Source organism: Nocardia sp. 852002-20019_SCH5090214, from assembly GCF_001665865.1.
In the GTDB taxonomy this organism is placed as follows: Bacteria; Actinomycetota; Actinomycetes; order Mycobacteriales; family Mycobacteriaceae; genus Nocardia; species Nocardia nova.
Window position 1 is genome coordinate 56,753 of the sequence record NZ_LZMK01000045.1, and the last position, 57,245, is coordinate 113,997.

The following is a 57,245-nucleotide window of genomic DNA, read 5'->3' on the forward strand; positions in this document are numbered from 1 at the left end:
GCGTCGATGCGGGTCAACGGCGCCGGGCGGCCGCCGACTCGTTCGAGGACCTCGACGAGGACGCCGCCGATGCCAAGCACCACCATCGGCCCGAGTTCACTGCGGCCTTCCACGCCCACGAGCAGCTCACCGCGCGCGGCGGCCATCGGTTGCACGGCGACGACCTCGCCGACACCGTGGCGTGCCGCGATCGCGCGCATGTCGGCCACTGCCCGATCGAGATCCACCCGCGTGACGTTCAGTGCCACCGCGCCGAGCTCGGTGCGGTGCGGGACGTCGGCGAGCTTCACCGCGTACGGGCCCTCGAACCCCGGTGCGGCCTGCTCGCCCGCACCGACGACGCAGTGCGGCGCGGTGGGAATGCCGAACTCCGCCAACAGATCCATGGCCTGGGTGAACGGCAGGAAGCGGCGGCCGTCCGCGGTGACGGAGAACGGCCCGGGCGGGCAGGCGAGCGCCGCCACGGGCTCGGCCTGCGGGCGGGCGGTGGCGCGGTCGCGGACGAACGCGCCCATCGTCTGCAGTCCGCGCAGGGTACCGCGCAGTCCGTAGCCGAGCGCGACACTGCCGTCCGAGCCGATCACTTCCCGGGCGAACGAGCCGACCGGGCCCGCGCCCGCGGCGATCGCGACCGGCTTGCCGAAACGGCGTGCGGCGGTGGCGACATCGTCGATGAGGCGGCGATAGACGGGGGAGTCGTCGCCCTCACCCCACATGTTGACGAACACGACCGCGTCGAGGTCGGGTGATCCGACATAGCGCTCGACGATGTCGGTCCAGAATGTCGCGCCGAATCCGGTGGTGTCCAGGGGGTTCGGAACGGTGATGCCCGGGATCGTCGAGGCGACCCAGCCGGCGAGGGAGTCCAGCGGCGGCAGGGTGAGCCCTTCGGCCTCGGCGATGTCGAAGGCCAGCGAGGCGAAGCCGCCGGTGCCGGCGACGACGCCCAGTCGCTCGACGGAGTTCCATTTCGCGGGGTCGAGCTGGTCGACGATCGAGAGCCGGTCGATCATTTCCTCGATGTCGTGGGCGAGCTGGATTCCGGCATGCCGGAATGCGACGTCGTAGGCCCAGGAGTTCCCGGCCAGCGCGCCGGTGTGCGAGGCCGCCATCTGCTGGGTCCGGCTGTTGCGGGCGAGCTTGACCGCGACGATCGGCTTGCCCGCCTCCCGACAGCGCCGCGCCGCCCGGAAGAACGCCTCGGGCCTGCGGATTCCTTCGACGATCAGACCGATGGCAGTGGTCTGCGGGTCGTCGGCCAGGAAGTCGAGGTAGTCGGCGATGTCGGTGACGGCTTCGTTGCCCGCCGAGATCAGGCGCGAGATGCCCACCCCGGTCCGCCTGCCCGCGGTGATGGCGACGCCGCCGATCATCGCGCCGCTGTGCGAGACGATGGACACCCCGCCCGCCGGCGGGTGGTAGTTCGCCGAGGCGGTCAGATTGAGGCTGCGGGGAACGCTGATGTAGCCCAGGCTGTTCGGTCCCACAACGGCCATGCCGCCGCGCCGTGCAGCGGCGACCAGCCGGCGTTGCAGCTCGTCGCCGTCCGCGCCGACTTCGGAGAAGCCGGCGGCATAGATGATCAGCCCACCGCAGTCCAGCGACGCGCATTCCTCGGCCAGTGCCACGGTCCGTTCGGCCGACATCACCGAGAGCACGGCGTCGATCGGGCCGGGCACCTCGGAGATCGAGGAGTGGGTCGTTGTGCCGAAGACGGTGGGCGCGCTCGGGTGGACGAAGTGCACCTGTGCGCCACTGTCGAGCGTCGGCCGGATGAAGGGCGCGACCGGGGACTTGTCACTCAGGCCGACGATCGCGATGGTCGACGGGTTCAGTACGCGGTCGAGGGGGGATCTCGGGTGCGGGGCGGGTTCCTGCGTGCGCGCCGAATCGTCGTCCGCTAGGAGGGTCATGACGTGGTCCTTCTGATCGAGTGTCGGGTGTCCGGTCGAGCACCCTGCGATGTCTGTGGCCGGGGGGAGAAGTGACGAGCCGGGCAGATGCTGCCTGCGGTGCGCTCGCGCCGCCCGCGCTGTTCCGCCGGGCGCCGAGCCGCTGCTCGATTGCGTCGAAATCTATCATCGTGAACAGCGGTTATGGTCGCTTTCTGCCGAGAAGTCGAAAAGTTCCTGGGAAACGGGTTCAAAAGTTAATAGTAACTATGTAAGCTCGCTCACATGCTCGGCGAAGAGGTGCGCCGGGATTCGAAGTCAATCCGGAGGATTCATGGCCAGGACCGAGGCACTCGCACGCGCCGAGAAGATGTATCTCGAAGGTTTTCCCGACCCGGCGACGGCGACGATCGAGGATCTGCGCGACGCCTACGACCGACTGCTGCTGCAGTTCCCCCTCCCCGAGGGCATCGAGCCGGTGGGAGGTGAAGCAGGTGGCGTCCCTGTCCTGTCGGTCACCGCGAAGGGCGCCGCGCGCGACAAGGTGCTCGTGTGGTTCCACGGCGGCGGCTACTCGATGGGCAGTGCACGCGGTTTCCAGAACCTCGCGCACACGCTCTCGCGTGCTGCCGGCGTGACCGTCGTCGTGCCCGACTACCGGCTCTCGCCCGAGCACGTGTTCCCCGCCGCGCTCGACGACGGCGCCGCCGTGCTGTCGGCACTGGTGGCGGAGTACGGCGCGGGCAATACCGCGGCCGGCGGCGACTCCGCGGGCGGCGGCCTGGCGTTGGCCGCCCTGACCGTCCTGCGCGACAAGGGCGAAGCCCTGCCCGGCGCGGCGGTCTTCATCTCCCCGCTGCTCGACCTCACCGCCAGCGGTGCGAGCGTGGACGAGTTCGACGGTAAGGACATCGCCGTCTCGCGCGGCTCGATCCTCAATATCAGCGGGGCGTACCTGCAGGGGCGCGACCCGAAGGATCCGCTCGTGTCGCCGCTGTTCGCCGAGCTGGGCGGCCTGCCGCCCGCGCTGTTCATGGTCGGCTCCGGCGAAGTGCTGCTCGACGACTCCCGCCGTGCGGCGGCCTCGATCACCGCTGCCGGCGGGTCGGCCTCGGTCTCGCTCTACGACGACATGTGTCACGTGTGGCCGCTGTTCGCCGCGATCCTGCCCGAGGGTGTCCAGGCCGCCGAGGAAGCGGGCGCCTTCATCCGCAAGAACCTCGGACTCTGAATCCCGGTACCTGATCCACTCGCGGGCGTCGCCTCCCTCGGGGCGCGACGCCCGCGGTCAGACTTCCACGCACGAAAGGACGCCCGAGATGTCCGCCCCGCAGACGACCGACCTCACCGCGCAATTCCGAGACGCGATGGCCACGGTGTGCACGCCGGTCGCGGTCGTGACCGCCATGGACGGCGAGCGCCCGCACGGCACGACCGTCAGCGCCTTCGCCTCCCTGTCGATGACGCCGCCCTCCCTGCTGGTATCGCTGGACCAGGGCTCGGAGCTGTTGAGCCTGATCCTGGAAACAGGGATCTTCGGCGTCAATGTCCTCGGCAGCGTGCAGTCCGCGCTGGCAGCGCAATTCGCCCGCAAGGGCAAGGACAAGTTCCTCGATGTCGCCTGGCAGGTCGATCGCGGTGTGCCCCGCATCGCGGGCGTGCCGCACTGGGTGGCCGCCGAGGTCATGGACACCATCACGGTCGCCGATCACACGATCGTGTTCGGCCGTGCGATCGCCGTGGAGAGCCTGACCGTGCCGCCACTGACCTATCACGGCCGAGTGTTCGGCACCCACGCCGCACTGTAGGCGCGGATCGTTTCGACCAAGGACGGCATGCAATGACACACGTGGACAACCCCGCGACCGAGCTCGACCGTGCGGAAGCCCTGAACCGAGCGCGCACGTCGTTCGCCTCGGTGTTCGGCGACGGCAGACTCTCGCTGGCGCAGTTGCGCGGCAACCTCGACGCGATGATGCTCGAACCCGCACTGGCCGAGGATGTTTCGGTGGTCGAGTCGACCATCGAGGGCGTCCCGGTGCTGCGGGTCTCGGCCGGGACCGGCATCGGCGACGACGTGCTGGTGTGGTTGCACGGCGGGGGATACGTCATGGGCAGCGCCCACGGGTACCGGCACGCCGCCGCGGCGCTGTCGCGCGCCATGAGCGCGGTGGTGATCGTGCCCGACTATCGGCTCGCCCCCGAGTTCCCGTTTCCCGCCGCACTGGACGACGCCACCCGGATTCTGGGCGCGGTCATCGCCGAGTTCGGCGCCGAGCACACCGTTATCGGCGGTGACTCCGCCGGCGGCGGATTGACCGTAGCCACACTGATTGCGTCACGTGACAGCGGTAGTCCCTTGCCCGCGGCTGCGGCTGTGGTCTCGCCGCTCGCGGACTTCACCGTGTCCGGAGCCACTGTCGTCACCAATCGCGCCACCGACCCCGTGATCACCGAACGCGACCTCGGACTGCTGGCGGCCACCTATCTCCAGGGCCACGACCGCTCGGATCCTCTCGCCTCTCCGGTTTTCGGCGATCTGGCCGGGCTCCCCCCGATGCTGTTGCTGGCCAGCGACAGCGAGATCCTTCTCGACGACGCCGTGCGCATCCACGAGGCGATGCAGCGGACCGGCGGATCGAGCACCCTCTCGGTCCACCCCGACACCTGCCACGCCTGGACGCTGTTCACCGACTTCCTGCCGCAGGCGCGGGAAGGCGTGGCCGAGATCGCCGGCTTCTCGCGGAAGGTTTTGCCATGAGCGTGCGCGTCACCGACGACGCCACGGTGCGGTACATCCTGATCGATCGTCCCGGCCGCATGAACGCGGTCGACAAGGACACCCTGCACCGACTCGCCGACGCGATCGAAAGCGCGGGCGCGGACCCCGACGTGCGGACGATCGTGCTGTCGGGGACAGGTCGAGCCTTTTGCGCCGGTGGCGACCTCGATGTCGAGGACCCGCTGTCGGTCGAGAACACCGCGAGCACATCCGACGCCGCGACCCGCTGCATTTCGGCGATCGTCGCTGTGCCCCGTCCGGTCGTCGCCGCGGTGCGCGGCCCGGCCGTGGGGGTGGGCGTATCACTCGCGCTGGCAGCGGATTTCACCGTCGTCCGTTCGGACGCCTTCTTCTCCATGCCGTTCACCTCGATCGGCTTGATGCCCGACGGCGGCGCCACAGCACTGGTCGCGGCCTCTGTCGGACGCGCGGTCGCGATGCGGATGTCGCTGCTCGGCGAGCGCCTGAGCGCGACCGACGCCGCACGTATGGGCTTGGTGGCGGCGGTGCACGAACCCGATGTCTTCGAAGCGGAACTGGCGAAGCTCACCGCGCGACTGAGCAGGATCTCGGTCGAATCGCTCGCCGTGACCAAACGCGCGGTCAACGACTCGAGCCTGACCGAACTCGGCGACGCCTTCGCACGCGAGCGCACCGGCCAGATCCGGCTGACGACGACGGACAGCTTCCGCGACGCCATCGCGGCATTCACCGCACAACGCACCCGGCCGGAGACCGGAGAAAGAACTGGGAGTGACCATGTCGGTAGCTGAGATCAAGCCCATGTCCCCGATCGATGCGCGGCAGACCGATCGCGCTCGCGTCGAGCAGGCCGCGGCCGATCTCGCCGCGGGCAGGTCGATCGTGCTGTTCGACCCCACCTGCGGGGAGGCGAATCTGGTCGCCGCCGCCGAATTCGTCACCACCGAGTCGGTGTCGTTCATGGTCCACTACACCTCGGGCTTCGTGAAAGTTGCTGTCCCGGAGGAGGACTGCGTCCGGCTGTTGCTTCCGCCGATGTGGCAGTTCGGTGGTTTCGACGCGAGCTCCGTTCCCGCCGTGACGGTGGACGCCGTGGAAGGCACCGGCACCGGCATCTCCGCGGCCGACCGCGCGCGGACGATCAGGACCATCGCCGACCCGCGGACCATCCCGACGGCCCTGTCCAGGCCGGGACACGTCGCCCCGATCATCGCCCGGCGCGGCGGTAGCGGCGTGGCCGAATCGGTTGTGCATCTGATGCGCGTCGCCGGCCTGCGCCCGATGGCAGCCCTGTGCGAGCTGGTCTCCTCGACGGATCCGACCAGGATGGCCGACGAGCAGGAAAGCATCGACTTCGCGCGCGATCACGCGCTGACCTTCGTCTCGGTATTCGATGCGGTGACCTTCACGCATTGATTCCCGGATCCCGAACCGCCGACCGCCGGATGCGGCCGCGCGGCACTCGTCCGAGGAGTTTGCCTTGTCTTTCGTTGTGACCCAACCATGCTGTAACGACGCCGCCTGCGTGCAGGTGTGCCCCGTGAACTGCATCCGCCCCACCCCGGACGACCCCGACTTCCGCTCCACCGAGATGCTCTACATCGACCCGCGGACCTGCATCGACTGTGGCGCCTGCATGGAGGCATGCCCTGTCGATGCCATCCACCCCGAGGACGAACTGCCCGACGATCAGCTGCGCTATCGCGAGATCAACGCGGACTACTTCCGCCGCAATCCGCTCGACGCGGGAACGCCACCGGCTCCCCAGCCTCCGGTGAAGGTGCCCAAGCCCGATTCGCCCCTGCGGGTCGCCGTGGTCGGCTCCGGACCCGCCGGTGTCTACGCCGCGGCCGAGCTGATGGCCCGGATGCCCAGCGGCGGAATCGATATCGAGATGTTCGATCGGCTGCCCACGCCGTGGGGGCTGGTGCGCGCCGGGGTCGCCCCCGATCATCTCGGCACGAAGGCCATCACCGAGGCGTTCCGCCGGATCGCCGCCAAACCCGGATTCCGGTTCCACCTGAATGTCGAGATCGGCCGCGATCTCACTCACGACGACCTGCTCGCGCACCACCACGCCGTGATCTACGCCGTCGGTGCGCTCGAGGATCGCAAACTCGAGATCCCCGGCGCGGACCTGCCCGGCAGCGTGGCCGCCACCGAGTTCGTCGCCTGGTATAACGGCCACCCCGACTACGCGAACCGCGCCTTCGACCTGACCGGTGAGCGCGCGGTGATCGTCGGCAACGGCAACGTCGCCCTCGACGTCGCCCGGCTGCTCGTCTCCGACCCGGACGCTCTCGTCCGCAGCGACATGGCCGAGCACGCACTGGAAGCGCTGCGGCAGAGCAATATTCGCGAGGTCGTCGTCCTCGGGCGTCGCGGCGTGGCGCAGGCCGCCTACACGACTCCCGAACTGCTGGCGCTCGGTCGCATTCCGGGAGTCGATGTGGTCGTCGACCCCCGTGAACTCGATCTCGGTGGCGTCGCGGGCGAGGACCCGTCCTTCTCGACCGATCTGAAGACACGGGTCGCCGTCGAATACTCCGACAGCACAACGACTCCGGGCAACAAGCGTATCGTCCTGCGGTACCTCGCTTCACCGGTCCGGCTGCTCGGCGCCCATCATGTCGAAGGCGTCGAAATCGTCCGCAACGAACTGGTCCGCACCGAGCGCGGCACGCTCGAGGCCCGCCCCACCGGCACGACCGAGATCCTCGACGCCGGCCTGGTCCTGCGCTCGATCGGCTACCGCGGCACAGCGGTGCCGGGTGTGCCCTTCGACGCGGACGCGGGCCGGATTCCCAACATCGACGGCCGGGTCCTCGATCCCGACACCGGCGCGGCGCTAGCCGGTGTCTACACGACCGGCTGGGTCAAACGCGGCCCCTCCGGTGTGATCGGCACCAACAAACTGTGCGCCCAGAACACCGTCGCCGCACTGATCGACGACCTGCTCGCGGATCGCCTGCCGCAGCCGAAGTCCGGCCGCGACCGGGATGCACTGTCCGCGTTGGTCGTCGAGCGCCGCCCGGAGGTCGTGGACGGGAAGGGCTGGCTGGCCATCGACGCCGCCGAGCGCAAGGGTGGCCGCGACCGCGGCCGTCCCCGCGTGAAGATCACCGACACCGCGGAGATGGTCGAGATTGCCGGAGCCGCGATGCACCCGGTGGGATAGGACCCGGTCGAGCAGTGCCGATGTTTCTCGGCACTTGCCCGTCCGTTCGTCGCGACGCAATCGGCGCCGCGATCTCTCAGGCCCGATGCCCGGGCCTGAACGGCGATTTTCGCCGTAGCGCGGTGGCCCCGTCGTGGGTCCCGCGCGACTCGAAGCTGTCTGCTCGTCATCCAAAGCAAAGGAGCTTGTGATGTCTGTTCGTAAGTCGTCGGTGGTCTGGACGGTATCGGGGGCTGTGCTGATAGTCGGCGCGGTGATCATCAGGTTCGCGGTGCTGCCCGCCATGACGAAACTGCCGGACGATCTCAGTCAGTCGCAGCGGTACGACGGCACGATGCAGGCTCTGAACTCGCAGGCCTTCGCGGCAGGTGACTTCGCCGCCCTGCTGACTCCGAAGATGCCGATCACCGCCGACCGCAGCCTCACCGTCGACGCGGTCGACGGCGACACCGCCGTCGTGACCAGCAACTCCGTGGTCACCCTCCCGGATTCCTCGACCCGGGACGACGTGCACACCTATGCGGTCGACCGCGTCGACTACTCACCGGTCGAACTCACCGACGCACAGAAGGACTCACTGGTCCCGGCCGACAGGCGGACCACCTTCGAGGCGCACAGCGGTCTCACCTTCAGCTGGCCGATGGACCCGGCCGCAACCGACACCATGCTCTACGATCCGGTGACCCGCACCGCCCAGCGGGCGACCTTCGTCGACGAAAGCGAAGTGCAGGGCCGGAAGGTCTACAACTACCGCGTCGACGCCGCGGGCCCGATCGGCAACCCGGCGCTGCTCGCCGGCTTCCATGGCTTCCCGGCGCAACTGCCCAAGGCCATGATCGAGGGACTACTGCGGGCCGGCGTCGTCCCGGAGAAGTCACGCGAGGCCCTCACAGCCGCACTGCCTTTGCTGCCCGACCCGGTCGCCATCGGATTCGGCAGCACCAACGAGATCGCTGCCGCCGTCGACGCGGAGTTCGGCGCGCCGCTGAAGGTCGAGCAGACCCAGGGCATGTATGTCACCGTCTCCGCCGACGGCCGCGACATCCCGGCCCTGCCGCTGTCGATCGTGAGCATTCACACCGCCGAGAACGAGGTGGTCGCCAGCGCGAACACCTTCTCGAAGAACTCGACGATGCTGTCGATCCTCGGCGTGTGGCTGCCGGTGGCCATGGTGGTGATCGGCATCGCGCTTCTGTCGCTCGGCATCGTCCGGCGCCGGGCCGCCTGAGCTGGACGACGAAGCCGGTTCCGTCTTGGCGGCACCGCCACCTGTCCTGGCCTGTAGGTTCTCATCGTGTCTCATTGAGTCGCGGGAGAATGCGAGATAGCCCAGATACCCCTACGTGGTATTTGGGCGCTCCGGAGAGGCGTCGCTTCGTGACGTGAGGTGCTGTAGAACCCATCGAACAGCGGAATTGGCGGCATCGGACCTTCCCGTTTCGATACCCGCGCCCGCTGCGTCGCGCCCGCATCTGCACTCGAGATGGTCGGTTCCGCGTGCCTCTGTGTGGGATTCGGTAACTGAATACTTTGCTCTGGCCCAATATTCGCGTCGCCGCAGGTCGGCATCAAGGCGGCATCGGAGAAAAGTAGTCGGCGTGTCGTTTCGCGACACGCCGACTACTCTCGCGGACTAGCAACCAGTTGGCACCATGACTCCGAGGGAGTCGCGGAGGCTGGTGTATCGGCATCGCGGAGTCCCTCGCGTCCGCCTCGTCAGCTTCCGGGTTGCCGCGTCACGGATGTTTTACCACGTACGCCGAGTATCAACTCGCCTTGCTGTATGCCTCTACTATGTCGGCTTGGATTCGCCCGCGGCTCGAGACGTTGTAGCCATTGTTCTTCGCCCATTCGCGGATCGCGCCGGTCTGTTGCCTGTCGCTCATGGTGCGTGTAGCACTCCTGGCCTTCGAGCGGGGAACCCGGCCGATCTTGCGAGCGCCGTTGGTCCACTGCTCGAACGTGTTTGGAGCTTGTCGGCGTTCTTGCTGGACTCGTCTCTCAGGCCGGATCGTCACCGCGGGACCTGCTCGCAATTCAAATGCGTTCAAAGATCTCCAGTACGTGTCCTTCCGGATCTTCGACGAAGGCGACCTTGATCCGATATTCGTCATCAGTCGAGGGGGTTCGGTCACTGTGCCGCCGGCGTCGGCAACTCGCTGCACCACAGCATCGATTCCGCTCACCTCGAAGCCGATGATTGCGGAACCCGGTGCCGGTGCCGGCCGGTTCTTGTAGTGCAGCAGGACCAGTGATCGATCGGTGCCGTCGGCGGAGGTCATGATGATCTCGGCGAGAGGATCGGCGCGATCGTCGAAGTCGCAGCGAGTCTTTTCCGTGCGACCGAAAACTGTCGAATAGAAGGAGAATTGGGCTTCGAGATCATTCACCAAGATCTTCGTGAACGAAAACGACTGCTGCGGTGCGGGGGAACGCTGGGCACCCGGAACCTCTTCCGGGCTTCCCAGTTCGAAATGTATATCGAAGACGCGTTCGGTGATTCGCCATCCTGCTGCCGTTCGGGTCAGCGTGTCTCGGTAGACCCCGCACATTCGTACGTCTTGTCGGGGTGTGGGCCTGCTCCCATGTGGAAGACCCTGGCCTTGCAGGTTGTGGATGCGGTATCTCCGTCGATGTCGACGATCATGTTGCCCAACAGATGTTGAGAAGGTCCACAGTGGTCGAGGAACGATCGAATCATCGCGACGGTGGCCACCCGCCCTTCGATCGCCCGCGCGTCGGGACTGCCGTATCGAATGACGACGTCGGGGGCGAACACTTCGTCGAGGCGGCGCCAATCTCGGTCGTCGAGTGCGTAAGCGTATCGATTCACTACATCGGCAATAGCGTCGGATTCAGCTTTCATCGGCCCACGATCCGGTCGGAAGGCATGAGAAGTGCATGGCGGCATCGTAGGGAGGCCGGCCCGGCGGTCTTCGTGTCTTCTCCCGGTGAGCGAAACGAAGAGACGTCGCTTCGGTTCGCCGCGCCGGCGGCACGGCTTTCCCGATGGATGGAATGACTCGACGATCTGCGGGCGCCGAGCTCCTAGCGTTGCGTGGTCGCGAGTGACCGAAATCGACATCTCGGAGGTGGCAAGTGTTTTCGGAGCGGGCGTTCTTCTCGTTCATCGAACTGACCGATCCCGACAGGCATCGGGAATACAACGAATGGCATCAGCTGGATCACCGGCCGGAGAATTTGCTGCTACCAGGGGTCGCGTGGGGCGATCGCTGGGCCCGCCGCCGAGACCGCGGCGCAGAGCTCGGGACTGCCGCGGGGGAGCTGGCCGGTACCGACTATATGGCCATGTATTGGTTCCGGCCGCCGTACGAGCAGAGTATCGCCGAATGGACCAAGCTGGGTGAAGACTCCTTCCAGTGGGGGCGGGGCCCGATTCTGCCGGGGATCCGGCGGTCCCTGCTGGCGTTCTTCACTCCGGTGAAAGGCTATGTGGCACCACGGGTTCTGGTGTCGGCCGACGCGCTGCCGTTCCGGCCGAACCGCGGGCTGCACGTCACCCTCACATATCTGGCCGACCCGCACGGTGTGCCCGCGCACGAGCAGTTTCGCTGGCAGGATCGGGTGCGGATCCCCGATCTGCTGGGGTGTCCCGGGGTGGCGGGCGCGTGGTCGTTCGCCCTGCATTCGGTGCAGACGCATCCGACACTGCCGCTCGGGGAGGCACGGCGAGAGTATTCCAGCGGTGCGTTGCGGATTCGCCTGTTGTATCTGGACGGCGATCCCGAGACGGTGTCGAGCGAACTTGCCGAGCATGAGCGGGAATGGGACGCGGCGGGCCGTGGTGCCCCCTGTCCTGAGGCCGAGGAGGTGCTGTTCGCCGCGCCGGTGCATTCGATCGTTCCTTGGCAGGACTGGTAGCGGCGATGCGGAGCGCCGAGTTGTCGTCCAGACAGTCCAGAGGATTGGCCGAGGCGATTCCGGTACGACTCCTCACGCACGCGTCCGGTGCGGCGGCAGGGCGTTTCCGAACCGCGGACAGATCCGGTCCGCGCTCCTCGCACGTGCTAGCGTATGATCGCGCGACCCGGTGAATACCCGTTCGCCGAACCGGTCCGGGAGGTGATGCGGATGCCGTCTGCGAAGCAGCGTGTGACCGCGACCGATGTTGCCCGTTCACTCGGACTGTCGCGCGCGACTGTCGGGTTCGTCCTCAACAACACTCCCGGGCAGACGATTCCGGAGAAAACCAGGCAGCGGGTGCTGGCCGAAGCCGAGCGGCTCGGATACCGGCCCAACCGAGCGGCGCAGACATTGCGCCGTGGCAGTAGTCGCCTGGTGCTGTTGGTGCTGCCCGACTGGCCGGTCGAAGACAGTATGGCGGAGTATGTCGACGAAATGGCTTGTGCGCTGGATCGAGCCGGCTATTCGCTGATCACCTACACCCGCCGGGCGGCGGATCGCTCCCGGCCGCTCTGGGAGTCGGTCACCCCCGACGTGGTGATCGGTCTGGCCGATTTCGATGCGGAAGAACAGGATTCGTTGCGGGCCAGCGGGGTCCGCCGAGTTGTCATCGGAACGGTAGGGCGCTCGGAGGCGGCTGTCGCGGGGGTGGGGTTGCAGGTGGAGCACCTCTATTCCCTGGGGCATCGGCGGCTGGCCTATGCCACCGGCCGTGAGGAGAGACTCGCAGATCTCGTCGCCGCGCGAGTGGCAGCCGCGCAGGGGGCAGCCGAGCGGTTGGGGCTCGAACCGCTCGACGTTCGTGAAGTCGGCACGGGAGAGGCCTCGGCCGTGACGAGTGTCCTGGCCTGGCGTGACAGCGGTGTCACCGGCGTCGTGGCCTACAACGACACCGTGGCGGCGATCGTTGTCGGTGCTGCGATGCGGGCTGGTATCGGTGTCCCGGCACCCTTGGCGGTGATCGGTCACGACGACACCCGACTGGCGGCTGTGTTCGTACCTTCGCTATCGAGTGTGCGGATGGACGCGGCAGGGGTGGCTCGATATACCGCCGACCTCGCATTGCACGCCGCGGGTGAACTCGCCGCGGCGCCGGAGCCGGCGTTGCCGACCATGACGATGATCCGTCGCGAGTCCAGTTAGTTACCGCTAATCGCGTTGTGCTGCAGTGTAATCGGCGCAAATCCACATAAAACGTCCCGAACCCGGAGCGTAGCCGGGGTGGACGCGGCCGGCCGCGGCGTCCGTTCGGCGCTTCCGGTCGTGAGTTGTCCGGTTGGTGCCGTGCCGCAAGCGCATTTCCCGTAGCCATTGTGCTCGTTGCTACCGACGCTGTAGCCCAGGGACACTAACACGAGATAGTTCAGGCATGCTTCGTGAAGATTGTGTTTTACGGGCACACTTCCCCGGCCGTATTCCGCTCGGCGGGAAATGCGATGCGCCGCGGGTACGGGCTCAGCCACTCTTACCGGATATGCGAACAGAAATTCCTGCAGTCGTTCCCGCGGCCGACGTCGAGGACTGGACCGGGCAAGCGGATGTGATCGTCGTCGGATTGGGCATCGCGGGGGGATGCGCGGCGGCGGAGGCCGCGGCACACGGCGCCAATGTACTGGTATTCGAGCGGGCTGCGGCCGGCGGTGGTACATCGTCGATGGCCGGCGGCCATTTCTATCTCGGCGGCGGCACCGCGGTGCAGACCGCCACCGGACACACCGACTCCGCGGTGGAAATGGAGAAATACCTCACGGCCGTTTCGCGGGAACCCGATGTGCGCAAGATCCACGATTACTGCGTCGACAGTGTGGCGCATTTCGAGTGGCTGGAAGGTCTGGGCTTTCGCTTCGAGCGGAGCTTCTATCCGGAGAAGGCCGTCATTCAGCCGGGGACCCAAGGCTTGATGTACACCGGCAACGAAAAGGTATGGCCCTTCTGCGAACTGGCTGTCCCCGCGCCGCGCGGCCACAAAGTGCCCGTGGCCGGTGACACGGGTGGAGCGGCGCTCGTGACCGGTCTACTGGTGCAGCGGCTCGAGCAACTCGGTGTCGAGATCCGGTACGAAACCGGAGCACAGCAGCTGATCTGCGATGAGAGTGGAGCCGTGGTCGGAGTGCGCTGGAAACGGTTCGCGGAATCCGGGGCCGTGAAGGCGCGTGCGGTGGTCCTCGCCGCCGGGGGTTTCGTCATGAATCCCGATCTGGTGCGGCAATACGTGCCGCAGCTCGCGGAGAAACCGTATCCGCTCGGCTCGTCGTTCGACGACGGCCTCGGTATCCGGATGGGTATGTCGGTTGGGGCTGCCACCGCGCATATGGACCAGTGTTTCGTGACGGCGCCGGTGTACCCGCCTGCCCGGCACCTCACCGGAATCATCGTCAACGCGCAGGGGGAGCGGTTCGTCGCCGAAGACTCCTATCACGCCCGCACCGCCGGATTCGTCTTGGAACAGCCGGATGCGAAGGCATTCCTCATCCTGGACGAATCGCACTTGGCGAAGCGGGATTTCGAACTGGTGCCGTTCATCGACGGGTGGGAGACGGTCGGCGAGATGGAGACCGCGCTCGGCATTCCGCCGGGCAATCTGCAGCGGACGCTGGATGCCTACAACGCGCACGCCGCCGAGCGCTCCGACCCGGAATTCGGCAAGCGACCCGAGTATCTGGAGGCGCAGGACCGCGGTCCCTGGGCGGCATTCAACCTGTCGCTCGGCGTGGCGTCCTATGCCGGATTCACCCTCGGCGGACTACGGACGACCGTCGACGGACAGGTCGAGCGCCCGGACGGGACCACCGTTGCGGGTCTGTACGCAGCCGGCGCCTGTGCCTCCACGCTGGCTCAAGACGGCAAGGGGTACGCCAGCGGTACACAGCTGGGTGCGGGGTCGTATTTCGGCCGCCGGGCCGGTCGGCATGCAGCGTTCTCGGCCGGCGGAGAAGCGGATTCGTCTCACTCGCGGAGCCCGATGACCAGTTGAGGCCGGCCTCCCCGACGGTGCCGGAGGGGATCGGGCCGTGCCGGGGAGTGCGCCGCTCACCGGGAAAGCGGGTTAAAGCCGTGCGAGCCCGGTGGACATGGCCTTGCTTCCGATACGCATGCTGCCCCAACGGAAAGATCCACATCTTCCCCAACTGCGGGCACTGGGTGATGATCGAGCAGCAGGAAGCGTGGGAAGCGGCGGTTCTAGCGTTCCTCCGCCGCTGACAGTGCCGCCGGCGTCGTGTCGGTGATGACCGGCGCCGACATCGCACAGAAACTGTGACACACACGGTCTTTGACGAGCTGCTCGGGGCACTCCGGATCGAACCACCGGTCCACATGTCCCCAGTGCACCGGATGATTCATATAGGGCCCGAGCAGCGTGTCGAGATCGGCGAACTCCTGCTCCCAGACATGGGTCCAGGCCGACGTTCCGGAAGCGTGAGCGACGCGACTGAGCTGCCACGCCCGGATTCCCGGCAGATGTACGGGCATCTGCAGCATCGCGTGTTCGAACCGCCCGAGTTCCGCGGGCGAAGCGGAATCGTCCACGCGTAACAGCAACGTCCGATAGACCGAGGCCGGGCTCGACGAGTTGCGGCGTCCCGCCCGGTCCTGCCCGGGCGATCCACCGCGATATTCGGCGGCATCGACGTGGTGAACGGAGCTGCCGGAGGTCGCCGCGTCGATCGGTGCCCGCCAGCGCGACCATTCCGATTCCGACTCGAATTGCAGGTGGACGAGAAGGTCCCCGCCGTTGCGTGCTCCGGGCAGTGTGGGCGCGACGAGGGTGTACCGAGCGGGAATCGCATCGGCCGCGGCGGTGATGGTGCGTAGTACCGCCGCCCTGTCCGCGGTGTCGTCCAGATGGAGTAGTCGGGTCACCTTATACATGGCACAGCCCTTCTACGGCCTCGGCCGCGGCGGCCATGGACCGGGACCGTTCGACGATCATGGGGGAGACCGACTGCCACCATTGGGCGTACACCGGATCGTGGCGTCCCTTCACTGCCGCGGCCCACCACTGCTGCGGGCCCTCGACGGTCCAGGTCGCGGTGACGACATTGCTCTCCGCATCGATCCAGGCCGGCGGGCTGACCAGGACGCGGTCCAAGGTCAGACCGCGTTCCCGCGCGCCGGGGGCGTATTCGCTCAAATACGCGTCGATGAAAGCGCGCGCGTGGCCGGGTTTGAGCACTATCCGGTCGATGATGTAGATGGTGCTGTCGCTCATGGTGTTCAACGTAAGTGGTGCGCCGCCGAGTGGGTGATCTCGTTCCCGTCAGCCGGGAGCGGCCGGGGGCAATGGGTCCGGAATGCCTTGTAAGCTCGGCGATTATGGGTGCTGACGTCGATTCTTTCCCCAACTTGCCCGCCACCAGCTGGGCAGTATTGGGGATGTTGTCATTCGGTGAGGAATTGACCGGCAACGAATTGAAGAAATGGGCCGACTGGAGTATCGGATTCTTCTATTGGAGTCCGTCGGTAAGCCAGATCTACGGCGAACTGAAGAAGCTCGAGGACCTGTCGCTGGTGCAGTCCCGACTGGTCGCGGACGAGGGCGTGCGCAACCGGCGGCTGTATCGCATCACCGAGGACGGGCTGCGCGCGCTGCGTAACTGGTCGCGCGATGCCGACGTGGACATGCCGGTGCTCAAACATGGTGTGATGCTTCGCCTTTGGATGGGTCATCTGCACGATCCGGAGCAGTTGAAGCGCATCGTCAGGACCCATATCGACAACCTTCGCGAGCGCGCGCGGCGAGCGGGACGGCACGCCGACCGGTCGGATCCGGAGCCGGGATGGTCGTTCACGCAGATGAGTTTGCGATGGTCGCAGCGCTATTTCGAAGCCGAGATCGAGCTGGCCGAGCAGCTGCTCGCGGATATCGATGCCGCGGCCGAGCATTATCGCTCCTCGGTCGTCACCGACGAATTCGGACTTCCGGTGCCGCGTCATCCCGGAAGTTGGCGTGCTGTGGGCGCTGACGATCCGGACGCGGAGACCGGAACCGACCAGTCAGCCTTCGGCGAGAACGGAGGGCGCGGTCGGTAGCGATCGCAAGATGTTCCTGCGCTGCAACGTCGGAGTCACGAACCGGCCGGCGTTGAGGCTGCGCACGATGGCGGCGGCCGTGAGCTGCACCGGCGTGGTCATGCGGCTGTCGAACGACATCTTGTTGAGCGGACCGCAGATGGACACTGCGGTCCTGGCCTCACCCACCTCCCCGATCGGAGCGGCGATACAGCCGAACCCGGTCGGTGCGCCGTTTCGTTCGACGGCATAACCCAGCTGCCGGACCACCTCGCCGCCCGGTTCGGCGTGGTTGTCGTATGCCAGCAAAGCCTTGCCCAATGCCGTGCGGGCGGCGGGCAGGCGGCCGCCGATGCGCGTCGGAACCTGCGCGGCCAGCCGGCCGCCGATCTTGTCCAGGTACACCACATCGGCGCCGTCGAGCACCGCGAGATGCACCACCATGCCGGTGGCGCGGTACAGGTGATGCAGGTGTTCGCGCGCCGCGGCGTGCACCCGATCTTGGTGGACGGCCAGCGAGCCGAGCTCGACGAGCCTGATCCCCAGGCTGTAGCTGCGGCCCTGGCGCTGCAACCAGCGCAGGCGGACGAGCCGATCGAGCATCCGGTGCGCCGACGAGCGAGGCAGTCCGGTCCGGGACACGATCTCGGTCAGACCGAGACTTTCGTGTCCGTCGAAGGCGTCGAGGACGAGAGTCAACCGGTCGAGGATATTGCTGGGGGTGTTCGCCTCGGCCGCGTGAATCTCCTGCGTAACGGTCATGCTGTGCTCCTCGTTGACCACGGCGACGATCTGACGTGCCTATTTCGATTAGAAAATAGTGGCACATCGACGCCGATCTGTGAAGCGGGTCACGGAGTTTGCTGCCGTCGTGGCAGGTGTGCCGAAATTTCTGCGAACCGTTGTCCCGGTGAACGGGAACCGCCGTCCGCGACCGGGTGTCCGATCCGCACATAATCGCCGCTGACATCGATATGTGATGCACATCATGCGAGGAGCCCGGTGTGCCGACGAACACTCGGCGTGGCTCCTCCTCGCAGAAGGAGATCTCGGATCATGAAACTTGGCGGACTTGCTCGCCACCGGCGAACACTTGCCGGATTCAGCGCATTGGCCCTGATAGGGGCTTTGGGCGCGAGTGCATGTAGCAGCGACGACACCTCGAACAACAGCGCGATCGCCGGTGCCTCGACCACATCGCTGCCGGACAACCCGGCCTCCGGTACACCGGTGAAGATCGGGTTCGTCTCCACCGAGGGCGGCGCGGTCGTCTCGATTCCGGAAATGCGTCAGGGGGCCGAGGCCGCGGTCCAGTATGTGAACAAGAACGCCGGTGGGTTGGCCGGGCATCCGATCGACCTGGTCGTGTGCAAGCAACAGGAGGAACCGACCTCGGCGACCAAGTGCGCCAACGAGTTGGTCGAACAGAAGGTGGCGGCCGTCCTGTCGCCGGGAACCTCGCAGGGTCCGGCCATCGTGCCGATCGTCGCGGGGGCGGGGATCCCCTACGTCACCCTCAACGGTGTGTCGCAGGTGGAGCTGGCCTCGCCGGAATCATCGTCGCCGTCGGCCGGGTTGCCCGGCACGATCACCGCGATGGCGCAAGCGGCCAAGAAACAGAACATGAAGACGTTCACCATCTTCGCCAGTGACGGCGGCGGTATCGGCGCCATGATCAACGCGATGGGCGCTCCGATCTTCCAGGGGGCCGGCGTCGACCTGAAGGTGGTGCCGATCGCCCTCGGCGTGCCGGACCCGACTCCGCTGGTCACCTCCGGACTGTCCGCCAAGCCGGACGGTGTCAGCGTCATCGCCGATGCCGGAACCTGCACCTCGGTGTACAAGGCGATCCAGACCGCCGATCCGAACGTGCAGAAGGTCTACATCCCGACGTGCCTCGATCCCTCGGTCACCAACATCATCGGGATGGACACGGTCAAGGGCAGCATCGGCATCACCGCCACCGACTACCTGTCCGATCGCCCGGATTCGGTGCTCTACCGCTCCGTGCTGCAGCAGTACGCGAAGGATCTGAACGTCACCGGCGCCGCGTCCTCCGGCTACCAGCTCGTCATGGCCCTCGTCGGGGCCACGAAGAATCTGCAGGGCCAGGCCGATGCGGCGGGCATCAAGCAGGCGTTGAAGACGGCCCAGAACGTCCAGATGCCGGCCGGCGGCGGGATCACGTTCACCTGCAACGGCACCGCCGTGCCGCAGATGCCGTCGATCTGCTCGCATCAGATGCTGATCGGCAAGATCAACGACAAAGGTGTCCCGGTGGACCTCGAAGTGACCGGATAGGTCAAGGGTAACAACGGGATTCGGCCAGAGAGATCGCCATGACAGACCATCTTTCCTACCTCGTGCTCGGCCTCGGAAACGGGGCTGTGTACGCGGCCATCGGACTCGCGCTCGTAATGACGTTCAAGAGTTCCGGTGTGGTGAACTTCGCGACCGGCACGGTCGCGCTGTACACCGCGTACACCTACGCCTTGCTCCGCAAGGGGGAGTTGCTGGTTCCGATACCGGGACTGCCCAAGTCCGTCCATCTCGGTGGGCCCCTGGGTGTCATCCCGGCCATGGCGATCTCTCTGGTCTTCGCCGCCGTCCTCGGCGTCCTCTGCTACGCGCTGGTGTTCCGGCCCATGCGGACCGCGTCGGTGGTCGCGAAGGCGGTGGCATCTATCGGGTTGATGATCGTGATCCAGGCGCTGATCGCGCAGCGGGTCGGCACCGGACTCGTTGCCGTCCAGCCGATTTTCGCCCTGGACACCTTCCGGATCGGGGACCGAACCGTGCCCACCGACCGGATCTGGCTCGCGGCCTCGATCATCGGCATCGCGATCGTCGCGACGGTCGTGTTCCGCTTCACCCGCTTCGGTGTCGCGACCGAGGCGGCCGCCGAATCGGAGAAGGGCGCCTACCTGACCGGATTGTCCCCGGACCGGATCGCGTTCAGCAACTGGGCGCTGTCCTCGGTGGTCGCGGGCCTCGGCGGCATCCTGATCGCGCCGCTGGTGGCGTTGAATCCTGTTGCCTATTCGATGTTCATCGTGCCGGCGCTGGCAGCCACCCTGGTGGGCAATTTCAGTTCGATCTGGCTGACCGTTGCCGCGGGCATCGTGATCGGTGCCCTGCAGGCCGAAGCCACCAATCTGCAGGGGCTCTACAGTTGGATGCCGAAATCCGGTACCGCCGAGGCGATCTCGCTGCTGTTGATCCTGGGATTCCTGGTCGTGAAGGGACGTCCGCTGCCCGATCGTGGCAGTGTGGTGCGCAAGGCACTCGGACGCGCCCCGCGACCCGATCACATAGCGATCCCCGCAATGCTGTCGCTGGTGGTCGCCGTGGTGGCGCTGACCGCGACGTCCGGCAGCTACCGGGCCGCCGTCGTCAGCAGCATCATCTTCGGCGTGCTCGCCCTGTCGCAGGTCGTGGTCACCGGATATGCCGGTCAGATCTCGCTGGCTCAGCTCACCCTCGCGGGTGTTTCGGCCTATGCGTTGAGCGTGCTGAACCAGCACCTGGGGATCCCGTTTCCGTTCGCGCCGATCCTGTCCGCCCTGTTCGCGACCCTCGTCGGCGTGGTGGTCGGCCTGCCGGCGCTCCGAGTGCGTGGCCTGCCGCTCACCGTGGTCACGCTGGCGCTCGCAGTCTTCGTCGAAGCGTTCTGGTTCCGCAATTCCGACCTCAACGGCGGTGTCGCCGGTGCGCCGATCGACAATCCCCGGCTGTTCGGCATCGACCTCGGAATCGGTGCGGGACATGCCTATCCGCGCATCGCGTTCGGTGTGTTGTGCCTGGCGGTACTGACGATGGCCGGACTCGGTGTCGCCTGGTTGCGCCGCAGCAGCCTCGGTACCGACATGCTCGCCGTGCGCGCCAACGAACGTTCGGCGGCGGCCGCGGGCATCGATGTGTCGCGCACCAAACTGATCACCTTCGCGATCGGCGCTTTCATCGCCGGGTTGTCGGGTGCTCTGCTCGGCTATCAACAGACTCTTGCCACGCCGGAGCCGTTCGCGGTGTTCGCCGGCATCGGGCTGTTCGCCATCATGTACGTCGCCGGCGTCACCTCGATCACGGGCGCGATCCTGGCCGGTCTCATGGCTCCGGGCGGTGTGGTCTACCTGCTGGTCGACCGCTTCCTGCACATCGGTGACTACTACGCCGTACTGAGTGGAATTCTGCTCATCATCACGGTGATGACCAATCCCGACGGCATCGCCAGTCGCCTGCCGCGGGTTCGATGGCCTGCGCCGCGCCGCGGCGATCGCACCTCGTCCGGCGGGGTGGAGGTGACCGATGCCGTGACGCCGCGCGACACCGACATTCCGCTGCTGTCGGTCGACGGCGTCAGTGTGTCCTACGGTGCGGTGGCCGCGGTATCGAATGTCACCTTCGAGGTGTTCCCGGGTGAGATCGTCGGCCTGATCGGGCCCAACGGCGCCGGCAAGACCACGCTGATCGATGCCGTCACCGGATTTGCCTCGGCGAGTGGTGCTATCACCCTGGACGGCACCGCCATCGCCGGTGCACCGCCTCATGCCCGCGCACGATCGGGACTGGGCCGCAGCTTCCAGGATGTGGAACTCTACGACGATCTCACCGTCGCGGAGAACGTCCGGGTCGGCGCCGCCCGATCACAGTCGAAACTTCCGGTTGCCCAGTTGGTTTCGCGCACACTGGCCGTCCTCGGACTCGGGGACATGGCCGATGCCGCGGCGGCCTCGCTGTCGCAGGGACAACGGCAACTGGTCTCGGTGGCCCGCGTGCTGGCCGCGGCCCCCGCGGTGGCGCTGCTCGATGAACCCGCCGCGGGACTGGACAACAACGAAAGCCGTTGGCTCGGTGAGAAGTTGCGTTCCGTGCGCGACAGCGGGACCGCGATTCTGCTGGTGGATCACGATATGGAGCTGGTACTCACCATCTGCGATCGGGTGATCGTGCTCGACCTGGGCACGGTGATCGCCAGTGGGCCACCGGAATCGATCCGGACGAATACCGAGGTGCTGCGCGCCTACCTCGGCGTCTCGTCCGACACCGTCGAAGTGGCTTCCGAAGCAGTGCCCGAATTGCAGTCCGGCGCTCTGACCACGCAGGAGGCATAGCCATGACAACAGTGCTGGAATGTCGCGACCTCAGTGCCGGCTACATCAAGCAGCGACCGTGCCTGCGCGGTGTGGACCTGGATCTGCACGCCGGGGAGATCACCTGCCTGCTGGGGCCGAACGGGGCGGGTAAGACCACGTTGCTCTCGACCTTGTCCGGACTGCTGCCTCGCGCCGGCGGTGAGATCCGGGTCGAGGGCGCCGACATCGTGAGCGGACGCCCACGAGCCGCGGTGCGTGCCGGAGTCGTGCTGGTGCCCGACGACCGGGCCTTGTTCCGGCAGTTGAGCACCCGGCAGAACCTGCGTCTCGCCGTGGCAGAGCGCGCCCGGCGCCGGACGGCGATCCCCGAAGTGCTGCAGTACTTCCCGGCCCTGGAGAAGCGGCTGTCGGTCGACGCCGGGCGACTGTCGGGCGGCGAGCAACAGATGCTGGCCATCGGCCGGGCGATCCTGCAGCGCCCCAAGGTCCTTCTCATCGACGAACTCAGTATGGGACTGGCCCCGGTCATCGTCCGCGAAATCCTGGATGTGCTGCGTGCACTCGCCGACGACGGCATGAGCGTGCTACTGGTCGAGCAGCATGTGCACCTGGCGCTGGGAATCGCCGACCGAGCCGCGATCCTGGTGCACGGCACGGTCGCGGATTCCGATACCGCCGAAGCGCTGCGTGCCGATCCACGCCGAATCGAGCGGGCGTATCTCGGTGAGGCAGTCGAGGAGTCGGCCGCGACGGCGGTCTCCTGATCCGGAGCTCGCCATGCGCGGCCGGCACCGGTGCGGACCGGGCACATCGGTGTCGCCGCAGTGGCCGGCCGAAACACCTGTCGCGATGCGGATCGGTCGACCCCGACTGTTCCGCTCCACGGGACGGCATCCGTGTTCGCCGGTAGGTTCGAGGGAGGATTTCGGTACTACCGTTGTCACCTGGTGTGCGCCGGTGGCGTTGTGTCGAGGAGGGCCGGGTATGCGCGGGATCAACCACGTCGTCCTGTACGTGTCGGATCTACAGCGCAGCCTGGACTTCTACGAGGGTGTACTCGGGTTCCGCCGGCTTCCCGGCGCATTTCCCGGCGCTGCCTTTCTGCGCCACGCGGACTCGGCCAACGATCACGATCTCGGTCTGTTCCAGGCCCGTGAGCGCGCGACGCCGGTATCCGGCGCTGTCGGCCTCTATCACGTGGCGTGGGAGGTGGACACCCTGGCCGAACTCGCGGCACTGCACGAACGTCTCGCCGCGGCAAGGGCTTTGACCGGCACCGGCGACCACGGCTCCACCAAGGCCCTCTACGGGCGCGATCCCGACGGGATCGAATTCGAGGTGTGCTGGCTGGTGCCCGACGAATGTGTCGAGCAGGCCCTGGTGCCGGGTACTCCGCCGACCGCTCCGCTCGATCTCGCCGCCGAGATCGAGCGTTACGGCGCGTCCACTCCGGGCGGTCCCCGCACCGATCCGACCGTGTGGGAGCGCATCGCGGCACGGTACGCGGACGGGTTCTGACAGACCTCTCCCGCTGAATGGGAGGGCGTCGGCTGACGCCGATCGCGGAAACCTATCGTCCTGTCATGCCACGTGCTTGTGACCCAGTTCACCGCCGTGAACCGGGTGCACCGGGCCTCTCGGGCCACCGCCTTCGCACCCTGCGGTAGTCGTGGCTCACGTGTGCTGTGTAGCCGGGAACGCCGCGGCTGCACCGACTTTCCGTCCCTATCACCGTTGCTGGAGGGCCTCACAATGACCAATCCCGTCGACACCGTCGCCGCCGCCGTCGCGGCGGCGCAAGCCCCGACCTACGAGGCCCGCAGGATCTCGACCGGATACTCCTGGCCGGAGTGCCCGCGCTGGCACGAGGGCACCTTCTGGTTCTCGGACATGTACACCGGAACGTTGAAGACCCTCGACGCGGACGGCAACGCCACCGTCGTCGTCGACGCGAACGCACGGGCGGCGAAGACCGACGTGCCGATCGTGCTGGGCGGATTCGGCTGGCTGCCCGACGGGCGGCTGATCGTGGTGTCCATGCACGAGAAGCTGGTGCTGATCCACGGCGGGGGCGGGCCCGAGGACCTGTCGGTGTACGCCGACATCTCCGAGCACTGCTCGGCCGCGGCCAACGACATGGTGGTCGACGCCGACGGGCGCGCCTACATCACCCAGCTCGGCTTCGATCTGTTCAAGGGCGAGGATCCCCTTCCGTCACCTCTGATCGTGGTGGAACCGGACGGCACCGTCGGCACTCCCGAGAAGGTCGGTCCGTTGTTGTGCGCCAACGGGATTGCCGTCAGCGCCGACGGGACCCGGGTCTACACCGCCGAGGTGATGGCCTTCAAGATCACCGTGATGGATCGCGCCGCCGACGGCACCCTGTCGAATCCGCGAGAGTTCGCCACCTGCCCGTTCATGCCGGACGGGATCGGCCTCGATGCCGAGGGCGGGGTCTGGGCGGCCATGCCCGGCGGCGGATATGTCGCGCGTTTCACCGAAGAAGGCATCACCGACGCCGTCTCGCTGCCGCTGGAGAACGGCATCGCCTCGGCCTGCCTGCTCGGCGGTCCCGATCGCAGCACCCTGTACCTGACCGCCGGCTACGAGGTCTTCGACTTCGAGAAGTCCGCTCGGGAAGCGCTGGGTGGCATCTGGGTGGCGGACGTGCCGCAGCACGGCGGCGACACCCGTCCCTGATCCCGTCCGAAGCCCACCGAATTCACAGAGCTCGAGGAAAAGATAATGGCAACACTGGATTTCAGCGACCGCATCGTCGTCGTGACCGGCGCGGGCCGGGGCATCGGGCGCGCCCATGCGCTGCTGCTCGCCTCGCGCGGCGCCTCGGTCGTGGTCGGCGACCTCGGTGCGAGCATCGACGGTTCCGGCGTGGACGGTGACGATCCGGCCGCGCAGGTCGTCGACGAGATCACCGCCGCCGGCGGCACAGCGGTGGCGTGCGCTGCGGACGTGTCCACCGAGGACGGCGCCCGCGCCCTCGTCGACGCGGCGGTCTCCTCTTTCGGCGGTCTCACCGGCGTGGTGAACAATGCCGGCATCGTCCGCACCGCGCCGTTCGACGAGGTGCCCGACGAGGAATATCAACGCCACCTCGACGTCCACTACTTCGGCACGCTGCGTGTATGCCGGGCGGCGTGGCCGCATCTGCTGCGGGCCGAATCGCCGCGGATCGTCAACACCATTTCGCAAGCGATGCTGGGCAATCCGGGGATGTCGCACTACGGCGGCTCCAAGGGCGCGGTGTTCGGCCTGACCCGCAACCTCGCCCTCGAAGGGCTGGACAAGGGCATCAAAGTGAACGCCGTCGCTCCCGGGGCGGGTACCCGCATGGCCGAAGCCGCCGCCGACACCTTGTCGCCGGAAATCATGGAGTACATGCGCACCTCGCTGCTGCCCGAGCACATCGCACCGGTGGTGGCCTACCTTCTGCACCCCAGCTGCGATGTCACCGGTGAGGTGTTCAACGTGGCCGGCGGCATCGTGAACCGGCTGGCACTGGTCAACACCGTCGGCATCCATGACCCAGGCCTGACAGTCGAGAGCGTTGCGGAGCGGTTCGACCAGGTCATGGCGATCACCCCCGATGCCTTGCCGCAGGTCGTCGCGCCGGCGCAGATGCCGGTGTCCTGACCACCTTCGACAGCCCCGACTGGAGTTTGCTCATGAGTACGACAGAAACGGTCACCCCGACCGAATACCCCTTCGAGCCGGTGCCGCCGAAGGACGCCGTCGATCGTTACCGGGCTATCGCCGCGGAGCGGCCGATGACGAAGATGACGATGCCGTTCGGCGGCGACGTGTGGGTCATCCACCGCAACGCCGCCGCCCGCGAGATGCTCAGTGACGGCCGGTTCGTACGTGAACCGTTCCGCACCGGCGAACGGGTGGTGCCCTACTTCGTGGAATTCCCCGACTTCCTCAGGACGACACTGCAATTCGAGGACCCGCCGCATCACACCAAACTGCGCAAACTCGTCCAGCGCTCGATCTCGCCCAAGCGAGTGAAGGCGATGCGGGATTCGGCCGTCGAGTTCGCCAACCATCTCATCGACGAGATGGTCGCCAAGGGCGCGCCCACCAACCTGGTGCACGACTATGCCGTCGCCCTGCCGATCCAGATGCTGGCCAACCTGCTCGGGGTACCGCCGGAGGACCGTCCGAAATTCCAGAAATGGAGTTCGGCGACCCTCGCGGTGGCGAATATGCCCGAGGAAGAAGTCGTCGCCAACATGACCGAACTGGTCGTGTACATGATGGCGCTGATCGAGGAACGGCGGAAGAGCCCGCGCGAGGATCTGCTCAGCGATCTGGCCAATGCCCGCGACAAGGACGACAGCCTCACCGACGGCGAGATTCTGCCGATCGCGCTGGTGCTCATCATCGGCGGATTCGACAACACCGCGAATTTCATCTGCGCCGGTGTGCTGTCGCTGCTGCGCAACCCCGACCAGCTCGAGTTGTTCCTGCAGGATCCGGACGGCATGGCGCCGACCGCCGTCGAGGAGATTCTGCGCCACGGTCGAATGGCGTTGGGAGACAAGGTCGCCGGTGGTGGCGGTCTCGTGCCGTTCGTCGCCACCGAGGATGTGGAAATCGACGGTCAGCTGGTCGCTCGCGGTGAGGCCGTGATGGTCGACCCGGCGGCGGTGGCTCACGACGGTGTGGCCCTCGAACACGACGACGTCTTCGATATCCGGCGCAGCAACAACCCGCATCTGACGCTGAGCTACGGGCTGCACCACTGCCTGGGCGCGCCCCTGGCCCGGATGGAGATGCAGGTCGGGCTGGCCGAGCTGTTCAAGCGGCTGCCCGGGTTGACACCTCACGGTGAGGCGGTCGTCGACAACGACAACCTCACCCAGCCGATCGTCGATCTGCCGGTCACCTGGTAGGAGCGTGCCGATGCCCAAAGTGTTCTACACCCAGCCCGACGGCCAGGTGCGTGTCGTCGACGGCGCCGTCGGTGATTCGGTGATGTCGACTGCGGTCCGCAACGGCGTGAACGGCATCGTCGGCCAATGCGGCGGAACCTTGTCGTGCGCGACCTGCCACGTGTATCTCGAGCCGGGCGAATGGGGGTACTTCGCCGATCCGTCCGAGGACGAGGACGAGATGCTGGACTGCACGGCCTCCGATCGCGAGGACAACTCGCGGCTGTCATGCCAGCTCACGTTGTCCGACGGTGTCGATCTGCACGTGATCATTCCCGACGAGCAGGTCTGACGATGACCGAATCGCAGGACGGGACCGATGTGCAGGCGCCGCCCCACAGTGTGGTGGTGGTCGGCGCCGCACACGCCGGGGTGCAGCTCGCCGATCGCCTTCGCGCCGGGGGCTACACCGGTGAGCTCACGCTGATCTCGGATGAGCCGCATCTGCCGTATCAGCGCCCGCCGCTGTCGAAGGCGTGGCTGAAGGGTGAGGCCACCGGTGACTCGGTGCTGTTGCGCGAACCGGACTATTACCGCGACCAGAAGATCGAACTGATCGTCGGTGCCCGGGTCACGCACCTGAGCCGCACCCCGGCCGGCGTCGAGGTGCGGCTCACGCACGACGGTGAGAATTCGATCCGGGAATTCGACCGGCTGGTGCTGGCCACCGGCGCGCGTCCGCGGCGTTTGCCGCTGCCCGGCGCGGATCATCCCGATGTGCTGGTGCTGCGCGACCTCGACGATGCCCGCCTGCTCGCCGCGCGGGTGCCGGCCGGGCCCGTCGTGGTCGTCGGCGGCGGCTTCGTCGGTCTCGAGGTCGCCGCCACGGCGCGGGCACTGGGAGCCGACGTGACCGTGATCGAGGCAGGGGAGCGGCTGCTCGCGCGGGCGGTGGGTGCCGACACCGCCGAGGCACTGCTCGCCGCTCACCGAATGATGGCGACCGACGTGGTACTGGGAGCGCTGCCGGTGTCGATCGAGCACCGCGACAACAGGATTCACGCGGTACGGCTCGCCGACGGCCGCGAAATCCCGGCGGCGACGGTCGTCGTGGGGATCGGGGCCGAGGCCCGGACCGAGCTGGCCGAGCAACTCGGACTCGACTGCGACGGCGGCATCCTCGTGGACCGGCACTGCCTGGCCTCGGACGGCTGGACTCTCGCCATCGGCGACTGCGCCACCCATGTATCCGAGTCCGGCGCTCGCTACCGGCTCGAATCGGTGGACAATGCGGTCGAGCAGGCCAATGCGGCTGCTGCGGTGCTGCTGGGCCAACCGTGCCCGCAGCGGCCCACCCCATGGTTCTGGTCGGATCAGGGCGATCAGAAGTTGCAGATCGCCGGCCTCATCGGTGGGCACACGTCGATGCTCGTTCGTACCGATCCGCAGCGTCCGCATCGGCGGGTAGCGCTGTACTTCACCGACGATGCGCTGACCGCCGCCGAATGCCTCAACTCCCCAGCGGATTTCGTTGCCTTGCGATCGGCGCTGAGCCGCGGGCATCGGCCGGGGCCGAATGATCTGGCGGACACAGCGGTTCCGCTCAAGAAGCTCCTGGCTCCGGCGCGGAGCTAGGTCTGTGTCGTCGCGATTGTACGGAAATCTGTTATGGCAAAGCTGATCTCGAGCCGCCCTCGGGTGGCGTCGCGGTTGCGTCACATCCGCATCGAAGCCGGTGCGTTGACGCTCGACTACAAGGCGAGCGCTGAACAGGCACGCGACGTGGCGTGCGCGCTGACGCAGCTGTCGTCGGATCTCATGGTCACCGTCGACGACGAGGTGTGCCGCGATCTGCCGCCCTTGCCGTGCGCTGGATTGTGGTCCTGAGCGTCGCTGCAGACCTGCCGGGAAGCCCGTTGCGGGCCTGTAGCTCGGCGCCGGACTCGTCGAATCATCCCATCGCCGAGTGGTCCTCGGCGATGGGAGATCTTTCGAACGTGGTCACACGGGAAGACCGAGTGGCTTCTCGTCGCTGACATCGCTCCGGTCGTCGGTGCTCACCAGCGGGCAACGCGTACCGGTGAAGATGCTGGCCGCGCACAGGTTGCAGTGGATGCACAGCGACTTCTTCGACGACTCCGCTCGGATGCGATTGATCAGATCCGGCTCACGCAGCAGTGCCCGCGCCATCGCCACGAACTCGAACCCGTCGCTCATCGCGGTGTTCATGTCGGCGAGGTCGGTGATTCCGCCGAGCAGCACCAGCGGCATGTCCAGTTCGTTGCGGAACTGGCGTGCGTAGTCACGGAAGTAGAGGGGTTCGTACGGGTAGTGCTCGAACACGAAGCGGCCGAACATCTTCATGCCCAGTTTCACCAGACCGCTTTGGGTCTCGGCCATTTCGCGGATCGGTACATCGCCGCGGAACAGATACATCGGGTTGAGTAGCGAGGACCCGCCGGTCAGCTCCAACGCGTCGACATGGCCGTCGCCCTCCACCATCTGCGCGAAGACCAGGGATTCGTCGAGCCACAGACCGCCGGGAACGCCGTCGGACATGTTCATTTTCGCCAGCACCGCGATCCGTCCGTCCGCTGCCTCGCGTACCGCCTGCAGAATTCGGCGGGCGAACTCCGCGCGACGGGGGAGCGGGCCGCCCCAGGAGTCCTTGCGGCGGTTGATCTTCGGGCTGAGGAACGAGCTGGCGAGATAGTTGTGACCGAGGTGAACCTCCACCGCGTCGAATCCCACCTCGATCGCGTACCGCGTCGCGCGGGCGTGATCGTCGATGATCCGCCGGATATCTGCTTCGGTTGCGGCGCGATCCAGGCTCATCGACAACGGATTCGGTCGCGTCGACGGGGCCAGCGAGGGCAGACCGGTGGAACGTGAGTTGGCGACCGGACCCGCGTGACCGATCTGCGCGGATATCGCGGCGCCGGTGGCATGCACCGCCTCGGTGAGTCGTCGCAATCCGGGAAGTGCCTCGGGGCGCCAGTAGATCTGATCGTGTTCGGTGCGGCCCTCGGGTGAGACCGCCAGGTAGGCGACGGTGGTCATGCCGGCCCCGCCCGCGCCCACCGCCACGTGGAAATCGATCAACGCGTCGGTGACCAGGGCGTCGGTGGTGACCCCCTCGAAGGTGGCGGACTTGATCACGCGGTTGCGCAACCGGATCGGGCCGAGGGTGGCAGGCGCCAGCGGATCCGGATGTGCGGGCGCGGGCATCGGGGTGACGGACATGGTGGAACTCCTTGTCAGGACTGGTTGGTGGCGGGAGTGCTGCGGTCGCCCCGGACATCCACGGGAGCGTGGATATCCATCCAGCGCAACATCTCGTCGACCACATCCGCGCAGTCGCCCTCTGCGCCGGCATCGGCCCATTCGACCAGTGCGGCGAAGGATGCGGCCTGGTAGGCGGTAGCGAGCGCGCGGCAGATCGCCAGTGGTGCATCCGGGAGGACACCGGATATGTATGTCGCCAGAGTGTCGATCCACGGCCGGTAGGCCAGCGGCGCGATGGCGGCCAACTCCGGTTCGGCGGAGATCAGGCGCAACCACCGCGGCGCGATCCGGCTGATCCCCGGGTCGTGCGAGACCGATTCGACGACGGCCGCGCGAATGACAGCCGACGGGTCGGCGTTGTCCGTCGCGTTGTCGAGGGCATCGCGAAGCCTGCTCGTGGCGGGCTCGACACCGAGGTAGGCGATATCCGAACGAGACGAGAAGTGACGCAGCAGGGTTCGGGCGCTGATGCCGGTCGCATCGGCCAGATCGCTCCAGCTGGTCGTCGAGTATCCACGTTCGGACCACAGGTGAAGCGCGCATTCGGCGACGGCCCGAGTGTCCAGCACGGACGGACGCCCGCGCCCGCGCCGAGCTGCGGTGTTCGGGGGCATGGCCACAGTTCACCATTTTTGTCGTAGTGTGTCAATATTGCGCGGAGTCGCAGAAGTGGCAGTAGGCAGAGCGGAAAGCAGGCAAGCGATGGGTGTCTATGTCGTGACCGGATCGGCATCGGGAATGGGACGAGCGGTGGCGGACAAACTTCGTCGAGATGGCCACACCGTGGTCGGGGTCGACCTGCGCGACGCCGACGTGGTCGCTGATCTGTCCACCGCCGAGGGCCGGCGCGCGGCTGTCGATGGCGTTCTCGCCGCAGCGGACGGACACCTCGACGGTGCTGTCCTGGCAGCCGGGGTCGGCCCTGCTCCCGGTGCGGAACGCCCGCGCCTGATCTACGAGGTGAACTATCGCGGCGTGATCGAGTTGCTGCAGGGCTGGCGGCCGCTGTTGGCTGCGGCGACCGATGCCAAGGTAGTGGTCTTCGGCAGCAACGCGACCACGACCACGCCCGCGGTCCCCGGCCGCGCGATCCGCGCACTGCTGGCGGGGGATACCGACAAGGCCCTGCGCGCGGTGCGGATATTCGGCCGGAACGCGCCCTCGTTCGCCTACGCGGCGTCGAAGATCGCGGTGAGCCGCTGGGCCCGGCGCCAGGCCGTCACCGCCGCCTGGGCGGGCGAAGGGATCCGGCTCAATGTGCTGGCGCCGGGCGCCATCTTGACGCCGCTGCTGGAAAAACAACTCGCCACTCCACGGGAAGCCGCGGCCATCCGCCGGTTCCCGGTGCCGATCGGCGGTTTCGGCGACGCGGGCGACCTGGCGGATTGGGTGCTGTTCATGCTGTCCGATGCAGCGCGGTTCCTCTGCGGCAGCGTGGTTTTCGTCGATGGTGGCAGTGACGCGTATTTCCGGGCCGACGATTGGCCGCGTGCCGTGCCAGTACGGAAGATCGCCGGCTACCTCCGGCGTTTCCGCGGGTTCGACGCCCGCTGACGGAGTGGGAAGGGTGCGTCGGCGCATCTGCCGGTCACCGACTGGCCCGGTTCTAGTGCCTCGTCCGAGAAAGCCCTCGGGCTGCTCGTCTTCATCGGAGTGTCGTGGAGGTCGCAGGCGGTATCGGACTGATGGTGCCACGGCTGAGTGCCCTGGCTGCCGCGGGTCTCTCGGTACTCACCGTGCTCGCCGCCGGGACGCAGGCGTTCATCGCCGACAAGCCCTCGATGGGGATCTTCCCACTGGTGCTTGCCGCGATGCATCGACGAGCACCTGTGCCTTCCAACAGAACATTGTGGCAGGCGAGATCCCGATCTCGGCAATCCACTCGGACTGGCTTTGCATGTCGCGGATCCTCGCGAGGACCCGCGCCGCCGGGGCATGCACGACCTTGGTGGCGCTGTCAGCGGGCATGGTCGCCGTCCCCGTAGTAGCCGAGCCGGAGCAGGGTGGTGATCTCGCTGATCAGCGGCATCCGCGGATTGGTGCGGTTGCTCAGGTCCTGGAAGGCGGTCATCGCCAGTTCCGGGAGCGCCGCGAGGAATTCGTCCTCTGGGACGCCGATTTGGCGGAGTGTGCGCGGCACCGCCAGCCGCTCGAGTAGGTCTCGCACCCCCTGGAACAGTCGGCGGCGGCTCTCCTCGGGTTCATGTCCGCCGAAGACGACCCGGCCGAGCTGGGCGTACTTCTCGGGCGCGACGTAGGCCGAGTAGCCGGGGGCGGGCATGAACTTGGTCGGCAGGCCGGCGTTGTAGCGCAGCGTGTGCGGCAGGAAGACGCCGTTCACGCGGCCGTGGGCGATGCCGAACCGTGCGCCGACGGCGTGCGCCAGAGCGTGGTTGGTGCCGACGAAGGCGTTCGAGAAGGCGAGTCCGGCCAAGGTGGCGGCGTTGGACATATCGGTTCGTGCGGCCAGATCGTGCGGGTCGTCGTAGGCGCGGGGAAGCGCCTCGAAGATCAGCCGTGCGGCCTGCACACAAAAGGCATCAGTATAGGGCGAGGCGAAGATCGAGGCCAGCGCTTCGAGCGCGTGGGTGAGCGCGTCGATGCCGGTGTCGACGGTCAGGGTGCGCGGCATCGAGATGGAGAGCAGCGGGTCCACTATCGCCATGTCGGGCACCAGGGAGTAGTCGACCAGGGTCTCCTTGTGATCGCCCACGGTCAGTACCGCCGCGGGCGAGACTTCCGAACCGGTGCCCGCGGTGGTCGGCACCGCCACCAGCCGCACCATGTGCGGGCTCTGGGGATAGTCGGCCATGCGCTTGCGGGGATCGAGGAACGGCAGCGTGAGGTCCGCGAGATTCGTCTCGGGGTGCTCGTAGAACAGGCGGATCGCCTTCGCGGCGTCGATCACCGATCCACCGCCCGCGGCGATGAGCACATCGGGCCCGAACGCCTCGAGCATCGCGACGCCGCGGCGGATGGCGGCCTCGCCCGGCTCCGGCTCGACCTCGCTGAATATCTTGACGTGCTGAGCGCGCAGCTTGCCGCGTAACTCCTCGACCACGCCGCGCTGTTCGCTCAGCGCGTCAGTGACGATCACGACGCTGTCGCACTCGACGTCGCGCAGGTTCTCCAGCGCGCCCGCGTTGAAGAACGTGTTGGACGGAACCCGGAACCACTGCGGTGGGCTGCGCCGGTAGGACACCGTCTTGATGTTCAACAGCTGTTCGTAGTTGACGTTCTCGGTGGTGCCCGAGCCGCCCCAGGTGCCACAGCCGAGGGAGAACGTCGGGGTGAGGTTGTTGTAGATCCCGCCGAGCGCTCCCACCGCCGTAGGCGCGTTGACCAGGATGCGCCCGGTGCGCACGGCCAGGCTGTAGGCGTCGACGACCGCCTGGTCGTGCGCATAGATGGCCGAGGTGTGTCCCAGGCCACCGTGTTCGGTGACCAGGACGGCGGCGTCGATGCCGTGCTGGACGTCGCGGGCGCGCACCAGCCCGAGCACGGGCATCAGCTTCTCGCGCACCAGCGGATGCTCGGCGAGCCGGTCGAGATCTGCGGGCAGCGGAGCGAGCAGCACCTTGATCGACGGGTCCACGGTGAATCCCGCGCGGGCGGCCAGGTCGGGCGCCGCACGGCCTACGGCCTCGAGATTGGCCTTCTCGCCGCACCCGAAGGCAAAATCGGCGAGCGACTCGGCCTGCTCGGCGGTGATCAGGTATGCGCCCATCCGTTCGAATTCGGCGACGGTCTCGTCGTAGATCGCGTCGTCGATGATGCAGGTCTGCTCGGCCGGGCAGATCACCGACGCGTCGAAGGTCTTGGAGATGAGGATGTCGACGACGGCGGCCTTGATGTCGGCCGTTCGATGCAGGTAGATGGGCGCGTTGCCGGGCCCGACGCTGAGCGTGGGCTTTCCGGCCGCGTTGGCCAGAGCGACGATCTTCTGGCCGCCGGTCACCCAGATGAAGTCGACCCCGGGGTGTCCGAACAGATAATGGGTCACCTCATGGGCGGCGTCGGGGACGACCTGCAACGCGCCCGCGGGCATGCCCGCCGCCTCGGCTGCAGCGCGCAGGATCTCGACGGTGCGCTCGCATGATTGGACGGCGAACGGCGAGGGCCGGAATAGCACCGCGTTGCGCGTCTTCGCCGCCACGATCGCCTTGTACAGCACGGTGGAGGTCGGATTGGTAACCGGGGTGATGGCCAGTACCACGCCGATCGGTTCTGCGACCCGCGTGATGCTGCGCTCGACGTCCTCGTCGATGACTCCCACGGACTTCTTGTCACGCAGGTAGTCGTAGAGGAACTCGGTGGCGATGTAGTTCTTCACGACCTTGTCCTCGAAGACGCCGAAGCCGGTTTCCTCGATAGCGACCCGCGCCAGTTCGGCGGCCGACCGGATCCCGGCGCGCACCATCGCCGCCACGATCGCGTCGACCTGCTGCTGGTCGAGTTTGCGGAATGCCTTCGCCGCGACGGACGCCGCGTCGACCATCGCGTCCACCTCGTGGTACCGGGAGATGCCGGTGTCGCCCGGCGCGATGGCGTCGGCGGTGGCGGTCTCACCGCTGCGATGCACGGCTTGGGAGGCTGGGCTGCTCCGGGTATCGGTCATGAGATCTCCTCGCGTGGAGATGCCGGTGTCCTCGGTATCCGAGGCGCATGTTCGCGACGGTACTCCCGCTCGGCGGCGTTGACTGCGGTCTTTGTGCCCTGCTATCGGCAATGCCGCGCCGCGACGGCACTCACCCGGCTGCCGCTGGGCCGAGGCCATCACCACGATCGCTCGTCGCATCCCGGCCGGTCGTTTGCTCGTCTTCGTGATCTTCTGCAACCGCCGCGGACGATCGGAGCCCCCGAGAGTCTGAGATGCCCTCATCTTGGCGAGCGGCCGCCCCGCGTCGGCGATATTGCGGACGCAGGGCACCACTTCGTCACGGGCGGCTGCCCGTAACCGTTGCCGGTCCACAGGACCATCTCGACGAGACCGAGCCAATTGCCGTCCGCGAGGCGGGCCCGCGCATGCTGCGTGAACGCGGTGCGGCTATCGCCCCGGCGGAACCTTAGCCACGGCGGCAATGTCGAATAGCGTGTGACTACACATCAACCTCCCCCCGACGTCGCCGAGCGTTGGACGCAGGCGCATGCGGATCATGTTGGCGCGTATGTACGGCCGTCCGCAATCGTGGTGATGGCTTCGGCGCAGCGGCAACCGGTTCCGATGATCGCGAAGCTCATGCGAGGGCCGACATCAGCCCGCTGTCGGATTCGGCTGCGTCCGGCCGACAGTTGGCCCACTGGGCAAGCGGTCTTCTGAGCGGAATTCGTTGTCGAGGATCAGCGTTCGTCGCGGAACCGCGCCGCGACCAGCGCCCCTACCTCGGCGATCGCCGCACGCCCTCGCGCGACCGATGGCGCCTGCATGGCGAATCCGTGGCCCACTCCCGGGTAACGCAGCTGCACAGTCGGCACGCCTGCCTCCCGGAGCCGGTCGCCGTAGTCTTCGACGCCGTCTCGAATCGGGTCCGCGTAGCCTACGGCGATGATCGCGGGTGGCAGATCGGCGAGCGAATTCGCTAGTGCCGGAACGCCATAGGCGTCGTCGGTCGAGGGATCGGGGCCGAGGTAGAGACTTTTCATCCAGTCGATGTCCTCGGCGGTGAGGAAGGGGGACGAGCCGAACTCGCGCATCGAGGGGCGGTCGGTGCGGCGCTCGACGCCGGGGTAGAACAGCACCTGCTGCGCGATCGCGGGGCCGTTGTCGTCGCGGCTGCGCAATGTCGTGGCGGCGGCGAGTCCGCCGCCGGCGCTGTCTCCGCCGACGCCGATCCTGGTCGCGTCGACGCCCCAGTTCGATGCGGTGTCGACGGCCCAGCACAGCGCCGCGTAAGCCTCGTCGTTGGCGACGGGGTAGCGGTACTCCGGGGCGAGGCGGTAGTCGACGTTGAACAACACCGCTCCGGTCGCGTCGGCGATATCGCGGGCGAGGCGGTCGAAGGACCGCAACGTGCCCATGATCATGCCGCCGCCGTGGAACCACACCAGGGCGGGCGCATCGGATTCCGGTGCGGTCAGCGGATGGTAGACCCGCACCGGGACGGCGCCGTGCGGGCCGTCGAAGGTGGTGTCGCGAACGGTGCGCATGTCGGGGCCGGGGGGACGCACGATGGATTCGAGGGACCGGCGTGCGGCTTCGACTCCGGCGGCGTGCATGGGGCCGGTCTTGTTCGCGCGGACTCGCTCGAGAATCACTTCGACGTCGGGATCCCAGGCGAACTGGTAGGGCTTGTACCCGCTTGATGCGGTCACGGTTCACTCCTCGAGAGGTACGGGAGGCGCGTCGGTTCGCGTGGCGCGCAGCATCATCCCGGTGCTGGTCTCTCCGCCGCGGCGGTGCTCGTTCATCAGCTCGACGAGCCGTTCGTTGTCGTGGCGGGTCAACGCTTCGATCATCTGGTCGTGTTCGGCCACCACGCGGGCGCGCGCGGCCGGGTCGTACAGGTAGGCGGCGTGGTAGGGCATCGCGAGAGTCCACAGCCGGCGGATCTCTGCGACGATGAGATTCAGTGGGGATCGCTCGAAGATCACGAAGTGGAAGGCGTGATTGTGCATCCGCATCGCGAGTACATCACCCCGTTCGGCTGCTTCGACCACCTGTTGTGCGGTGTGGGTGGCTTCCGCGAGGGCGTCGGCGGGAAACGCGGGCAGCGACAGCAGCACCTCACGTTCCAAGGCCGCGCGCATCAGATAGATCTGGTCGAAATCCGACTGTTGCAGCCGCGCGACCGTGTAGCCCACATTGGGTTCGTGTGCCACCAGGCCCTCGGCGGTCAGATGGCGCAGTGCTTCGCGGATCGGCAACCGGCTGACACCGAGGCGTTCGGCCATCAGGACTTGGCGGATCGGCTGGCCGGGAAGCAACTCCCCGGTCACGATCAGGCGTTCCAGTTCCGCGACCACCCGCCCGGCGGCGCGGCCGACGTCGCGGCTCGTCGGTGCGGGACTTTCAGTCGGTCTGCTCACGGGTCCCCGAAGATACCAGCCGAGCGCCAGGCGCCGATTCGATCGGCGGGGTAACCCATCGCGGTCAGCACCGATGCCGTGTCGGCGCCACGGGCGACCGCAGGGCGGGGGCGGCGGTGCGGCGATCGGCTGAGCGAGATCGGTACACCGACGCCTCGGTAGTCCGGCGCTTCGATGAACAGCTCGCGGTGCCTGGCCTGCGCCGACTGCAGAGCCTCGTCGACGGTGTTCACCGAGCTCGCCGCGACACCTGCCTCCTCCAGACGGGCGGCGAGTTCGGCTCGGGGCCAGGCCGCGATCAGTTCGCCGAGCAGTGCTACGAGTTCCTCCCGATGTGCGTGCCGCTGCGCGTTGGATGCGAAGCGTGGTTCGTCGGCGAGCTCCGGCACACCGAGCGTCTTTGTCAGCGAACGGAATTGGCGGTCGTTGGCGGCGCTGACGAAGAAGTCGCCGTCGGCGGCCCGGAACACCTGATAGGGGACCACGGTCGGATGGAAATCGCCGGTTCGCTGGGGGACGCTTCCGCTGGCGATCCAGTTGGCCGCGTGCGGATGCAGGAGGGAGATGACCGCGTCCAGCAACGCCATATCGACCAGTTGCCCGTGCCCGCTGCGGTCGCGCTCGAGCAGCGACAGCAGGATGCCGTTCACGGCGAGATTGGCGGTGACGATATCGACGATCGGCACGCCGACACGCAGGGGGTTGCCGTCGGGATAGCCGTTGATACTCATCAGGCCGCCGAAGGATTGCAGGACCGCGTCGTAGCCGGGAAGCCCGCCCATCGGGCCGTCGACGCCGAATCCGGTGATGCGGCAGTAGATCAGTCGCGGATACAGCCGACTGAGCACGGTGTCGAAATCGAATCCCCAGCGAGCCATCGTGCCGGCCTTGAAGTTCTCGATGATCACGTCGGCGCCGGCGATGAGGTGACCGAGAATCTCGCGTCCTTCGGTGGTGCGCAGATCCAGGCAGATGTTGTCTTTGCTGTGGTTGAGGCTGCCGTAGTAGGCACTCGTACCGGAATCCACGAACGGTGGCCCCCAGCCGCGGGTTTCGTCGCCCGCCGGCGCCTCCACCTTGATGACCTCGGCGCCCTGGTCGGCCAGCATCTGCGCCGTATACGGGCCGGCCAGGACGCGGCTCAGGTCCAGGACGCGCAGTCCGGTGAGCACGCCGTTGCCGGTGGCGGTGTCGGCGCCGCGCCATGCCGCCCGGCCGTCGATGCGCAACTCGTCACCGGCCTCGGCCGGTGCGGGTGGGGTGATGCTCATCGGGAATTCCCTTCTGCGACAGTGGGTTCGCCGGCCGACTCGGCGCCGACGACGGCATCCCACAGGTCCGTGCCCTCGTCGAGGATCTGCCCGGCGAGGACGTCGGCCCAGTAATCTTCGGACCCGTAACGGTCCCGCCAGGCCCACAGCGCCGTGGTGAATCGTCCCAGGCTGTGTTCGGTGGTGAATCCGATCGCCCCGTGGATCTGGTGCCCCGCGGCTGCGACTTCGCGAGCCGATGCCGAGGTCACCGCCTTCGCGGCGGCAATCGAGGCCCGGCGGAGTCGAGGGGCCGACTCTGCGGCCTCGGCTGCGGCAGTGGCTGCCGTCTGCATCAGTGCGGCGCGGGCGGCGAGCCCGGCGAGGCGTTGCTGAATGGCTTGGAATTTCGCGAGTGGACGTCCGAACTGGGTGCGTTCGCCGGCGTAGCGCAGGGTTGCGTCGCGCACCGAACCGGCTACAGCGGCCAGGGCGACCGTATAGGACTGCGCGCCGCGCTGCTCGAGTTCCGTTGCGCCGACCGGTGATTCGGTATAGAGATCGACGGGTGTCGCGTCGAACCGGTAGTCGTCGAGTGCGGCGCCGAGCAGATCGGTGCCGGGCTGCACCTGCACGCCCGGGGCATCGGTGGCGACGATCGCGATCGACGGGAGCGCGGCCGGGGTCGGCGGCTCGAGCAGGACGACCAAACGGGCGGCGTCACGACCGTGCACGACATCGGTGACGATGCCGTCGAGGACGGTGGTGCCGTCCACTTCGCGTGTGCTGCAACGATCGTCGGCGATCACCACGGTGCTCGGCTCGGCTGCCGCCGTACCGGTGCAGTGCGCGAGCAGCGGACTCGCCAGCAGGCTGTGCTCGATCAGGAGGGTGATCGCGCCGCGCTCCGCTGCGGCGTACGCTACCGACAAGGCATCGGCGGATGTGCCGCCGCTTCCGCCCTGGGTCTCGGGAATGCCGATCTCGGTGAAGCCCGCTTCGGCCAGTGCGTCCCAGACAGCGCGGTCGGATGCGATGGCGGGCGTGGTCGTATCGATGCCGATGCGGTCGATCATGTCCGCGACCGCCGCGACCAGTTCGGTATTCGGATAGGTCATCGCAATCCCATTCCGCGCGCGACGATTCCGCGCAAGATCTCGTTGGTGCCGCCGCGCAGCGTGAATGCCGGGGTATGCAGCACACCGGCAGCGAGCAACCGTGCGAACCCGTCGCCGCCGCTGCGGCGCGGTTCGATATCCGTGCACGCGCGAATGGCCTCCACCACATCACCTTCGAAACTCGAGCCGAGATCTTTGACGATCGCGGCGAGCACATCGGGTTTGCGTCCGGCAGCGAGTTCGGTGGTCACGGCCAGCGACATGCGCCGCAGGGCCCAGGCCTGCGCGGTGAGCGATCCGAGGGTGGTGCGTTGCTGCGGTGTAGCTCCCGAGCGGCGCAGTTCCTCGGCCCAGGCGCGCAGCAGCGGCATGGTCGACAGATAGCGCTCGGGCCCGGAACGCTCGTAGGCCAGTTCGCTCATCACCTGCGCCCATCCCGAGCCGCGTTGTCCCAGCAACGTGTCCGCGCCGACGTGCACGTCGTGGAAGACGACCTCGTTGAAGTGCCGGCCTCCGTCGATGCTCTGCAGTGGCCGTACCTCGATGCCGGGCGTGGACAGTTCCACCAGGAACTGCGACAGTCCGCTGTGGCGGTCGCCCGGACCGCCGTCGGTGCGGGCCAGCAGGACCATGGCATGGGCGACGTGTGCGCCGGTGGTCCATACCTTCGTGCCCGAGATCGTCCACGAGCCGTCGGGGCGCTGCACCGCCTTCGTGCGGACGGCGGCCAGATCCGAACCGGCGTCGGGTTCGCTCATACCGATCGCGAAGAACAGCTCGCCGGCGGCGATTCCGGGCAGATATCGCTGCTTCTGCTCCTCGGTCCCGTTGGCGAGGATGCCCGGCGCCATCTGCCGGTCGGCGATCCAATGCGCCGCGACGGGCGCGCCGTGGGCCAGCAGTTCCTCGGTGACGACGAAACGCTCGAGCAATGAACGGCCATGTCCCCCATAGTGTTCGGGCATCGTCATGCCGAGCCAGCCGCGACGACCGAGTTCGGCGCTGAAGGCGGGATCGAATCCGCTCATCCAGTTGTCGGGCGCCGGGGTGAACACGCCGGTGTCGAGTTGTTCGCGCAGAAACGCGCGCACCTCGGCGCGCAACTGCGCCACCTCGGCGGGACCGGCCTGTGACCGGCTGCCGGTAGCGGCGGTCATCGGCCCGGTCCCCGCGATGACCAGGACGCTTCGCCCTTGCGCGACATGGACCACATCTGCACGCCCCGTTCGATTTCCAGCGCCGAGGCCCAGCTCACCGCGGGGGGCCCGAGTTCCAGGCGGGCGCTGGCCATGATGCGGCGGGTGAGTTCGGGATCCGCGGCCGCCGGCCCGGTGAGTTCGGCGATCCGGCCGTCGAGATCGGCTTCCTCCGCCACCAGGTGGGCGAGCCCGCGCTCGACCGCTTCGGTCCCCGTGAGCGAGTGTCCGCACGCCGCCAGTGCAATGGTGCCCGACCATCCGACCGCGCGGCCGAGCAAGGCGAGATGTCCACCGCCGGGGTGGATTCCGCGAGCCAGGAAACCGCTGTCGAGGCGGGCCTGTGGAGTGACGGCCATGAGATCGGTGGCGAGAGCGAGATTCAAGCCCGCGCCGACGGCGCCGCCGGCCACCCGCGAGATGGTGGGAACCGGCAGCGAGCCCACCCGGACGAAGGATCCGTAGACCGCGGAGGTGCGGCGCACCGCGTCCGGGGAGGCGGGATCGGCCGATGACGCCGCCAGATCTCGGGTATCGGCACCGCTACAGAAATACGCGCCGGCCGCGCGCACCACGACCGCACCGATGTCGGTGTCGGTCTCCACGCGCGCGCAGAAGTCGTCGATGAGGGCGGCCATCTCCAGGCTGATCGCATTCTTGCGCCGCGGATTGTTCAGGGTCACAGTGGCGACCCCGTCGGTGAACTCGGTGCGGACCGGCGGTTCGGACGGGGTGCCGACGGGAGTGTCGGACGTCATGCGGCACACGCTAGCAGATTGGATCCAAAATAAAATCCAATAATGATTGACAATCTGCACCAGGCTCGGCGAGTGTGCAAGGGCAGGTCGCCATCCCTGCGATGTGATGGCGCAATCAAGGGAAAGGTGCATTCGTGTTCGAGTTGGATGGACGGATCGCCCTGGTCACCGGTGCGGGCCAGAGCGTGGGCGAGGGGATCGCGACGGTCCTCGCGCGTCAGGGTGCGACGGTTGTGGTGAACGACCTGCACGCCGACCGCGCCGAGCGGGTGGCCGCGGCCATCGCCGGGGAAGGTAATAAGGCGATCGTGCGGGCGTTCGACGTCACCGACTATCGGGCCACGGTCGATGCGGTGCGTTCGGCCGAGGCCGAGCTGGGCGGGCACGTGGACATCCTGGTCAACAACGCCGGCATCGCCGAGGACCGGGTCAGCAAGCCGTTTCGGGAGCTGACGCCGGACCAGTGGGCGCCGTCGATCGACCTCAACATCTACGGCGCGATGAACTGCATCAAAGCGGTCATCGACGGTATGTGCGATGCCGGCTGGGGACGCGTCGTGCAGATTTCTTCGGGTAGTGCGCGCACCGGACAGAACATCAACGTGTCGATGTACGCGACCGGTAAGAGCGGTATCGAGGGCTTCATCCGCCACCTCGCCGCCGAGACCGGTCAGTACGGCGTCACCGCCAACATCGTGGCGCTCGGCCTGCAAGCCAACCTGGTGGACAAGATGCCGCCGGAGCAGATCGAGCGACTCATCGCCGGAGTGCCGATCGGGCGACTCGGCGACCCGATCGAGGTCGGCGCGTTCTGTGCCTACCTCGCCTCGAACGAGGCGGGCGGGATGACCGGACAGACCCTGGACTTCAACGGCGGATCGCAGACCCGATGACCGTTGCGCCGACCACCCTGTCGCTCACCGCGATCCGGGTATCGGATCTGCCCGCCGCTACCGAGTTCTACACCGCCGGTTGCGGATTCACCGAGGAACGATCGATTGCCACCGATGCCTTCGATGCGGTGATTGTGCGTGCCGGGACGGCCGGGATCCAGTTGATCGCGCCGCGCGCGAATGCCACGGCACCCGACCACGGCAACATGCTGGTGAAGCTGGTGCTCAACACCGCCGACGTCGCCGCACTGCTGGCCCGTGGGTGCGCACACGGTGGCACCCAGGAAATGCCCGCCACCGTGCTGACGGAATTCGGTTGCACGATCGGCAAACTCCGTGACCCCGACGGTTACCTCATCGAGGTTGTCGGGCCCGCCGAACTACAGGACCGCTGAGCGGGAAGTCCGGGCGTGGTGGCGATCCACGGCATTTAGCGTGGCGCCGTTCACGCCCGGACCGGAGAATGGAGCAATGCGGCGATGACCTGGGGTAATTCATACGACGTCATAGTGGTGGGCTCGGGTGGCGCCGCCCTCGCGGGCGCACTCGCCGCGGCCCATCGCGGTCTATCGACCTGCGTAATCGAGAAGACCGATCGCTTCGGCGGCACCTCGGCGTATTCGGGCGGCAGCGTGTGGCTGCCCGGCAACCATGTGCTCGAGCGGCAGGGCGTCGAAGACTCGGTCGGCGCGGGACTGACCTACTTCAGCTCGCTCGTAGGTGAACACACCCGCCCGGAGGTACAGCGCGCCTACCTCGAAACCGGCCCGGTCGTCGCCGACTTCCTCGAGAACACCGTCGGTATCCCGCTCGAACACCGACCCTTCCCCGACTACTTCGACGCGCCCGGACGAAGTGCCAACGGGCGCAGTATCTTCGCCGGCGCGATATCCGCCGAAGAGGTCGGCGATCGACTGACCGACATCCGGCCGATGGTGGCGGCCGACCAGTTCGGCATCGAGCTGGACCGGTCGATGCTCGACGGCGGTCAGGCCTGGATCGCGCGCATGGTCCTCGCCCTCGACGCGACCGGCAACGCCGACCTGATGCTGTCCACACGCGTCACGGAACTGGTCCAGGACGAGTCGGATCGGGTGACCGGCGTCGTGGTGGCCGGCCCGGCCGGCACTCCGACTCGGATCGAGGCGCGTGCCGGCGTTCTGCTCGCCGCGGGTGGCTACGAACGTTCGGCGGAGCTGCGCCGGACCTGGCAGGACATGCCCACCGCGGACTGGAGTTCCTCGCATCCGGACACCGGGACCGGCGACGCGGTGTCGCTCGCACAAGCGGCAGGCGCCGCCCTCGACCTGCTCGATCAGTCGTGGTGGTGTCCGGCCACGCTGTTCCCCAACGGGCACGCCGCATTCACCCTCGGGGTGCGCGCCGGAATCGTCGTCGACGAGACCGCGCAGCGCTTCGCCAACGAGATGCTGCCCTACGATCGCATGGGCCGGGAGATGCGGGAGCGGATGCGCCTGGGGCACGGTGACGGCTTCTGGTTCATCTTCGACAACCGATTCGGTGACGACCTGCCCGCCATCTGCGTCCCCGTCCCCGACCGGGCGGAGATGTCGGAGGCCGGACTGTGGCACACCGCCACCGATCTCGCCGGTCTCGCCGCGGCGATCGGCGTCGACGCCGAGCAGCTGACCGAGACGGTACGCCGGTTCAACGAATTCGCCGGGCGCGGCAAGGATGACGATTTCGGTCGCGGAGAGGATCCGTTCGGTCGCTTCTTCGTCGGCGCCGCCTCGCCCGAACCGTGTCTGCTTCCTCTCGACGGTGCACGATTCCATGCGGTGCGCCTGGTCCTCGGCGACCTCGGAACCAAGGGCGGCGCCGTGATCGATCGCGAGGGCGCAGTGCAGCGGCCCGACGGATCGGTGATCGCCGGGTTGTACGCCGCGGGTAATTCCGCGGCTTCGGTTGCGGGGCCGGTATATCCCGGTCCCGGTGTCCCCCTGGGGTCCGGCATGGTCATGGCCTATCGAGCTGTCTCGGATATGGCAGGGCGGCTCAGCGCCGCGGACGCCACCGCATCCTGATCGAGGCTCGGGCCGCGACGTACAAACCGTCGCGGCCGAGCCGCATCAATGGGAGGCAAGGTCGGCTGCTACGCAGCGATCCCAGATCTCGCGGGCCGCCATCCGCACCGGACCGACGAGTTTGCGGTAGTCGAGCGTGGTGACCGACGCGCAGACGGAGATACCGGCGAGGTTGCCGTAGATATGGTCCGCCGGGCCGATGGATACCCCGACACAGCCGAGTCCGGCGAAGGCTTCTCCGCGATCGAACGCGGCGCCGCGCTCCCGGATGACGGCGAGTTCCTCCTTCAGCCGGGCGTCGGAGGTGATGCTCTGCGTGGTGCGTCGCACGAGTTCACCGGTAGCCATGTGGTGCAGGGTCTGCACGATCTGCGGATTGTTCGCGGTCTCGCTGAATGCGATCTGTGCCTTGCCCACGGCGGTCAGGTGGGCGGGCACCCGCTGTCCCACGGCCGTCGGGGTGGGTCCTGATGCGCGTCCGTTGACCTTCGCGAGGTAGACGGTGTCACCGTGGTCGACCACACCCAGCTGGATGGTGAACCCGGTCTGCTGGGCGAACGCCTGCATCACCGGACGCGCTCCTTGCAGCAGACGATTCTGATTCAGGGCCGCCTGTCCCATTTCGTAGGCTTTGACGCCGAGTTCGTACGTCTGCTCGGGCGAGCGTGCGAGCCAGCCCGCGCTCGCGAGCTGTTCGAGCAGCCGGTGCACCGATGAGCGGGGCAGACCGGTCCGGGAGGTCACCTGGGCCAAGGTCAGCGGCCCTACTCCATTGAAAGTCTCCAGCACCAGCGATACCCGCTCGACCACCGAGACCGGGACCCCGGCAGTGCTTGTTGTTCTCACCAGACCTCCCACCAGCCACGTCGCTGTGATGCTCGCCACGGTACTACCACGTGCATGTGCACGTCGAACAGCAGTGACGAGCGCGGGCACGACGATCGCACGGATATGGGATCGGCATCGAACGACCTTCCCGATGAGCGAGATATCGCGCTTTTTCGCCGATTTTCGCGGCATAGCCTGCCGTGGCCCCGGCTCCGGGATCCGGGCGCGTAGTGCTGACCACGATCAGGAGTGCGGATGTCCACGAAGACGAGTACCGATCCGGAGTCCCGCGCCGATGCGGCGGAAGCGACGGCGGCAACTCGCGTCGCCCGGGTCCGGATCACCGAGATCGTCGAAGAGACTGCCGAGGCGCGATCGTTCGTCGTCGAACCGCTGGCCGGCATGACGAAAACGGACTATCGCCCGGGGCAGTTCCTCACCATCCGAGTTCCCGACATCGGTACCGGCTCGGCGCGGTGCTATTCCCTGTCGAGTTCACCGCACACCGACCCGGCGATGAAGTTCACCGTCAAACGGGTCGCGGGCGGCCACGGGTCGAACTGGCTCTGCGACACGGTGCGGATCGGTGACGAACTGGATGTGCTTCCGCCGGCCGGCACCTTCGTCCCGGCCTCCCTCGACGAGGCCGTGGTCCTGGTGGCGGGCGGCAGCGGAATCACGCCGGTCATCGCGATCGCGAAATCGATCCTGTTCGGCGGCGCGGGCGACGTGGTCTTGATCTACGCCAACCGCGACCAGGAGTCGGTCATCTTCGCGGCGGAGCTGCGTGAGCTGGAAAACCGTTTCCCCGAGAGGTTTTCGGTGATCCACATCCTGGAGTCGGTGCAGGGCTACCCCAGTCGCCGGGCGCTGTCGATACTGCTGCGCCCGCTGCGCGACCGGTCGGTCTACATCTGCGGCCCGGCACCGCTGATGGACCTCACCGCCGAAGTATGTGGACAAACGGGTTTCGCGGCCGCGCGCGTGCACTCCGAGCGGTTTCTGTCCCTGCGGCGCGACCCGTTCGCGGCCGACGATCAGAACGAGGTGTCCGGCTCTGGCGAGGTCGTCTATCAGGTGCGTGTGTCGATCGACGGCGCCGACCGTCAGGTGCCGTGGACGGCCGGGCGCAAACTCCTCGATGCCTTGCTCGCCGCCGGGATCGAGGCGCCGTATTCGTGCCGCGAGGGCGCGTGCAGCGCCTGCGTCTGTTCACTGACCGAAGGGCGAGTGACTCTGGCGCACAACGAGATTCTGACCGACGACGATCTCGCCGACGGCTACATCCTGGCGTGTCAGGCCGAACCGGCGAGCGACGAGATTTCGATCGAATACTGATCGGAGCCGCGCCCGGCTCGGCGTCGTCGCCGGATCGAGGCGAAAACCCGTCCCATTCAGTAGGAGACCCACGTCACACCCTCGCTGCCGCCTGCGACGCTGATCCCACCGCGAAAGGTTGCCTACTCGCAACCGTCTGACCAGGAGGTATCGTGAATTCCGCGACCGACGCCAAAGACAAGATCCGCGTCATCGACAGCGGTGTACCGCCGCAGCGATTCGCTCGCGGCTGGCACTGTCTGGGGCTGGTCCGCCACTTCGACGACGGGCAGCCGCACCAGATCTCGGCTTTCGGCACCGAACTGGTCGTATTCCGCGGTGAGGATGGAAAACTCAACGTGCTCAACGCCTTCTGCCCGCACATGGGTGGAAATCTGGCGCGAGGCACGGTGAAGGGGAATGACATCGCCTGTCCGTTCCACGACTGGCGCTGGCGCGGCGACGGCAAGTGCGCGGGCATTCCCTATGCGCGGCGGGTTCCGCCGCTGGCGCGGACCAAGGCGTGGCCGACCAGGGAGATCAGCGGCCAGCTGTTCGTCTGGAACGACCCGCAGGGCCGCACACCGCCCGCCGAGCTCGAGGTGCCGGAGGTGCCGACCTATGGCGATCCGGGCTGGACGGACTGGGTCTGGAACCACGTGGACGTAGAAGGCTCGCACTGTCGCGAGATCGTCGACAACGTCGTCGACATGGCTCACTTCTTCTACGTCCACTACGGCATGCCGACATATTTCCGCAACGTGTTCGAGGGACACACCGCGAACCAGCTGATGCGTTCACGGCCCCGCGCCGATGCCGTCGGAGTCAGTCAGAGTACCAACTACAGCCTCGAAAGCCAGTCGGACGCAACGTATTACGGGCCGTCCTACATGGTGGACAAGTTGTGGAGCGGAGGTGTGGATCCGGACGGCGACCCGAATATCTACCTCATCAACTGCCATTACCCCGTCACCCCGACCTCGTTCCGGTTGCAGTACGGGGTGATGGTGCGCAAGCCGGTCGGAATGGACGACGAGGCCGCCGACCAGATCGCGGCCGCGGTCGCCAAGGGCGTGGCGATCGGCTTCGAGCAGGACGTCGAGATCTGGAAGAACAAGGCGCGCATCGACAATCCACTGCTGTGTGAGGAGGACGGGCCGGTCTATCAGCTGCGCCGCTGGTACGAACAGTTCTACGTCGACGTCGAGGACATCAAGCCGGAAATGGTCAACCGATTCGAATTCGAGATCGATACCGAACGCGCACTGCAGAACTGGCAGGCCGAGGTGGACGCCAACCTCGCCGCCGGACGCAGTGCCATCGCCCCCAAGTTGTCGTCCGGCCGCTCGGAAGCGGTTACCGGTTCCTGACCCCGATTCAGCCCTTCCAGCTTCGACCAGGAGTACCTCAGATGTCCTACGCAGTGCTCGACAACATCATCGCGATCGCCGACGAAATCCGCGCCGGCGCCGAAGAAGGGGAGTCGCTCGGCCGGCTGCCCGATGATATGGCCAAGGGCCTCAAGGATGCCGGGCTGATCCGGCTGTTGCAGCGCAAGAAGTACAACGGCTTCGAAGCGCATCCGCGGGTGTTCGCCGAAACCGTGATGAGGACCGCCGGCATCTACGGTTCCGCGGGCTGGGTCGGCGGCATCGTCGGGGTTCATCCATGGCAGTTGGCCTTCGCCGATCCGAAGGTGCAGGAGGAGGTCCTCGGCGCCGACGGTGACACATGGCAGGCGTCGCCGTATATGCCCGGCGGTGTGGCGGTGCCTCGCGACGGTGGCTATGTCCTCAACGGCCGGTGGCAGTTCTCCTCCGGCACCGATCATTGCGACTGGATCTTCCTCGGTGCGCTGGTCGGAGGGGACGACGGAAAACCACTGATGCCGCCGCGGGGACTGCATGTGATCCTGCCCCGCTCGGACTACGAAATCGTTCCGGACTCCTGGGACGTGGTCGGGCTGCGTGGCACCGGCAGCAAAGACATCATCGTCAAGGACGCGTTCGTTCCGGACTACCGGGTGATGGATTCGGCGAAGGTCATCGACGGCACCGCGGCCAAGGAGTACGGGGTCACCGAGACGTTGTACAAGATGCCGTGGTCCACCATGTTCCCGCTGGGCATCACGTCGGCGACGATCGGTATCTGCGAGGGACTGCTGGCGGCCGGGATCGAGTATCAGCGCGATCGGGTCGGTGCGGCAGGCACGCTCGTCAAGGACGATCCCTATGTGCTGCACGCACTTGCGGAATCCGCGTCCGAGATCGACGCCGCCCGCCAGCAGCTGCTGGCCAACGTCGACCGCATCTACGACATGGTGGATCTCGGCGAGGAGATCGACTTCGAGACTCGGGCCAGGGTGCGGCGGGACCAGGTACGTGCTGCCTGGCGCGCCGTTCGTGCCGCCGACGAGATTTTCGACAGGGCCGGCGGCAACGCCCTTCGTATGGACAAGCCGCTGCAGCGGTTCTGGCGGGATGCACATGCCGGCCTCCATCACGCGATCCACGTCAGCAGCACCACCTATCACGCGGCGGCGATGGCCTCCCTGGGAGTCGAGGTGCCGCAGGGCCCGCTTCGCGTGATGATCTGATTCGTTCCCGAAAGGAACACCTGCACCGATGACCGAAATCAAGGGACTCGGATACGTCCGAGTGCTCGCCACCGATATCGACCGCTGGCGCGAAGTGGGTTTCGAGGTACTGGGATTGGATGCGGTAGGGCGCGCCTACGACCAGGTGATGGCCCGCGACTGCCCGGTGTCCTCCACGCTGGGCCGGCACACCAACGACAAGATGGTCTCGTTCTACGGGCGGGTGCCCGGCGGCTGGGATATCGAGTACGGCACTGGTGGCGTACCGGTCGACGAGACCTCTTACACCGCCGAGGAGATCACCGCCGATAGCTACTGGGGCCACGAATGGATGTGGGCCCGGCAGCTGAAGCAGGCGCAGCAGGCCGAAGCGCAGCAGGCGACCGCCGTCGTCTGACCAGCCGCGACCGGCGTTCGCCGGTCGAAGTCGCACAACTCGATCCCACTCAGCGGTGTTGCGGGCCCGGCCGGCCCGCTGGGTGGGAACGCGTCGTTTCCGGGGGACGTACGCCACTTACGGTGTGGCTCAATCGATCACCTCATCGAGGGAAGTGAATCCAGTGACAAATCAGGACAGCGAATTCGACGCCGTGGTCGTCGGGGCGGGGATCTCCGGGCTCTACGCGGTGTACAAACTGCGCGGCCGCGGCATGCGCGTGCACGGCTTCGAATCCGCCGAGGGTGTGGGCGGAACGTGGTACCACAACCGATACCCGGGTGCACGCTGCGATGTCGAAAGTATCGACTACTCATACTCTTTCGACGACGAACTGCAACAGGAGTGGACCTGGTCGGAACGGTTCGCCACGCAGGCGGAGATCCTGCGCTATCTCGAGCACGTCGCCGACCGGCACGATCTGCGCTCGGCCTACGACTTCCTGACTCGAGTGACCACGACCGTCTACGACGAGCAGGCCCAGCGCTGGACCATCTCCACCGACACCGGCCGCACCGTGACCGCGCGCTTCTGCATTCTGGCGACAGGAGTGCTGTCGGCGACGAACAAGCCCGACATCCCGGGCCGCGACACGTTCGCCGGGGAGAGCTACCACACCGGCGAATGGCCGCACGATCCGGTCGATTTCACCGGTAAGCGGATCGGCGTCATCGGCACCGGCTCCTCGGGTATCCAGGCCATCCCGGTGCTCGCCGAGCAGGCCGAACACCTCTATGTCTTCCAGCGCACCCCGAACTATTCGATTCCGGCAGGTAATCGGCCACTGGACCCGGAGTTCGTGGCCGAGGTGAAGGCCAACTACGCCGAACGGCGGCGACTGTCGCGCCGCAGCGGTGGCGGCACACCCAACAGTCCGCACCCGAAAGGGGCACTCGAGGTCGACGCCGCGGAGCGGACCAGGATCTACGACGAGTGGTGGCAGCGCGGGGGTTATCTGTTCGCCAAGGCCTTCCCGGACCAGACGACGAGCCTGGCCGCCAACGACACCGCGCGCGAGTACGTCGAGGCGAAGATCCGTGAGATGGTGCGCGATCCGCAGGTCGCCGATCAGCTCATCCCGAACGACCATCCCATCGGCACCAAGCGGATCGTCACCGACGACGGCTACTTCCACACCTACAACCGCGACAACGTCACCCTGGTGAATCTACGCACCACCCCGATCGCCGAGATCACCGAGACCGGCGTGCGCACCGCGGAGGCGTCCTACGACCTCGACGTGCTGATCTTCGCCACCGGTTTCGACGCGATGACGGGTTCTTTGTCGCGCATCGATATCCGGGGCCGCGGCGGGCGTGAACTGCGCGAGGAGTGGGCGGCGGGACCGCGCACCTACCTCGGGCTGGCCATGGCCGGATTCCCGAACATGTTCATTCTCGCCGGGCCCGGAAGTCCCAGCGTGCTGGCCAATATGGTGTTGATGGCCGAACAGCACGTCGACTGGATCAGCGACTGCCTGGACTACCTCGACGAGCATGGTTTCACCACGATCGAGGCCGATGAGGAATCGGTCGGCGAATGGGTGACCGAGTGCAACGAGGTCGCCGCGCGCACGTTGTTCCCCACTGCCAACTCCTGGTACATGGGCGCCAACATCCCCGGCAAGCCTCGCGTTTTCATGCCCTACATCGGCGGTTTCGGCAAATACAACGAGATCTGCGCGGAGGTCGCCGCGGCCGGCTACAAGGGCTTCGAACTGAGCGGCACCCCGGCACCGGCCGCCCCCTGATTCCGGCCGCAATTCCCGCGGACGGCGTGAGCGTGCCGTCGCGTACCCATCGAACGAAGTAAGGACGTGGTCTCTATGGGCGGACAACGACGGTCCGACCTGCATCCCGATGTCGAGGCGATGCTGTCGGCACTGGAATCGTTTCCGGATGTCACCGAGCACGACCCCGCCGAATTGCGCGAGATCATCGTGTCCCGGCGGGCTCCGCTGACACATATGCCCGCCATGCGTCTGGCGGAGGACCGGGTGATCGCGGGACCGGGTGGAGACCTGGCGCTGCGCCTGTACGTGCCGGAAATCCATGTGCCGAAACTGCTTCCGGTAGTCGTGTTCGCCCACGGCGGTGGTTTCGTCTTCTGCGATCTCGACAGTCACGACGAGTTCTGCCGATCGATGGCGCAAGCCGTCGGTGTCGCCGTGGTGTCGGTGGACTATCGGCGTGCTCCCGAGCACCCCGGCCCCGCGGCGATGGAGGACATGTACGCGGCGGTGCAGTGGGCCGCCGCCCATGCCGGCGAATTCGGCGGTGACGCAACTCGACTCGTTGTCGCCGGAGACAGCGCGGGCGGCAATCTGGCGGCGACGGTGAGCCTGGCCGCGCGCGATCGCGGCGGTCCGCGGATCGCGGGGCAGGTCCTGCTCTACCCGGTGATCGACGACGATTTCGGTACCGAGTCCTACCAGCGCTACGGCGAGGGGTACTACAACACGACCACGGCCATGCGCTGGTATTGGCAGCAGTACGCGCCGCAGGGCACCGACAGTCCGTATCTTGTGCCCAGCCGGGCCGAGTCCCTGGCCGGATTGCCGCCGGCGGTGGTGGCCACCGCCGAGTTGGATCCGCCGTGCTCGGCCGGTGAGGATTACGCGCGCCGTCTCGCCGATGCCGGGAACGCGGTAACCGCCCACCGCTTCGATGGGCTGTTCCACGGATTTCTGACCTTCCCGAGCCTGTCACTGACCGAGCCTGCGCGCCAGCACCTTTGGCACATGATGCGTGAGCTTCTCGCCTCGGCGGCGGTGCCCGATTCACTGTCCCAGTGATGCCCGATTCACTGTCCCATTGAGCGGAAGCGGTGGCCGAGCGGGACTGGTCGGCAGCCCACGATGGATGCGGGTGTGAACCCGGACACAGCGAATGCGGAAGGTAAGCATGACACAGCGACTCAGTGGCAAGAAAGCCCTGGTCACCGGTAGTAGCCGCGGAATCGGACGAGCGATCGCGCAGCGTCTGGCGGCTGAGGGCGCGACGGTGGTGGTCACCGCGCGCTCACATGCGCCGAGCCCTGCGGTGCGTGCGGGCGCGACCCATCTGCTGGCCGGTTCGCTGGACGAAACCGTGCAGTTGATCGAGGCCGCGGGTGGCCGCGCGGTGGCGATCCCGGCCGACCTCGAGGACGCCGAACAACGCGGCCGGCTGATCGACACAGTCGTCGCGGAACTCGGCGGCATCGACATCCTGGTCAACAACGCCGGTTTCGCCGATTACAGCTCGATCGAGCAGATGAGCGACGCGACGTTCCATCGGACCGTGCAGCACTATCTCGAAGTGCCGTTCGTACTGAGCCGGGCGGCGATTCCCCATCTGCGCAAACAGGGGGCCGGCTGGATCGTCAACATCGGTTCCTCGACCGGGCTGAGTCCGATCCGGCCGTTCCGGGAGTACAACAAGACCTCCGGGGATGTCGTCTACGCCTCGGCCAAGGCCGCGCTGCATCGTTTCACGCAAGGCCTGGCGGCGGAGCTGCTCGACGACGGAATCGCGGTCAACGCGGTCGGCCCGTCGACGGCGATCATGACTCCGGGTGCGTCGGCACTACTGCCCGAGGGCTACGAGACCGAGCCGGTGGAGTACCTGGCGCAAACCGTGCTCGAGATGTGCACGGTGCCGGCGGCCGACCGCACCGGCCTGGTGGCCTTCAGCCTCCATTACCCGTATACGACGCACACTCCGGTGATGTCGCTGGACGGCAGCGCCGAATTGCCACGGCGAGAACCACCTTCGTGGGCGAACCCGAACATTCTTCCGGAGGGCGTGTGATGACCGCGGACGCCCGGGAACGATTCTCGCGGGGCACCGCGGTGGTGACCGGCGCCGCAGCCGGTATCGGCCGTGGCCTGGCTCGACATCTCGGCAGCCTCGGCATGACCGTGGTCGTCGCCGATATCGATGCCGGTCGTGCGGCAGAGGTCGCGGCCGAGATCGTCGCCGAGGGCGGCGGTGCCGAGGGGTACGGGGTAGATGTGGCCGACGAGGCCGCCGTCGACACCATGGCGGCGGCGATCTTCGACCGGCACGGCAGCGTCGAGCTGCTGATCAACAATGCCGGAGTGGAGTCCTCGGGACTGCTCTGGGAGATCGACCCGGCCCGATGGCGGCGGGTGATGCAGATCAACGTCGACGGCGTCTTCTACTGCCTGAAGTCCTTTGTGCCGCATATGATTCGAGCCGGATCCCCGTCGTGCATCGCGAACCTGTCCTCGGTGGGCGGCCTCAACACCGTCGCCGTGCAGTCGCCGTACATCGTGAGCAAATTCGCGGTGCAGGCGATGACGGAATGCCTGCATCAGGATCTGTCGATCATCGGCGCGCCGATCCAGGTCAGTGCCGTGGTGCCGCATTCGATCCGCAGCGAGATCTTCCTCGCCGCGCAGCGCGAAGCACCCACGTCCGATCCCACCGCCAATGCGGTGTTCGCCGCCATGCAGCGCGACAACGTCGAAAAGGGACTCGACCCGCTCGCGGCAGCCGAGCACATGGTCGAACAGATCGCCCGCGGGCAGTTCTGGGTCTTCTCCGACGACGAGATGTGCACGGCGTCGGCGACCAGGCGTGGCGACCAACTGCTGAATCTGCGCCCGCCCGCGAATCCACGAGACATGCTCGCCCGGATGGGCGTGCCACTCCCGGAAGGTAACTCATGACAGAGACCATCGTCACCGGCGTCCCATCTTCCTCCGACGCTACCGCCGCCTCCGATCCGGAGGCCGCACTCCACCGGGCCATCGACGAGTGCGAGGTGGCGCCGCTGCTCATGTCGATGGTGCACGTAACCGGCGACGTGGGACTGCTCGACGAATTCGGTCCGCGCCTGACGATCGAGGAGCCGGGCAATCACTACCGCACCGGCACGCGTCCGACGGTCCCGCCCGGCACCTATCCCGACGACGTCGCCGCGGACATCCGCGCCCGCGCGCGCGAGGTCTTGACGCCCGATTCGGTTGCAACCCTGGATGTTCCGGACGACGAGCTGTTCCAACGCATGGCGACGGTCTGCACCGCGCAGCGGGTGGACGACGAATTCGTGCCGATACTGCTGGAACAGGCCGGATTCACCAAGGATCGGCGCCATGTCCCGGTGACGGTCACCCCGCCCGCGGACTTCGACGTCGTCGTGATCGGCGCCGGGATCGTCGGCATCAACGCCGGAATCAAGTTGGCGGAAGCGGGTTTTCCGTTCACCATCTTCGAGGAGCGCGACGATATCGGCGGCACCTGGCAGCGCAACACCTATCCCGGCGCGGCCGTGGACACCCCGAGTCACTACTACTCCTACTCGTTCGAGCTGAACCCGAACTGGTCGCGGTATTACCCGACCGGACCGGAATATCAGGAATACCTGCTCGGTGTAGTCGAGAAATACCGGCTGCGCGAGCACATTCGATTCGGCACCCGCGTGCGATCGGCCACCTGGCTGGACCAGGAGAACCGCTGGGAGGTCGTCACCGAGGATCGCGACGGTGAGCTGACCCACCACCGCGCCCGCGCGGTGATCACCGCGCTCGGCATGCTCAATTCCCCCAACATTCCGGATGTGCCGGGTATGTACACCTTCGCCGGGACGCTCGTGCACACCGCCGAATGGGATACCGAGATCGATCTGCGCGGCAAGCGCGTGGTCGTTCTCGGTACCGGCTGCACCTCGGTGCAGGTCGTAGCGAGCATCGTCGACGAGGTCGACACCCTTGACGTGGTCGTGCGCAGTCCGCACTGGCTGGTCCCGGAGAAGACGGTCGGCGGCGACGTCCCGGCCGGCGAGAAGTGGGCGATGGCCCATCTGCCCTTCTACGACAAGTGGTTCCGGCTGCGCACCTATTGGTTCGCCTCCGACAACCTTTATCCGCTGCCGCGTATCGACAAGGAATGGGCGGCCACCCACCTGTCCGCATCGCCGGCCAACGACATGGTCCTGCGCACCGCGCAGGAGTATCTGCGCAACAGCTTCCCGGACCGGCCGGATATGGTCGAAAAGCTGACTCCCGATTTCCGCCCCTACGCGAAGCGGATCGTCAAAGACCCCGGATTCTTCAAAGCGCTGAACCGCGACCACGTACACCTGCACAGGGCCTCGTTCGAGCGAATCACACCCGACGGTGTCGTGACCACCGAGGGCACCGTCATACCCGCCGACGTGATCATCCTCGCGACCGGATTCGAACTGCAGTTCACCACCACGATCGACATCGCCGGCCGCGACGGCGCGACGCTGGCGCAGATCTGGAAAGGCGGCGAGGACCCGCGGGCGTACCTGGGAGTACAGGTTTCCGGATTCCCGAACCTGTTCATCACCGCCGGGCCGAACTCCGCGCCCAATCACGGTGCTGGACACAACATCACCGGTGAGGAGCAGGTCCACTACATCATCGAGTGCCTGCAGTACTTGCTCGAGAACGACCACGCCGCGATGGATGTCGAGCCGCGGGCGCAGGACGAGTACAACGAGCGCGTCGACGAGGCGCTCGACGAGACCGTATGGGTGCACCCCGGCGCGCAGGTCAACGGGTACTACCGCAATTCCGCGGGGCGTGCGGTCGTGCCGTGCCCGTGGCGGCTCGTCGACTACTGGACCATGCTGCGCGCCCCGCACCCCGAGGATCTGACCTTCCTGCCGCATCGAAAGGCATTGTCGTGACCGCGAATTCGATTCCCGATGTTCTCGCCCCGGCTCGGCTGGGCCCGGTGACGCTGCGCAACCGAACCATCAAATCCGCGACCTTCGAGCACATGGCCCCGGGTGCGCTGGTCAGTGATCAGCTCATCGAATTCCACCGGCAGGTGGCTGCCGGGGGAGTCGGGATGACGACGGTCGCCTATTGCGCGGTGGCGCCGGAAGGTCGTACCGAGGCCGATCAGCTCTGGATGCGCGACGAGGCGATACCCGGCCTGAGCCGGCTCACCGACGCTGTCCATGCCGAGGGGGCGGCAGCGTCGGCCCAGATCGGTCACGCCGGACCGGTGGCGAACGCGAAATCCAACGGCTACCCGGCGTTGTCGGCGTCGCGGCGGATCAGCCCGATGGGTCCGCAGCTCACCCATGCCGCGACACTCGCCGATATCGCCCGGATCCGCACCGCTCACGGCACCGCGACCCGGCTGGCGATCGAATCGGGATTCGATGCCGTGGAAATCCATTTCGGCCACAACTACTTCGCGAGTTCGTTCCTGAGCCCGGCCCTGAACCGGCGCAAGGATTCCTACGGTGGCTCACTGCGCAATCGCGCCCGCCTCGTTCGCGAGGTCGCCGCGGAGGTGCGCGAGGCCGCAGGGGACCGCATCGCGGTACTGGCCAAACTGAACATGGACGACGGTGTGCCGGGCGGGTTCTGGCTCGACGAGGCAATCCAGGTCGCGCAGTGGCTGGAAGCCGACGGCAGTCTGGACGCCATCGAACTCACCATCGGCAGTTCCCTGCTCAATCCGATGTATTTGTTCAAAGGCGAGGCACCGCTGAACGAATTCGCCGCGGTCATGTCACCGCTGATGCGGTTCGGCGTGAAGGTCGCGGGCAAATTCTTCCTGCACGACTATCCGTACGAAGATCTGTTCATGCTCGACGCGGCGCGCCAGATCCGGGCGAACGTGTCGATGCCGCTCGTGTTGCTGGGCGGCATCACGGACAAGGCTGCTATGGACACCGCGATGGCCGAGGGATTCGAATTCGTCGCGATGGCTCGTGCCCTGCTGCGCGAGCCGGATCTGATCAACCGGATCGC

51 protein-coding genes and 2 pseudogenes (2 of these 53 running past the window's edge) are annotated in these 57,245 nt (G+C 67.0%); 37 read left to right on the forward strand and 16 right to left on the reverse strand.

Annotated features, from left to right (window positions below; genetic code table 11):
• A protein-coding gene (locus A5780_RS05580) for an acetate--CoA ligase family protein (RefSeq protein WP_064907901.1) crosses the window boundary here: on the reverse strand, positions 1-1,913 show its 5' portion. Its footprint begins 226 nt before the window's first position; 1,913 of the gene's 2,139 nt are visible here — the first part of the coding sequence; it begins with the start codon at positions 1,911-1,913; its stop codon lies off the left edge, out of view.
• Positions 1,914-2,226: 313 nt separating this feature from the next.
• Between A5780_RS05580 and A5780_RS05585 the strand changes: the two genes are divergently transcribed.
• The 7 genes from A5780_RS05585 (at position 2,227) to A5780_RS05615 (ending at position 9,062) form a co-directional block, all read left to right on the forward strand.
• Entirely contained in the window at positions 2,227-3,123 is an 897-nt protein-coding gene (locus A5780_RS05585; RefSeq protein WP_064907902.1) for an alpha/beta hydrolase fold domain-containing protein, read from the forward strand.
• A gap of 88 nt (positions 3,124-3,211) precedes the next feature.
• Entirely contained in the window at positions 3,212-3,700 is a 489-nt protein-coding gene (locus A5780_RS05590; RefSeq protein ID WP_064907903.1) for a flavin reductase family protein, read from the forward strand.
• A 32-nt stretch (positions 3,701-3,732) separates the two neighbouring features.
• A complete protein-coding gene (locus A5780_RS05595) occupies positions 3,733-4,653 on the forward strand; it encodes an alpha/beta hydrolase (RefSeq protein WP_064903344.1) in 921 nt (306 codons plus the stop codon).
• Positions 4,650-5,447: an enoyl-CoA hydratase-related protein gene (locus A5780_RS05600; protein ID WP_064907904.1), complete on the forward strand. Its 798-nt coding sequence runs from the start codon at positions 4,650-4,652 to the stop codon at positions 5,445-5,447. The genes A5780_RS05595 and A5780_RS05600 overlap by 4 nt, the downstream gene beginning before the upstream one ends.
• Entirely contained in the window at positions 5,434-6,072 is a 639-nt protein-coding gene (locus A5780_RS05605; RefSeq protein ID WP_082976295.1) for a 3,4-dihydroxy-2-butanone-4-phosphate synthase, read from the forward strand. The genes A5780_RS05600 and A5780_RS05605 overlap by 14 nt, the downstream gene beginning before the upstream one ends.
• A 64-nt stretch (positions 6,073-6,136) precedes the next feature.
• Positions 6,137-7,834 carry a 4Fe-4S binding protein gene (locus A5780_RS05610; protein ID WP_082976296.1) on the forward strand — a complete coding sequence of 566 codons (1,698 nt, stop codon included), beginning with the start codon at positions 6,137-6,139 and terminating at the stop codon, positions 7,832-7,834.
• A 190-nt stretch (positions 7,835-8,024) separates the two neighbouring features.
• Positions 8,025-9,062, forward strand: coding sequence for a porin PorA family protein (locus A5780_RS05615; RefSeq protein WP_155525830.1), 1,038 nt, complete (start codon positions 8,025-8,027; stop codon positions 9,060-9,062).
• Between the two features lie 538 nt (positions 9,063-9,600).
• On the opposite strand, the gene A5780_RS42695 is transcribed toward A5780_RS05615, so the two are convergent.
• Both A5780_RS42695 and A5780_RS40645 read right to left on the reverse strand, forming a co-directional pair.
• A complete protein-coding gene (locus A5780_RS42695; RefSeq protein ID WP_197521666.1) occupies positions 9,601-10,224 on the reverse strand; it encodes a histone-like nucleoid-structuring protein Lsr2 in 624 nt (207 codons plus the stop codon).
• A 134-nt stretch (positions 10,225-10,358) separates the two neighbouring features.
• Positions 10,359-10,700, reverse strand: a complete 342-nt coding sequence (locus A5780_RS40645; RefSeq protein ID WP_197521667.1) for a nuclear transport factor 2 family protein — start codon at positions 10,698-10,700, stop codon at positions 10,359-10,361.
• 233 nt (positions 10,701-10,933) lie between these two features.
• Here A5780_RS40645 and A5780_RS05630 point away from each other — a divergent pair, with 233 nt between their 5' ends.
• The 4 genes and pseudogenes from A5780_RS05630 to A5780_RS41715 form a co-directional block, all read left to right on the forward strand.
• Positions 10,934-11,716, forward strand: a complete 783-nt coding sequence (locus A5780_RS05630) for a hypothetical protein (protein ID WP_064902529.1) — start codon at positions 10,934-10,936, stop codon at positions 11,714-11,716.
• Positions 11,717-11,926: 210 nt separating this feature from the next.
• Positions 11,927-12,901, forward strand: a complete 975-nt coding sequence (locus A5780_RS05635) for a LacI family DNA-binding transcriptional regulator (protein WP_082940426.1) — start codon at positions 11,927-11,929, stop codon at positions 12,899-12,901.
• A 331-nt stretch (positions 12,902-13,232) separates the two neighbouring features.
• Positions 13,233-14,732 carry an FAD-binding protein gene (locus A5780_RS05640; protein WP_064907908.1) on the forward strand — a complete coding sequence of 500 codons (1,500 nt, stop codon included), beginning with the start codon at positions 13,233-13,235 and terminating at the stop codon, positions 14,730-14,732.
• Positions 14,733-14,811: 79 nt separating this feature from the next.
• A pseudogene (locus tag A5780_RS41715) lies at positions 14,812-14,959 on the forward strand (alpha/beta fold hydrolase); the annotation flags it as partial.
• On the opposite strand, the gene A5780_RS05645 reads toward A5780_RS41715, so the two are convergent.
• Both A5780_RS05645 and A5780_RS05650 read right to left on the reverse strand, forming a co-directional pair.
• Positions 14,939-15,628: a Dabb family protein gene (locus A5780_RS05645; RefSeq protein ID WP_064907909.1), complete on the reverse strand. Its 690-nt coding sequence runs from the start codon at positions 15,626-15,628 to the stop codon at positions 14,939-14,941. The pseudogene A5780_RS41715 and the gene A5780_RS05645 sit on opposite strands and share 21 nt — an antisense overlap.
• On the reverse strand, positions 15,621-15,968 hold the full coding sequence (locus A5780_RS05650; protein ID WP_063013236.1) for a hypothetical protein: 348 nt from the start codon (positions 15,966-15,968) through the stop codon (positions 15,621-15,623). The genes A5780_RS05645 and A5780_RS05650 overlap by 8 nt, the downstream gene beginning before the upstream one ends.
• A gap of 104 nt (positions 15,969-16,072) precedes the next feature.
• Between A5780_RS05650 and A5780_RS05655 the strand changes: the two genes are divergently transcribed.
• Positions 16,073-16,789, forward strand: coding sequence for a PadR family transcriptional regulator (locus A5780_RS05655; protein ID WP_063013234.1), 717 nt, complete (start codon positions 16,073-16,075; stop codon positions 16,787-16,789).
• On the opposite strand, the gene A5780_RS05660 is transcribed toward A5780_RS05655, so the two are convergent.
• On the reverse strand, positions 16,754-17,530 hold the full coding sequence (locus A5780_RS05660) for an IclR family transcriptional regulator (protein ID WP_064902536.1): 777 nt from the start codon (positions 17,528-17,530) through the stop codon (positions 16,754-16,756). The genes A5780_RS05655 and A5780_RS05660 overlap by 36 nt on opposite strands.
• Positions 17,531-17,824: 294 nt before the next feature.
• Between A5780_RS05660 and A5780_RS05665 the strand changes: the two genes are divergently transcribed.
• From A5780_RS05665 to A5780_RS05710, 10 genes are all read left to right on the forward strand, one after another.
• On the forward strand, positions 17,825-19,069 hold the full coding sequence (locus A5780_RS05665) for an ABC transporter substrate-binding protein (RefSeq protein ID WP_064907910.1): 1,245 nt from the start codon (positions 17,825-17,827) through the stop codon (positions 19,067-19,069).
• Positions 19,070-19,107: 38 nt separating this feature from the next.
• Positions 19,108-21,879: an ATP-binding cassette domain-containing protein gene (locus A5780_RS05670; protein ID WP_064907911.1), complete on the forward strand. Its 2,772-nt coding sequence runs from the start codon at positions 19,108-19,110 to the stop codon at positions 21,877-21,879.
• Positions 21,880-21,881: 2 nt separating this feature from the next.
• Entirely contained in the window at positions 21,882-22,625 is a 744-nt protein-coding gene (locus tag A5780_RS05675; RefSeq protein ID WP_063013228.1) for an ABC transporter ATP-binding protein, read from the forward strand.
• A 220-nt stretch (positions 22,626-22,845) separates the two neighbouring features.
• Positions 22,846-23,379: a VOC family protein gene (locus tag A5780_RS05680; protein WP_063013226.1), complete on the forward strand. Its 534-nt coding sequence runs from the start codon at positions 22,846-22,848 to the stop codon at positions 23,377-23,379.
• A gap of 234 nt (positions 23,380-23,613) precedes the next feature.
• Entirely contained in the window at positions 23,614-24,561 is a 948-nt protein-coding gene (locus A5780_RS05685) for an SMP-30/gluconolactonase/LRE family protein (RefSeq protein WP_064907912.1), read from the forward strand.
• 45 nt (positions 24,562-24,606) lie between these two features.
• A complete protein-coding gene (locus A5780_RS05690) occupies positions 24,607-25,512 on the forward strand; it encodes an SDR family NAD(P)-dependent oxidoreductase (RefSeq protein WP_181068509.1) in 906 nt (301 codons plus the stop codon).
• 32 nt (positions 25,513-25,544) lie between these two features.
• The gene (locus tag A5780_RS05695) at positions 25,545-26,774 is read left to right on the forward strand and encodes a cytochrome P450 (protein WP_064907914.1); all 1,230 of its coding nucleotides are present in this window, start codon (positions 25,545-25,547) and stop codon (positions 26,772-26,774) included.
• Between the two features lie 10 nt (positions 26,775-26,784).
• Positions 26,785-27,105 (forward strand): 2Fe-2S iron-sulfur cluster-binding protein, encoded by a 321-nt coding sequence (locus A5780_RS05700; RefSeq protein ID WP_063013218.1) that lies wholly within the window; start codon positions 26,785-26,787, stop codon positions 27,103-27,105.
• 2 nt (positions 27,106-27,107) lie between these two features.
• Positions 27,108-28,388, forward strand: coding sequence for an NAD(P)/FAD-dependent oxidoreductase (locus A5780_RS05705; RefSeq protein WP_064907915.1), 1,281 nt, complete (start codon positions 27,108-27,110; stop codon positions 28,386-28,388).
• A gap of 33 nt (positions 28,389-28,421) precedes the next feature.
• Entirely contained in the window at positions 28,422-28,640 is a 219-nt protein-coding gene (locus A5780_RS05710) for a hypothetical protein (RefSeq protein ID WP_146100958.1), read from the forward strand.
• 114 nt (positions 28,641-28,754) lie between these two features.
• On the opposite strand, the gene A5780_RS05715 is transcribed toward A5780_RS05710, so the two are convergent.
• Entirely contained in the window at positions 28,755-29,996 is a 1,242-nt protein-coding gene (locus A5780_RS05715; RefSeq protein WP_231982859.1) for an NADH:flavin oxidoreductase, read from the reverse strand.
• A gap of 14 nt (positions 29,997-30,010) precedes the next feature.
• Positions 30,011-30,607: a TetR/AcrR family transcriptional regulator gene (locus tag A5780_RS05720; protein ID WP_227463140.1), complete on the reverse strand. Its 597-nt coding sequence runs from the start codon at positions 30,605-30,607 to the stop codon at positions 30,011-30,013.
• 133 nt (positions 30,608-30,740) lie between these two features.
• Here A5780_RS05720 and A5780_RS05725 point away from each other — a divergent pair, with 133 nt between their 5' ends.
• Positions 30,741-31,592, forward strand: a complete 852-nt coding sequence (locus A5780_RS05725; protein WP_064907917.1) for an SDR family oxidoreductase — start codon at positions 30,741-30,743, stop codon at positions 31,590-31,592.
• Positions 31,593-31,723: 131 nt separating this feature from the next.
• Positions 31,724-32,023 carry a hypothetical protein gene (locus A5780_RS38885; RefSeq protein WP_228795478.1) on the forward strand — a complete coding sequence of 100 codons (300 nt, stop codon included), beginning with the start codon at positions 31,724-31,726 and terminating at the stop codon, positions 32,021-32,023.
• Here the strand turns inward: A5780_RS38885 and adhE are convergent.
• The 7 genes from adhE to A5780_RS05760 all read right to left on the reverse strand — a co-directional run bounded on the left by adhE (position 31,996) and on the right by A5780_RS05760 (position 41,386).
• Positions 31,996-34,656, reverse strand: a complete 2,661-nt coding sequence (gene adhE, locus A5780_RS05730) for a bifunctional acetaldehyde-CoA/alcohol dehydrogenase (protein ID WP_064907918.1) — start codon at positions 34,654-34,656, stop codon at positions 31,996-31,998. The genes A5780_RS38885 and adhE overlap by 28 nt on opposite strands.
• A 722-nt stretch (positions 34,657-35,378) precedes the next feature.
• Complete coding sequence (locus A5780_RS05735; protein ID WP_064907920.1) at positions 35,379-36,350, reverse strand: alpha/beta hydrolase; 972 nt, start codon at positions 36,348-36,350, stop codon at positions 35,379-35,381.
• A gap of 3 nt (positions 36,351-36,353) precedes the next feature.
• Positions 36,354-37,064: a GntR family transcriptional regulator gene (locus A5780_RS05740; protein ID WP_063013203.1), complete on the reverse strand. Its 711-nt coding sequence runs from the start codon at positions 37,062-37,064 to the stop codon at positions 36,354-36,356.
• Positions 37,061-38,335, reverse strand: coding sequence for a CaiB/BaiF CoA-transferase family protein (locus tag A5780_RS05745; protein ID WP_064902516.1), 1,275 nt, complete (start codon positions 38,333-38,335; stop codon positions 37,061-37,063). The genes A5780_RS05740 and A5780_RS05745 overlap by 4 nt, the downstream gene beginning before the upstream one ends.
• A complete protein-coding gene (locus A5780_RS05750; protein WP_064907922.1) occupies positions 38,332-39,432 on the reverse strand; it encodes an acyl-CoA dehydrogenase family protein in 1,101 nt (366 codons plus the stop codon). Before A5780_RS05750 ends, A5780_RS05745 begins: the two co-directional genes overlap by 4 nt.
• Positions 39,429-40,589 (reverse strand): acyl-CoA dehydrogenase family protein, encoded by a 1,161-nt coding sequence (locus A5780_RS05755; protein ID WP_063013267.1) that lies wholly within the window; start codon positions 40,587-40,589, stop codon positions 39,429-39,431. Before A5780_RS05755 ends, A5780_RS05750 begins: the two co-directional genes overlap by 4 nt.
• Positions 40,586-41,386, reverse strand: coding sequence for an enoyl-CoA hydratase-related protein (locus tag A5780_RS05760; RefSeq protein ID WP_063013196.1), 801 nt, complete (start codon positions 41,384-41,386; stop codon positions 40,586-40,588). The genes A5780_RS05755 and A5780_RS05760 overlap by 4 nt, the downstream gene beginning before the upstream one ends.
• A 134-nt stretch (positions 41,387-41,520) precedes the next feature.
• Here A5780_RS05760 and A5780_RS05765 point away from each other — a divergent pair, with 134 nt between their 5' ends.
• The 3 genes from A5780_RS05765 (at position 41,521) to A5780_RS05775 (ending at position 44,324) form a co-directional block, all read left to right on the forward strand.
• A complete protein-coding gene (locus A5780_RS05765) occupies positions 41,521-42,279 on the forward strand; it encodes an SDR family NAD(P)-dependent oxidoreductase (RefSeq protein WP_030517585.1) in 759 nt (252 codons plus the stop codon).
• Positions 42,276-42,674: a VOC family protein gene (locus tag A5780_RS05770; protein ID WP_063013194.1), complete on the forward strand. Its 399-nt coding sequence runs from the start codon at positions 42,276-42,278 to the stop codon at positions 42,672-42,674. Before A5780_RS05765 ends, A5780_RS05770 begins: the two co-directional genes overlap by 4 nt.
• A gap of 84 nt (positions 42,675-42,758) precedes the next feature.
• Positions 42,759-44,324 (forward strand): FAD-dependent oxidoreductase, encoded by a 1,566-nt coding sequence (locus A5780_RS05775; protein WP_064907923.1) that lies wholly within the window; start codon positions 42,759-42,761, stop codon positions 44,322-44,324.
• 45 nt (positions 44,325-44,369) lie between these two features.
• Here A5780_RS05775 and A5780_RS05780 read toward each other — a convergent pair whose 3' ends face one another.
• Positions 44,370-45,170 (reverse strand): IclR family transcriptional regulator, encoded by an 801-nt coding sequence (locus A5780_RS05780; protein WP_063013265.1) that lies wholly within the window; start codon positions 45,168-45,170, stop codon positions 44,370-44,372.
• Between the two features lie 237 nt (positions 45,171-45,407).
• Between A5780_RS05780 and A5780_RS05785 the strand changes: the two genes are divergently transcribed.
• The 10 genes and pseudogenes from A5780_RS05785 to A5780_RS05830 all read left to right on the forward strand — a co-directional run.
• Entirely contained in the window at positions 45,408-46,490 is a 1,083-nt protein-coding gene (locus A5780_RS05785; protein ID WP_082976298.1) for a ferredoxin--NADP reductase, read from the forward strand.
• 152 nt (positions 46,491-46,642) lie between these two features.
• A complete protein-coding gene (locus tag A5780_RS05790; protein WP_063013190.1) occupies positions 46,643-47,839 on the forward strand; it encodes a Rieske 2Fe-2S domain-containing protein in 1,197 nt (398 codons plus the stop codon).
• 41 nt (positions 47,840-47,880) lie between these two features.
• Positions 47,881-49,065: an acyl-CoA dehydrogenase family protein gene (locus tag A5780_RS05795; RefSeq protein ID WP_064907924.1), complete on the forward strand. Its 1,185-nt coding sequence runs from the start codon at positions 47,881-47,883 to the stop codon at positions 49,063-49,065.
• A 19-nt stretch (positions 49,066-49,084) separates the two neighbouring features.
• Positions 49,085-49,462 (forward strand): annotated as a pseudogene (locus A5780_RS05800) (VOC family protein); the annotation flags it as partial.
• Positions 49,463-49,625: 163 nt separating this feature from the next.
• Positions 49,626-51,251: an NAD(P)/FAD-dependent oxidoreductase gene (locus A5780_RS05805; protein ID WP_064907928.1), complete on the forward strand. Its 1,626-nt coding sequence runs from the start codon at positions 49,626-49,628 to the stop codon at positions 51,249-51,251.
• 75 nt (positions 51,252-51,326) lie between these two features.
• A complete protein-coding gene (locus tag A5780_RS05810) occupies positions 51,327-52,295 on the forward strand; it encodes an alpha/beta hydrolase (protein WP_063013182.1) in 969 nt (322 codons plus the stop codon).
• A 109-nt stretch (positions 52,296-52,404) separates the two neighbouring features.
• Positions 52,405-53,292, forward strand: coding sequence for an SDR family NAD(P)-dependent oxidoreductase (locus A5780_RS05815; RefSeq protein ID WP_063013180.1), 888 nt, complete (start codon positions 52,405-52,407; stop codon positions 53,290-53,292).
• Positions 53,292-54,176 carry an SDR family NAD(P)-dependent oxidoreductase gene (locus A5780_RS05820; protein WP_064907930.1) on the forward strand — a complete coding sequence of 295 codons (885 nt, stop codon included), beginning with the start codon at positions 53,292-53,294 and terminating at the stop codon, positions 54,174-54,176. Before A5780_RS05815 ends, A5780_RS05820 begins: the two co-directional genes overlap by 1 nt.
• Positions 54,173-56,164: an NAD(P)/FAD-dependent oxidoreductase gene (locus A5780_RS05825; RefSeq protein ID WP_064907932.1), complete on the forward strand. Its 1,992-nt coding sequence runs from the start codon at positions 54,173-54,175 to the stop codon at positions 56,162-56,164. The genes A5780_RS05820 and A5780_RS05825 overlap by 4 nt, the downstream gene beginning before the upstream one ends.
• Positions 56,161-57,245 carry the 5' portion of an NADH:flavin oxidoreductase gene (locus tag A5780_RS05830; protein ID WP_064907933.1) on the forward strand. Its footprint extends 109 nt past the window's final position, so the window shows 1,085 of its 1,194 coding nt (coding positions 1-1,085); it begins with the start codon at positions 56,161-56,163; its stop codon lies beyond the right edge, outside the window. The genes A5780_RS05825 and A5780_RS05830 overlap by 4 nt, the downstream gene beginning before the upstream one ends.

Coding starts and splice junctions, on each gene's coding strand:
- A5780_RS05775 (WP_064907923.1), top strand. CDS start 42,759: ATGACCTGGGGTAATTCATACGACGTCATAGTGGTGGGCTCGGGTGGC.
- A5780_RS05655 (WP_063013234.1), top strand. CDS start 16,073: ATGGGTGCTGACGTCGATTCTTTCCCCAACTTGCCCGCCACCAGCTGG.
- A5780_RS05815 (WP_063013180.1), top strand. CDS start 52,405: ATGACACAGCGACTCAGTGGCAAGAAAGCCCTGGTCACCGGTAGTAGC.
- A5780_RS05690 (WP_181068509.1), top strand. CDS start 24,607: ATGGCAACACTGGATTTCAGCGACCGCATCGTCGTCGTGACCGGCGCG.
- A5780_RS05745 (WP_064902516.1), bottom strand. CDS start 38,335: ATGAGCATCACCCCACCCGCACCGGCCGAGGCCGGTGACGAGTTGCGC.
- A5780_RS05705 (WP_064907915.1), top strand. CDS start 27,108: ATGACCGAATCGCAGGACGGGACCGATGTGCAGGCGCCGCCCCACAGT.
- A5780_RS05710 (WP_146100958.1), top strand. CDS start 28,422: ATGGCAAAGCTGATCTCGAGCCGCCCTCGGGTGGCGTCGCGGTTGCGT.
- A5780_RS05595 (WP_064903344.1), top strand. CDS start 3,733: ATGACACACGTGGACAACCCCGCGACCGAGCTCGACCGTGCGGAAGCC.
- A5780_RS05825 (WP_064907932.1), top strand. CDS start 54,173: ATGACAGAGACCATCGTCACCGGCGTCCCATCTTCCTCCGACGCTACC.
- A5780_RS05605 (WP_082976295.1), top strand. CDS start 5,434: ATGTCGGTAGCTGAGATCAAGCCCATGTCCCCGATCGATGCGCGGCAG.
- A5780_RS05675 (WP_063013228.1), top strand. CDS start 21,882: ATGACAACAGTGCTGGAATGTCGCGACCTCAGTGCCGGCTACATCAAG.
- A5780_RS38885 (WP_228795478.1), top strand. CDS start 31,724: ATGGTGCCACGGCTGAGTGCCCTGGCTGCCGCGGGTCTCTCGGTACTC.
- A5780_RS05695 (WP_064907914.1), top strand. CDS start 25,545: ATGAGTACGACAGAAACGGTCACCCCGACCGAATACCCCTTCGAGCCG.
- A5780_RS05660 (WP_064902536.1), bottom strand. CDS start 17,530: ATGACCGTTACGCAGGAGATTCACGCGGCCGAGGCGAACACCCCCAGC.
- A5780_RS05670 (WP_064907911.1), top strand. CDS start 19,108: ATGACAGACCATCTTTCCTACCTCGTGCTCGGCCTCGGAAACGGGGCT.
- A5780_RS05600 (WP_064907904.1), top strand. CDS start 4,650: ATGAGCGTGCGCGTCACCGACGACGCCACGGTGCGGTACATCCTGATC.
- adhE (WP_064907918.1), bottom strand. CDS start 34,656: ATGACCGATACCCGGAGCAGCCCAGCCTCCCAAGCCGTGCATCGCAGC.
- A5780_RS05590 (WP_064907903.1), top strand. CDS start 3,212: ATGTCCGCCCCGCAGACGACCGACCTCACCGCGCAATTCCGAGACGCG.
- A5780_RS05820 (WP_064907930.1), top strand. CDS start 53,292: ATGACCGCGGACGCCCGGGAACGATTCTCGCGGGGCACCGCGGTGGTG.
- A5780_RS05615 (WP_155525830.1), top strand. CDS start 8,025: ATGTCTGTTCGTAAGTCGTCGGTGGTCTGGACGGTATCGGGGGCTGTG.
- A5780_RS05640 (WP_064907908.1), top strand. CDS start 13,233: ATGCGAACAGAAATTCCTGCAGTCGTTCCCGCGGCCGACGTCGAGGAC.
- A5780_RS40645 (WP_197521667.1), bottom strand. CDS start 10,700: ATGAAAGCTGAATCCGACGCTATTGCCGATGTAGTGAATCGATACGCT.
- A5780_RS05680 (WP_063013226.1), top strand. CDS start 22,846: ATGCGCGGGATCAACCACGTCGTCCTGTACGTGTCGGATCTACAGCGC.
- A5780_RS05795 (WP_064907924.1), top strand. CDS start 47,881: ATGTCCTACGCAGTGCTCGACAACATCATCGCGATCGCCGACGAAATC.
- A5780_RS05635 (WP_082940426.1), top strand. CDS start 11,927: ATGCCGTCTGCGAAGCAGCGTGTGACCGCGACCGATGTTGCCCGTTCA.
- A5780_RS05685 (WP_064907912.1), top strand. CDS start 23,614: ATGACCAATCCCGTCGACACCGTCGCCGCCGCCGTCGCGGCGGCGCAA.
- A5780_RS05585 (WP_064907902.1), top strand. CDS start 2,227: ATGGCCAGGACCGAGGCACTCGCACGCGCCGAGAAGATGTATCTCGAA.
- A5780_RS05755 (WP_063013267.1), bottom strand. CDS start 40,589: ATGACCGCCGCTACCGGCAGCCGGTCACAGGCCGGTCCCGCCGAGGTG.
- A5780_RS05665 (WP_064907910.1), top strand. CDS start 17,825: ATGAAACTTGGCGGACTTGCTCGCCACCGGCGAACACTTGCCGGATTC.
- A5780_RS05760 (WP_063013196.1), bottom strand. CDS start 41,386: ATGACGTCCGACACTCCCGTCGGCACCCCGTCCGAACCGCCGGTCCGC.
- A5780_RS05750 (WP_064907922.1), bottom strand. CDS start 39,432: ATGACCTATCCGAATACCGAACTGGTCGCGGCGGTCGCGGACATGATC.
- A5780_RS05725 (WP_064907917.1), top strand. CDS start 30,741: ATGGGTGTCTATGTCGTGACCGGATCGGCATCGGGAATGGGACGAGCG.
- A5780_RS05770 (WP_063013194.1), top strand. CDS start 42,276: ATGACCGTTGCGCCGACCACCCTGTCGCTCACCGCGATCCGGGTATCG.
- A5780_RS05650 (WP_063013236.1), bottom strand. CDS start 15,968: ATGAGCGACAGCACCATCTACATCATCGACCGGATAGTGCTCAAACCC.
- A5780_RS05715 (WP_231982859.1), bottom strand. CDS start 29,996: ATGTCCGTCACCCCGATGCCCGCGCCCGCACATCCGGATCCGCTGGCG.
- A5780_RS05700 (WP_063013218.1), top strand. CDS start 26,785: ATGCCCAAAGTGTTCTACACCCAGCCCGACGGCCAGGTGCGTGTCGTC.
- A5780_RS05785 (WP_082976298.1), top strand. CDS start 45,408: ATGTCCACGAAGACGAGTACCGATCCGGAGTCCCGCGCCGATGCGGCG.
- A5780_RS05810 (WP_063013182.1), top strand. CDS start 51,327: ATGGGCGGACAACGACGGTCCGACCTGCATCCCGATGTCGAGGCGATG.
- A5780_RS05645 (WP_064907909.1), bottom strand. CDS start 15,628: ATGTATAAGGTGACCCGACTACTCCATCTGGACGACACCGCGGACAGG.